Below are 57,349 nucleotides of genomic sequence, written 5' to 3'. Positions count from 1 at the left end.
GTCATTTCCTCAAAGCTTCCCTGCCATTCGCACCACCCCACGTTGAAGTCAACGTTAATTCGGTAGGGACACTCGCTGTGACGAACGAGGATTGCCAGAGGCGTATTTTTCGGGTGCTTTGAGGATCTCGCCGCTCCCCCTTCGGTGGAATGACCATCATATTCGCAGCAAATGTAAACCAATATCTTCAAAAGCCCAGACACATTTTGCGTTTGGAACAAAAAAAGCAGACTCAAAGAGCGGTTCCAACAGGCTAACGCCCGTAGTTGGCAGTTGATCAGTGGATTCGGCCAGCCCAGACGGAAACCGGCCTGAGGACGCCCGGGACCAGATGTCTTTGCAGCCTGAGAAGTCCGAGTATCGGATATCAATGACGGGTAGTACGCGTGCCTCCGACCTCATCAGTTCTGACCCACCATCAAGTTTGCTCAAACGCCTGACCGACAGACTTTCATTGCACACCTCTTTCCTTAGGGAGAAGATCAATCAAATTGAATGGCCGTGAACAAGCGTCGGAGCCGAGAGAGCGAGTGAAGTATTGAGTCAAACCCCTATGTGTTGTTCTACCTCTGCTTTCGTGAGGGCTTTTCATCTCGGCACGTTACGTAGTAGGCTGCTATGTATGACATACGCAAAACTTAGTGATCAGGTCAAAAAGCTCACCAACCCTCAGCGTAGCGACGCGTTCGTTAAACAGTTTCGCAACGCCGTACGCGAAGGAGAGATTGAAGCGGCAGACCTTCCAGGCCGCTTCACTTTGCCCAAAGAATTCACCCGTCGTGGGCAGGAGGGGACCTACAGCCGCGATGTGAAAGACATGGTCTTTGAAGTGACACCGGAGTTTGAAGAATGGTTTGACAACGTGAATGCCGAACTGGCAACTAATCGCAGGGGAGCGAAAGTCAGGCCAACGTTGGAAAATATTGAGGCTGGTCTTGTGGACTTCAGGGCGCTGGCAGCAGCAACAAGGGAAAAGATGGAGGCAAGTTTCGCTAAAGGCCAGAAACTCGGGAGCAGCCGCAAAGGCACCGCAGTTGGTAGAAAGCCGGCCACCCGGAAAGCAACGGCGGGTCGTGGAAACAAAAAATAACAGGAGGCCTCCAGGCTAGTACAGCACCTATATTCTTGTAGCCCAATGCTTTTCAAAGTTCGATAACGAGACCAGCGCTTCCTTAAGGGAACGCTGGTCCATATCTCGTTTATTAGATTTTTTAGCTTTTCGGCTTAGCTACTTTTCTGCTCGAAGACCCGAGTCTCGCGAAGCCGATTATAAGCGGCCGGATGGTGGCTGGCGGCACTCACTGGGTAGGCTGCATAAAAACACCCCGTTTAGGGCTTGTGAAGAAGGCGAGAAAGCTCGTCCAGCACGGCAAGAATAGAGTTGGTTGGTGCGTGAGGGGTTGCAGAAGCAGTTCTTTCCTCTCGTCATGCCCTACTTTTCGGCAGCAGGGCTTCTGCGCCTTGAAGACAACGGTTAGGCTGAAAACCCCTGGCACTCGATAAACCGCATGTCCTGGCACCTGAAATCTGGGAAATCCCTTCTCAGACGCACTTGATCTGCTCTCAGGCAAGCCCTAAACGAGGTAAAAACGGAAAAAAGGGACACGAGGTGTCCCTTTTATGTTGATGTCGCTATTACCAGCGGTCGTCGCGGCGCGCAGGACGGTCACTGTACCCGCTTACGGGGGCAGCTTTGGTCACCACGATGTTCTTGGCCTGGGGGCCTTTGCCATTCTGGCCGGGTTCAACTTCGTACTCAACTTCGTCACCTTCGTTGAGCTTCTTGAAGCCGCTGCTCTGGATCGCACTGAAGTGCGCGAAGACGTCGGCGCTACCCGGCGTTTCAATGAATCCGAAGCCTTTTTCCGCATTGAACCATTTCACTTTACCTACTGCCATGTTCCACTCCTCGAATTTCAAACGCAAAAAAGCGCACCTGAGATTCCCTGTGCGCCCTTTGAACACTGCGTACTTGAAAAACTAGGTTGAACTTTACCTGTCTTGTTCAACTATATTTGTAGTTTTGGTCACAAAGTCCACCAAGTGACCGTCCTGACGTTGTATTTGCAACGACAGCGTTGAAGGTTCGTCTCGCCCGATCGTCCAGCCAAGTCTGAATTTGCAGGTCGGAACTGACATCGCCCCTATCACGTAATGAAACTTGATGAACAAACTGCCGTTATATGGATGGCTGTTGCTTGGACTGCTCGTGTTGCCTGGGTGCGACGCTGCAGAAAAGAAGCACTACGAACAAAGACAGCAGACACTCGACCGCAACAATGCACGATATTACCTGACTCAGTGCGTCCAGGCCATCGAACGACGCCGTGCAGTTCTGGGAGCGTCAGAGGGGCAACTACCAGGGCAGTTGAACGGGAAAAGTTGCGAAAGCCGGCTGCTGGGTGATTACTCACTGGACCCCACCCAAGGGAACATCATCAAGAAAAGCGTCATCAAGCTTGATGACTCCAGACTCAGCGCCTACACCATTGAAGTTCATGGTCGCGACGGCGAACTCTATACCTATGTGGACCGGGGAATTGCTGCCGCCAGTGCAGAGCAAGCTGGCACTTTTGCGGATTCGTCGGACGGTGGAACACGGCCAGCGCAGCCGGACCACACCGAGGGCGATATTGAAAAACCAGAGGTGGAGGAAAATCAGGATCAGTAACTTTCGGTATTGGCACTTTGATAGTGCACTTCATTCACGTCATTACTGTCCGCCACTTGCCGCTTTTCCCACTGATAGAGGGTAGGAGGTGTAAGGATGCACCACCTCTGCGGATATGGGGTTAAGAACACACAGAAACCTGCCACGTGGCTCCAACTTTCGAATCGCGAATGGTCCGCCCCACGACAATAGTGTCTGGCAGAACGCGTGGGAACCAGAGAAGCGGCTGACCGTGCCAGACACGTCTGGGCGACCGGCCGCAATACGCAGTCGGTACGCGTGGAGCGGCAGTTCTCAACGCCCGGGGATCGAGACAAGGTCAAACGCCACTCCCAAGTTACTCAACAACCGTGCAGTTGCCTGTAGTCATCCACTGGCCGACCCAGCATGCCCAAATTCTTCGTTTGTGACGTCAAGGGGCATCATGATCGTTATGGTTCAGCTCCGTACATATTTTGATCCCGCGGTAAATCCCGCGGGGTCCGGAGCGGACAAGGGGCCCTGTAACTACTGTTCAACGACGCCCGGATCGAGGCGAGAGACGATTGGGCCTGTGCACCCTCCGACCAGCCCATCACCGCACAGCGAAGAACCAGACCCCACCGTGCCGACGGGCAGAACAAATCGCACGGTCTAGACCACAAGAACACAGATATGAGCGCGGAGTGACTCACTTCTCCATTTAGTGTGAGTGGATGTCCACGCCGCGCTTCTCTGCTGCATATCGCTCCGCTCGCGGCCCGCTCCTTGTGGGCCTCCTCGCCGTTGTTGCCTGGCTGCTGTACAACCTGACGTTTCCTGCGTACGCCCGCCCCATTCCGGGAACTCCATATGTCCTTCGTGTACAGCCCGGGGTCCCCGAGGCTGACGTCGCCCAGGTGACGGCCAGCCTGCGCCGGGCCGATCGGCACCTTACCGAGCACTTCGGGCGCACCACGACCCGGCGGGTCAACGTCCAACTGTCCCGCTTCTCCCCCTGCATCCCGTTCTTCCCGTTACGCTCTACCAGCACGGCTATCGCGGCTCCTAACCGAATCTGTGTCAACACCCGGTACAACGGCTGGCCAACGACGCGCCTGAACCGGCCGCTTGCTGCGTCGCTCATCGCGCACGAGCATTTTCACACCCTGCAGGGTCAGCTGGGCTGCCTGCCGAAACCGGTTGCGCGGGAGTACGCGTGGTGGGTAGAGGGAAGCGCGACATACGTGGGGTGGCGGTCGGTCATGCACGCAGGCCTGACGACGCTTCCCGAAGTGAACGCGCGGATGCGGGAATGGGGCGAGCTCGACCCGTCTCTGGGCTCATTGCAGACGTATGAAACGGCGATTCGGGGGGATGCGGCTTACGCGCTGGGTGCCCGGGCGGTCGAGCGGCTGGTGGACCGCGCTGGAGCAGGTTCACTCGTCACCTTCTGTGAGGCGGTCGGAAACGGCACCCCGTGGCGCACCGCATTTGTTGAAGCGTTCGGCCTCCAGGTGCAGGCGTTCTACGCGGACTTCGAGCGGGAACGGCGCCGGCGCGCACCCTGAGGCGTCGTGGCTGAGCGGCGATACTCGACAGCCTGAATCTCCAATTTCGGCGTACCGGTGGGCAGTTGCGGATCAGTTCATTTCCAGGCGGCAGCCGAGCCTACCGGTCAACACGCTTTTCAATCACCGGCACAGGGGCCGACTCTGGCACCGGGCAGGACCACCTCGAATCGTCATTTGTGCTGCTTTTGAGTCGTCCATGGTGAACTGTCTTCTGCAGAACCTACTTGCTCTCCAGCATGAGTGTGTACGGGCCTGTCCGATAAATCAGAATGACTGGACGGCATATTAAGTCAGTTCATTATCTTCTGCTGTCCGTTTTTATAGTCTAAGGGATCATCATAAAGTAATCATCCAGCCATTTTATATTCTGCTGGTCCGTCAATAAGTGACGTGGCAGAATAGGAGAAACCATGCAAAACACAATGAAGTCCATCCTCGTTATTGGCTCCCTTCTGCTGGGTTCAGCCCAGGCCACTGGCATGAGCACAGCCACCAACGCCTCCGCGACGGCCCGTGCGGAAATGCAGAGTGCCGTACTGCTTGACGCACAGGGCCGCACCGTGGGCACCATCAATCAGGCTGGTCAGGTCAGTGCCAGCGGAGCACTGCACACCGCGACCCGGGCGCATGTGACCTTCCAGGGTGGCGCCACCAAGACGTTTACTCTGGCCAAAAACATTGGCACCACTACGCGGGCCAATCTCGAAACGGTCGTTGTTCGTAGCGGCAACAGCATGGTTTCATTGGGAAGCGCCATCCGCGCTGATGTGCAGGCACGTGCCGCAGCGCAGGCTACTGCGGCCCTTCAGGGAGCGCAGGCCCTGCGAGGCAAAACGGTTGTGCTGGTCAACAGCAGTGGCGAGACGGTCGGCACCTTCATGGCCGACGGCAGTCTCCGCGCGATGGGAGACCTGCGTCAGGCATCCGACGTCGTGGTGACGCTCATCAACGGCCAGAAAGTTTCGTATGACCTTGCGGCCGAACTGGGCAGCAGCGTAAACACCCTGGCCAACATACGGGTTAGCGACCAGGGCCGGAGCGCAGCCCTGATCAGCGTGCTCGCCAACCTGAACAATGCGCCGGCAGTTTCCGGCAGCGTGAACAACGGTACCGGAAGCGTCTCCGGTGGCGGAGCAGGCGGCGGCGCCAACAGCGGCACAGGAAATGTCTCCGGTGGCATCGGCAGCGGAGCATCCGGTCAGGTGTCCGGTGGGGCGTCGGCGGGCAGCACTGGTGGCTCGACAGGCGGCAGTACTGGAATCGGGGTCAGCATCGGCGTAGGAGTCGGAGGCGGCATCACCATCGGTAGCGGCAAGTAACGCAGAACTCCAGCAGATTTGAAGAGGCCGGGACAGGACGTCCCGGCCTCTTGGTTTCGCGTGCGAGAATCGAGGGCAATAAAAAGTGGCCCAGGTCTACCCCGTCTGGCCGGGCCAGCTCCCAGAAGGGCAGCGGAGGCTGCGACGCACATGGTTCGTTCCAGATGCGCTGACTGCCGTGCCTGCTCCTATCTTGAGCTTTCCGCAAGGAACGCCACAGCCGGTTGGGGTACAAGAAAGCCAGGAGGCCGTATGCCTGAAAATAGTGCTGAACAGGACGTCACCCCGCTTCCTGAGCCCCCGAACCAGCGTGGACACGGTCGGCTTGATGGCGTGGTGGCCATCGTCACTGGTGCCGACTCCGGCATCGGCCGTGGAATAGCGACGGAATTCGCCCGTGAGGGAGCAGATGTCGCCGTCACCTACCTCCATGACCGCGACGGGGCAGACCAGACCGCTCGGGACGTCGAGGCTTTGGGCCGGCTCGCCGCCGTCATCGCACTTGACCAGCGAGACCCGGAGCAGGTGACAGCCATGTTCGCCCAGGTTGTCCAGTCGCTGGGCACCCCGTTTGTTCTGGTCAACAATGCGGCCACCAGCGGTCCTCAGAAGCCCGTGGCGGACACCTCTCCCGAAGAATGGGAGGACGCCATCCGGTCCAACCTGACTGGACCCTTCGTGTGCTGCCGCGAATTTATTCAGTTAAGGCGCGCTGCTGGAGGCACGGGCAAGATCATCAACATCTCGTCTGTGCACGAGACCATCCCCGCACCCGAGGGTGCGGCATACAACGCTTCCAAAGGAGGTTTACGCAACCTGACCCGTACCCTGGCCCTGGAACTGACCGCAGACCTGATTACGGTCAACAACATTGCCCCAGGGATGATCCTGACCCCTATGAATCAGGAGGCCATCGACGATCCCGCAAAGTACCAGGCGCAGGTGCAGCACATCCCCCTGCGCCGAGCGGGCCTCCCCTGGGAAGTGGGGCGTCTGGCTGTCTATCTGGCCTCCAGTGACGCGGATTATGTGCATGGCACGACCTTTACGATTGACGGGGGCCTGGAACAGATGCAGGGCCAGGGAGCCTGACATCGCCCGGCGCCGTGAACCACAGGATGCCGGACCGCGTGTCAACAGCCCCGCGGTGTGGCACGTGTACACCGATGGCAGCAGTCGACACGAAAGGCGGCAGACGTTCTCTGGATGGGCGGCGCGCGCGGTGCAGCCCATCACCCGACAGGTCCGGCAGATCAGCGGCGCTGGGCCAGGGGGGACCTCGCTGCAGGCCGAAACACAGGCGGTGCTCGCGGGTTTGCAACTTGTGCCTGCCGGGGCAACCGCCTGGCTATTTAGCGATCTGGACCCGGTGACGCTACTGGATGTGCTGCGCCAGCCCGAGGCTGAGGCCGCGCGGCATCATCTGGAGGAGCTCTGGGTGCATCCGATTGCTCGCAACAGCAACCGCCACCACCAGGAGATTCACCGCATTGCCCGGGCCGCAGAATCAGCCCTTCGCGATGACCTGGAACCAGATGGCGCGGGCCTGCCCAATGCAGCGCAGGACATGCACGTCCTGGCCCGGGCAGCAGACGCTGACCTTCCGCTGGAACTCCATACACCCTGGCGCCTTCCTGGATCCACCGGACCACTGGAGGTTCAGGCCCTGGCAGTGACCTACGGTCCCCGGAAGGGCGTACCGGGCCAGATCCACGCCACGCTGAGCCTCCGACTAGGTGATGTCGTGGGAACAGGACGCTCACCGGATGACGCCCTGGCTGATGCCCTGAGCCGTGTGGCCGGGCGCCTGGGCAAAGCCAGTCTCGTCAACCTGAGTGTTCCCCGGGCCTGGTCAGCAGCCGCGCTCCAGGGGGTACAGGGCGCCGGGACGGTCCGGGTCGTGCTGACAGACTATCCGCCAGACGTTCCTGAATAAAAACATCTGGCGGATCCGGGAGCCGGGCGGGCCCCTAGCGGGGAGCGGGGGTCAGGGGTTGCAGGGCCCGGGTGGTATCGAAGTGCAGCACCATGTCGAACTGCCTGGGCAGGTTGGTCTGGAAATAGTGACTGCTGCGCTCGCTGGCCGGCAGATACTGGACGCCGATGGCCCGCTCCAGGCGCTCCTGCTGCAGGCCCTGAGGGCCACGGCTCAGATCGAGCAGAAAGTTGGGAATCCCGGTATCGTGGAACAGACGCTCGTAACTGCCTTCCAGAGAGGGCCGGACCTGCATGACTCGGCCAGGTGCGCCCCACTCGGTGGCCGCCATGACCGTCCCGGTGTGGGTCGTAAAGCCCACCAGCAGGGCCGCCGGGCCGTAGCGCTGCCGGATCAGCTGGCCCACGTTCAGTTCGCCACGCCGGCCCATTTCGGTGGCGCGGGCGTCACCCAGGTGGGAGTTGTGCGCCCAGATCACTATCCTGGCGTCGGCGCCCAGGTGCGACCGAATGGCCTGCACGGTCTCGAACATGTGCTGATCGCGAACGTTCCAGGAGGACGCTCCACTGAACATGTCCATGGCCGTGCGTTCGTAGGCCACGGCATTCTTGACCACCCGGGCATTCTGTTCCAGGCCAAACAGCGCCTCGGTGGCCGCACCTGCCTGTCGGCGGCGTTCCGCCGTCAGGCGGCGCACATCATCAAAGACAGCGGTGACGTTGCGCTCGCAGGCCTCCGGACCGCCCGTGGCTGCGGGGACAGAGGTGTCCTGCATGCTGGGGTCGATCGCTGCCAGACAGGCGTACCGGGTCCGGGTCCGCGCCGCAAGGGCCGGGTCCAGTGTTGTCAGTGCCCTAATGACCTCCTGCCGCGAACCTGCCAGGCTGTACAGGTCCATGCCATAAAAGCCCACCTTGCTGTCATTCTTGCGGGTGGCGTTGGTTGTTCTCAGCCAGCCCACGAAGTCACGCACCACCGTGTTTCGCCACATCCAGGTCGGAAAGCGCTGGAAGCCCGAGAGGGCCTGCTCAGGTGTCCGGTCCGCGCCCTGGGTCCTGACGAAACGGTTGACACGCTGGGTCTCTGGCCAGTCTCCTTCGATGACCACCGCATCGAACCCATGCTCGGAGATCAGGCGCTGCGTGATCGCTGCGCGCGTGCGATAGAACTCGTATGTGCCGTGGGAAGCCTCCCCAAGCAGCACAAAGCTGGCCTGACCAGCCCGCCGGATCAGTGGGTCAAGGGAACGTGGTTGATCCGTGACCGGGATCGCCACGGCCCTAACGGCTGCAGCCAGCGCAGACGGCCTGGGCGCTGACTGACTGACGCCCGGCTGATTGGCCCCTGATTGATTTGACTGTGCCGAGCAGGCGGCAGCAAGACCAGACAGAACGAGGGCCGTGGTGCGGAGCGTCAGGGATACCGGCTTCATGGAGTCACCTCTTGGGGGCACGGACGTGCGGAAAAGCGCAGGAGATAAATATCCAGGGTATTGCAGGGGTCTACTGCGCCTGAGGCTAGTCCGACTGCGCCAGGACCAAATGGTTCCCTTCCCAATCTGTCTGAAGACACTTGTGGCCCAGTCCCTGCCTTGGGTGAAGACATTAAGGCCTGGGTCGGCCGGGTCAGAGGCGGATCCCCGGTGGACACGTTCCGGGGCCGCGCTCTGCTGTCCGGCAGCTTTCTTCCCTGCATAGTCATGGAAGCCTGGCCCGCCTCTAGCGTGAAATGGGATGAAGTCCCATTTACAAAGTTCTGAGGTGAACGGTGGACATGGCGTGTGCAAATACAGGCATGACGCTTCCGTGGGTAATGCAGATGGACTGGCAAGATCTCGTGTTCCTGCACTGGCCGGTGCCAGCCTTGGTGCTGGCACCACACCTGCCGGCCAGCGTCGAACTCGACCTGTGGGATGGTCAGGCCTGGCTGTCCATCGTTGCCTTTCAGGTCACAAACTTCCGGCCCCGTGGAGCGCCACTCGGCCTGAAGTTCGGGCAGGTCAATCTGCGGACCTACGTTCAGGCGGGTGGAATCCCGGCCATCTGGACCTTCAGCCTGGACGCGGGTCAGGCGCTTGCCGTCCTGGGAGCCCGGGTGGGGTATCAATTGCCTTATCACCAGGCCGATGTGTCCCTGCAGTCAGAGACGGATTGGCTGGAATTCCGGAGCGTGCGCAGCAGCAACCGCACTCTGAGCTGCAAGCTTCAGTACAGGCCGGTCGGCCCCGCCCGCCCTGCACAGGCAGGGACGCTGGAGCACTGGCTGACCGAGCGGCGCGCCCTGTTCACGGTGGGCTGGGGGCAGAGGCTGTGGCGGGCAGACGTGGAGCATGAGCCATGGCCCCTACAGCAGGCACAGGTGCGCCAGTTGCGCACTTCCCTGCCCGATCAGGTGGGCGCCGTGCTGCCTGGATCACCGCTGGCCCACTACTCGCAGTTTGTCCACGTCCGGGGCTGGTTGCCACAGGACGTCCGGGAGGTCCGTGCCCGCCAGCCGGAATAGGCGAGGACTGCAGACAGAAGCATATGGAGGATGCCGGGCGCAGGGTCAGTCAGGCCTGCGCTCCGGGACTGCCCTCAGTTATGGCGGCCACAACAGACAAGTCCATGCGTTTCGGTCCGCCCTTCTGGGTGAGCGGGGAAGAAATAACAACGGGGGCCTCACTGGCCCCCGGGCTGCTGCGGTGTGTTCCAAGGACTGAGCACCGATTGCGGCAGGCGACAGACCTTGAGATCCTGCAGCGCGAAGCTGGTGGTCTTGCCCGGATAGATCCGCACGGCGGTAAACGGCTTGGCCGAAGCGGAATGCAGGGCGACCTTGACCGGACGCAGGCCCGTGTTGTTCGCCGTAGGAACACTGAGCTTGCGACTGATACCCGAGCCCAGCGCCTGGACCGTCACCTGAGCCGATCCCGCGTTCTTCAGGCTGGCTGACAGATAATCGAGGTTTTGGACTGGTCGGCTGAAGCGGTATTCGACAAAGTCATTCGGACCCGTAGACGCCCTGTTCACGGTCACCGAATTGCTGCCCTTCCCTAGCCCCGCTGAACTGAGCGCACGAGCCACTCGGTGTTGTTGCTCCGGTAACGTGGCTGCTTCCATTTGGCATCCGGATAGGACGTGAGGTCCCGCTCCAGCATTTCCCAGATCAGGATTTTTGGACGTGAGGTCTGGAAAGCGTCATCGTGCAGGTAGGTCTCGAGCCCGTGCCACTGCCCACGGTCTGCGGGAACCGACAGGTCGAAGACGTCTTTTTTCAGGGCGAACCTCAGGGCATTGGGGAACCCCAGCCACTGTGCCGAGTAGCTGCTCCCGACCAGGGCGATGCCCGGAGCTTCGTCTCCCAGCAGATCCGCAGAGCCTGTGGCGCGGGTCAGTTCCAGGCCATAGTGCTTGTCGGCGACCGGGACGGTCTTGCCCTGCGCAAGCAGCAGCTTGTACAGGTCTCCCTTCATAGGCCCTGGCTTTGTTTCGACCAACGCATAGTTCACGCCTGGAACGCCCTTAAGCAGGGACGGTTGCGTGCCCAAATAGGCAGCCAGAGTGCGGGCGGCCTCAGTTCCACCCTTGGGAGACCAGTGGGTGTCCTGCCGGAAATACAGCGGAATATCAGCCACCCGGCGCGGGCTGCTGCGGAACGCGGCACTCAGGTCAGGCGCCAGGATTCTGTTCGCCCGCATGAACTTGATCGTGCGGCTGTACCTTGCACCGACAGCCTGAGGAATCTTGAAGCCTGCCGGCAGGTATTCCGGATAGATGCGCGCCTTCATGGAGGTGACCAGCACGACCAGACGCGTTCCATTTCTTGCCAGGGCACGCTCGACCCCACGGATCAGGTTCAGCGAAACCCCGATGTCCAGCGACTCGGTGGTGTCGTAGGTGTAGTAGAGCCAGCCACTTTTGCCTACGATCACCTCGTTGGCGTGGGAAGGACAGGAGGGCACCAAGCATAAGCATGCTGGACAGACGACTTCCTTGATCTCGGAACACGGCGGGCTCCTCTCTGAGCATTCAGGGGGTATGGGGATTCGGGCTGTCTGCCTTGGGATCGTAGCTTACGGGGATGAACCGTTCCGGAATTTCCCAGACGACGAGTTCCGGCGGACTTTCAGCCAGTTCCTGACCGGCCAGGTATCCGGTCATGGGGAGTATTGGGCCCTTGCCTTCGCGGGCCACATTCAGCACGTCACTCTGCAGGGCCTGCTTGAGCGCTCCGGAAAAGTTCCAGTTCTCACTGGCGCTGTAACTGGTTCCGACCAGCACCACGGGAATGGCGTCGCCTCCAAGCAAATCGCTCTCCTGGCTGTCGTCTGCCAGCAGGGCCTCCCCACTGCCTGCCCGGGTCTGCTGGGTCGTGCGGCGAACCAGCGTGTCAGGCCTGGGGCCAATGCGGTCTTGCAGGGGACCCAGCGGGACGTAGTTGAGCAGATCGCCAGCATGGCTGGTGCGTCCCGCGTCAGTGGTCTGAAATTCGGTCTGCGGTAACTCAGGGTTCAGGGACGCGGCAGTGCGGGCAATCGCAGTGGCAGCCACTTCAGCGCCGAAAGGGGTCCAATGGGTATCGGTCCGCAGAAACACGGCGCCGCGCTGTTTTGCCGACTGCAAGGCTGGCAGCAGGTCGGTGACGGGCACTCCTTCCCGCTGCAGGGCCGACACGAAGGTGGTGTAACGGTTGCGGGTGTACGACGGCAGCTGGTAGCGCCCCAGATACTCCTCGTAAATCCTGGCCTTGGCCGGTACCACCGCCACCACAAGCTGCGCTCCGGAAGCCTGCAGCCGCGCCTGAACTTCCTTGATGTACGACAATTTCCTCTGCGTCTCGGCGGCTTCATCAGGGACGTACTGGAATTCCTCGGTGGTGAACAGCCAGCCGTCCTCCCCGATCACGACGCCTGGGCGGCCCTCCCTGAATAACGCATAGTTGACCAGTCCCCAGAGGTCCACTCCGGTCTGCCGGAAGAGGGTGTTTGCATCCAGGTTCTTCTCAAAGGCCTGAGCCCACTCCCCCTGGACGACGTTCTGGCCTTCCGGCAGCATGCGCGCTTCACGGGGGGCGAGGGTCAGCCCCGCTCCGAGGGCCATCGTGACCAGCAGGAACACCCCGGGCCAGGACCTCAGGCGTGGCCGGGCGGGGGAAGGACCGGAGACAAGCTGATCGTTGGCAAATTCAGTCATGTCGTCTCCTCAGAACTGAAAGTACAGAAACGGGGTGTAGGACTGCGCACTCAGCTTGAGGACCGCCAGCAGGAACAGCGGAGCCACGGCAAGGTAGGCGGTAGTCTGCAGCCGCTGCCCGACGGTGGCACGGGTCCTGGCCGCCCACTGTTCCCAGGACGGCGCCACGTACACCAGCACCCCGGCCAGCATCATCACAGTCAGCTGGCTGCCGGTTACCTGCCATGACAGGGCGTCACTCAGGCCCCAGCCGTTCAGGCCCAGCATGCCCTGGTAGATACGGAAGGCTTCGCCGACGTCCGCGGCCCGGAACATGACCCAGCCCAGCACCACCAGCACCATGGTCCCCGTGATGCTGAGGACCGGAGCCACCGGGCTCCAGAGCTTGCGCTCGCCGAGGTAGCGTTCGGTGGCCAGGATGCTGCCATGCCACGCCCCCCACAGGACGAAGGTCCAGTTGGCACCATGCCACAGGCCTCCAAGGACCATGGTCAGCCACAGGTTGAGGTAGGTCCGTCCCCGCCCCCGGCGGTTTCCCCCGAGGGCGATATACAGGTATTCGCGCAGCCACGACGACAGGCTCATGTGCCAACGTTTCCAGAATTCCGTGATGGACCGGCTGATATAGGGGTGGTTGAAATTTTCAGGAAAGCGGAAGCCCATCATGGCGGCCAGACCGATGGCCATGTCGCTGTAGCCCGAGAAGTCGAAGTACAGCTGCAGCGTGTACGCCAGCGCACCCAGCCACGCGTCAGCAAATGTGGGGTCTGGCGACGCGAAAGCGGCCGTCACCAGCGGGCTGATGCTGTCGGCGATCAGCACTTTCTTGCAAAAGCCCACCATGAAGCGCTGCGCACCCAGGCTGAAATTCTCGAAGGTATGGTCGCGGTGGCGGAACTGATCGGCCAGCAGATGGTATTTGAGGACCGGGCCGGCGATCAGGTGGGGAAACAGCGCGATAAAGGCCGCGAAGTCCAGGGGATGCTGGGTCGCGGCGACTTCCTTCTTGTAGACGTCTGCCAGGTATGAGATGGCGTGGAAGACGAAAAAGGACAGGCCGATCGGCAGCAGTACCGGAGCCCAGCTGAACGGCTGGAAGCCGAGCGAGGCGATGACCGCGTTGAAGCTTTCCACGCCGAAGTTGGCATACTTGAAATACGCCAGGGTACAAAGGTTGGCCGCCACGCCTGCGATCAGCAGCCAGCGCCGATGCGGCTGCCGCGCCGATTCGATCGCGAGCGCCAGAAGATAACTCACGGCAGTCACGCCGATCAGCAGCCACAGGAAGTCGAACCGCCACCAGCCGTACAGTCCATAACTGGCCAGCAGAATCCAGGCACTGCGCGCCCGGAACGGCAACAGGTAGTAGACGATCAGGAACAGGGGCAGGAACACGAACAGGAACACATTGCTGCTGAAGACCACAAAAAACTCCCTATCTGGTGCTTGTGGTGCTCCGGGTCCAGAAGGCTCCCTTGTTGGTCACGACCACCGAATAGGCGGCGCTCCGCTCCAGCTGGACGTCTTTGAATGTCGCGAGGGGCCTGGTTCCCTGAAAGGCAGCCAGACTGATCTTGATGCCGTTGACGGCCCGGCTGCCCAGGCGGCTGGCCACGACTCCCGGAATGACCGCTGTTTTTCCGTCAGCCGTCTTCAGGTTCACTCCCGGACGGCTGCTCAGGTTGTACAGCACGATCAGGGCTTTGGCCCGGTTCGTGTTGGTCGGATCGTCGAACACGACAATCTTGGGGGCGCTCGCGGTGCCGGTCAGCGCAACAGTGTAGTAATGCCCGGCCGCGACATTCAGTGTCTGGCTGGTGCGGCCGGCAGAGAGCTTGGGACTCCCCTGGGGAATCACCAGGTATGGGCTGGACGCAGCGTTTTTCACCGAATAGCTTTTGTTGCCGATCCGCGCTGTGGCCAGTGCTCCAGTCACGTTCACGATCCGGACATAGGCCGAGTCGGCAGGCGGTTCAGGTGCATACAATCCGTCGCTCTGGGCACTGGCGCACGACGCCCCAGCAAGGGCTAAAAACAGGCAGATTTTCTTCACCGGGCTATTGTACGTTTGCGTTCTTCTTTTATAAGCAGGTGCAAGCATGTGCATTGTTTTGGAATTCACTATGTAACAGGTGTGCCGCTTTCCGGAAATGACAGGCAAATCAGCTTCGCTGCAGCGCCGTGAGGCAGCTGCACATCAGGGAGAGCTCACGCTGGCTTCGTTCCGCGCAGCCCTGCAGATCCAGGGATAAGCCGTCAGTCTTCGAGGTAGTCTCGTAGACTCCGGCGCTGGCTCTGGTGGTATTTCATTTTGCGCAGGGCCTTGTTCTCGATCTGCCGGATACGCTCGCGCGTGACGCCGAAGTGCTTGCCGACCTCTTCCAGCGTGTGTTCGCGGCCGTCGGAGAGTCCTTTCCTGAGCCGCAGCACCAGCGCCTCCCGGGGGTCAAGCAGCGCCAGCATCCGCTCAAGTTCCTCGCCCATCAACACTGTGCTGGCGCGCGACAGCGGCGACTCCCTGAGGTCATCGGGGATGAAATCGCCGTAGGACGAGTCGCCCTCGTCACCGACTGGTGTCGCCAGACTGATGGTGTCCCGCGTGAGGCTCAGGGTCTCCTCTACCCTGGCCTTGTCCCATCCGGGGCCCATGGCTTCGGCAATTTCTTCCGATGAGGCGTCGCGGCCCAGTTCCTGTCCCAGCTGACGCGAGGTCCGCATGACCTTGTTCATGGTCTCAACCATATGCACCGGAATCCGGATGTTGCGGGACTGGTCCGCCAGCGACCGGTTGACGGCCTGCCGGATCCACCACGTGGCGTATGTGGAAAACTTGAAGCCACGCCGGTACTCGAATTTTTCCGCACCACGGATCAGGCCGCTGTTGCCTTCCTGAATCAGGTCCAGCAGGCTCATGCCGCGGTTGGCATACTTCTTGGCAATGCTGACCACCAGGCGGAGGTTCGCCTCGATCAGCTGCTGCTTGGCCTGCTCACCGTCTTCCACGGTCCGCTGCAGCAATCGACGCTGACGCTCGTCGAGATCAAGCTCGTCGCCCAGACGCTTCAAGGCGTCCTGTCCGGTTTCCATGCGCCGGGCAAGCTCAATCTCCTCAGCCACCGTCAGCAGAGGCACCCGCCCGATTTCCTGCAGGTACTGCCGCACCGGGTCCATCGTGACCGTAGCCGGAAGGTCCGCAATATCAAATTCGAACGGCTCGTCCTTCTCCGCCACCTCGGCTTCAAGGTCGTCCGTATCGGGGTTTATATCCGGGATCTCTTCCTCGAGAAGGTCCTCTGGGCTGGGTTCCTCGGTGACCGGTAACTCTTCAGCCAGCGGGGTGGGGCGCGGGTCTTCGACAGTTTCCACAGGAAGAGCCGCGGCTTTGGCGCGTGGGGAGCGACGGGGTGCACGTGTCATGCGTGCCCCGTGCACAAGGAAGGCACACCGATCATTGCCTGCAGCCTAGCCCACCGGGGCCCCGAAGATTGCAGATTGTCTTGTGGAGGGACGCGACTTACGAGATTGTTTCCGTGCGATTGCCTATGCAAAAAGCACCACAAAAGCAATGGAAGTCACCCGGGGGGTTAGGGCATGCCTGGCAGGACCATGGGGCACACGAATACCGGCCAGCATCGAGACGCTGCCGCCGCCGGTTCAAAAAAGGCGTCCTGGACCCCACCCCGTCGCGGGCGTCCCTCCCTGCCGGGAACGGAACAACACACCAGAGCGCACTGGGCAAGCTGCGCACGTCAAAAGCCCTTCTGACCAACACGGCCAACCCTACCCTTCTACCCAGCAAACAGCTGGACTTTGCTGTTTGATCGGCCCTGCAGCATGAGTCTTGCTCTGTGCAGCAGCGCCGCTGGGTCCTAAAGTTCAGTCCGGCTTAGGCATGACAGCCGCGAACAGGACGTGCGCACCTTCATCCGCGCTGTGAATGGCCGTCACGGGCACTTCCGCTGCCTGCAGCAGGTGTGCTCCCTCATGCTCGGACTCGGACATGGAGACATTTATGGTTTCCGGCATCAGGTCCAGATCCGCCGGAAAGATGATCTGCACGGTCGCGTGCACCGCTCCATCGGCAATCATCGGGGGAGTGACGAACCTGACCTCTCCCTGGTTCGCTGATGCATCGGTCTGGGCGGCCTCAACGACAGCCTCCAGAAACTTCTTCAGTTCAGCCTCTCTGTATGCCTTGGTATGCACCTGCCGCACTTTTGCGTCTACCACATCCATAAATCGGGCCATACGACATTGTCCTACTTCTGGCGATCCAGACCCAAGCGGGATGTGGGGCTTCCGAGGTCAGGGAAGGCAGGTGAGACGCGTGCCTCTATCCCGACGGATCACGTCACAAGGGACCTCAGGACTGACCTTTCTGATCTCAAAGAGATTTATCAGACGATGGCTGCAGGGGCGCAGTGCTGGCGTCCGTTCCCTCACCAGGCCTCCAACCCACGGTTTGACGCCTCAGGCAGAAATTGCCACTGCGTCACGTCCTTGCCCTTTTGCCTCGTAAAGTGCCTGATCTGCCCTCTGAAGCAGGTCGGCGGGCGCATCATCTGGGCGGGCCTGCGCCAGACCGCAGCTGACCGTGACCGGCACTGGCAAAGGCAACGTCATGTTCTGCAGCGCTTCACGCACCCGCTGCGCGACCATCTCGGCAGCGCGAAGGTCCCCGGCGATCAACACCATGAATTCTTCTCCGCCCCAGCGTCCGACGCGGTCCACACCCCGGACGGCGCAGCGGGTGGCTGTGGCTGTCGCCCGGAGCACCTCGTCTCCTACCGCGTGACCATACGTGTCGTTGACCCGCTTGAAATGATCGAGATCGAACAGGATGACACTCATGGGGATTCCTGTGGCCTGGCTTTCATGCAACGCCATCTGCAGCCAGTCGTCCAGCTGGCGCCGGTTGGCCAGACCGGTCAGCGGATCGGTATGGGCCAGGTTCGCCTGAGCCTGAGCCCGCGCGATCGCGGAGACGTAGTGCCGCTGCACCAGCAGCAGCAGACCCAGACAGACAATCATGGTGACGTGCATGGCGTACATCTGCACCAGCGAGTTGCCGTACAGCGTCTTGTACTGGAGAGGCACTTCCGGGGACGACCAGTAGACGATACCCAGACCAGCCAGTCCACCAAAGAGGCCCAGCGAGAACAGCAGGGCAGGTCGCGGCGGCAGAACAATGAAGGCCATGATGTACGACAGCGGCAGCCAGTAGCTATAGCCGCCCAGGCCCGTTGCTGTGTGGTTAACCAGCAGGACCTCGGACAGCCGCACCAGGGCGGCGCCCGCTCCCAGAATGAGCTCAGTTAGCCCGATGACCCAGAAGGAACCGGGCCAGCGCCACAGCACACCAATGAAAATCATGTTTTTTATGGCGATGACACAGAGGGAAAGGGTGTCCTGAGGACTGAACCCCCACAGCTGGCGGAGGCCAAGCGTCAGGACGGCCGTGATCATCACACTGGCGAGAATGACGATCAGCGCGTCCCGTCGGTACAGGAACGAGGGAGAACCGGTAGAGAATTTTGCCAGGGTGCCTTTCACCGAAATGCAGAGTAGTACTGCTGACCTGACGGCAGCGTGACAACCCAGAAAGTGAACGGCGCTGGGGCGAGGGGATTACTGCTGTTTCCATCAAATGTTAAGGCGCCGTGGCTACAGCAGGCAATCGGGTGCCCCTAATCCGCCGCAAACACGGCGTCATTCTGCTTCAAGTCCACCATTCCCTCTCGCTCCCGGAAACGGTCTGGGTGCCCCGCCCGAAGCCACACCGTTTCCCTCCGCAGGCGCGTTGCGGGCTGGCGCGCCAGATAACCAGACTTGGTTTCGCGTCCTTGAGCTACAGTATGCGGATGCCAGTGTTTGAACCTCTTGCCGAAGCCATGAACGAAGGAGTCATCATGGTCGATGCAGGCTGGCAGGTCATCTATGCCAATCGTCAGGCGCGCCTGCTGTTTCGCCGACCGGATCTGAGCCTGCCCCTGCCACTTCAGGACCTCATTCCTGATGAGCCGACGACAACCACCTGGCGTGACCTTGACCGCGCGATGAAGCAGCAGGTGCCGGCTGAACTGGATGTGTTCTACCCTGCGCTGTTCGCGTGGCATAACGTGCGGGCATTCCCGCATGACGGTGGGCTTGGTCTGATCCTGAGCAATATCACCGACCGACAGTGGAGCCTTCAGAAGGACATGGAGCGTGGCTACCTACGCACTCTGTTCAAGGACGCACCTGTTGCTGTGTCCGTGACGCATGGTCGGGAACATAGCTTTAACTTCGCAAACGAATTTGCGACCCGGCTGGTCGGCAACCGGGACATTGAAGGACGGACCTTGCGGGATGCCTTCCCCGACCTGGCTGGCCAGGGATTTTACGAACTGTACGATCAGGTGTACATGACCGGCGAGAGATTTGAAGGCACCGAATCTCCGGCACAGCTGACAGACCCGTATACCGGCGAAATGAAAGCGCTGTACGTCAACCTGTCACTGATCCCTGTCCGTGGGTTCGACAATCAGGTGGCGGGAGTTCTATCCATTTCGGTTGACGTGACCAGCTACGTGGTGGCTGCGCAGGCTTGAGGATAAACCGTAAAAGACAGCTGTCTTTCAAGACCATTTCAACCGCTTTGACTGTGGCCAACGACGCCTCTTTATGGTGTCCCGCTCGAGCAAGGCAGAGCCTCATCCCTTGCCGCGCCGGACCGCGACCACGTTTCGTTGCCAACAACTGGTTTTGATTTCGCCTGGTTCACGTGTCGAGCGTAGAGGTAAAAGAGGTGGAGACCACGCCGCAGCAATACGGGCGCCAGGGCCGTAAACGCACGGAGAACGCCGCTGCGTGCACCAATTCTCTGGGCACCTGGGAAGGCCTGCCAATGGACCGCCAACGCACGCAGATTCACGGCTCTCGTTTTCTCCCTTGCTCAATTCCAGCCCCCACTGAGCAAGGCGAATGTGACAGCTCGTTTATTAGAATGTAGTGAAGATGGACCGAGTCGAACGCCGCCAACAACCTGTGCGGGCTGCCTCACCTGCCAAAAGCGGTGAGGGCGGCAGCGCGGACTGGCGGCGCCGGATCTACCTGATCGCCCTGCTGTTCGGCATACCTGTGCTGGTGCTGGTGTGGCTGCTGCAACTTGGCCGCACGGAGCCGGACATGTATGTCATGTACGGTCATCCAGCACTGCTCGTGATGTGCATATGGGGCACGGCGTGGCTGCTCAAGGGGCGAAGCCTGCAGGTAGCAGAGCGTGTGGTCTTTCTGTGCAATGTCGTGGCCGTCTTGTTCCAGAGTTTCGCCACGGTGCTGTCTGCGCCCCAACCCATGATCGACACCAGCAGTCCGGCCTACTGGATGCTGGTGGCGGTGTCGATTCTCAGCTTCCTGATGTTCGGACGGCGGGAAGCTATCCAGGTCACGGTGGGTCTGTATCTGCTGGGCGTCATGTTGCCCTGGGCGGCGCTGGCCTGGCGGGGCCTGCCCTTTTCCAGTCAGCCGGAGTTGCTGCGGGTTCAGCTGACCTGCGGTGCCATCCTGGCGCTGCTGTGTGGGCTTGCCTGGTACCGTGAGCGCTTTCAGATCGAGCGTGAAGCGCGTTTGCTCCAGGAGCATCTGGCCAATTCGGATCCCCTGACTCTGCTTCCCAACCGCCGCGCGCTGTATCCCGCCATTGAGGCCCTGCTGGCAGAGGAGCCTGAGAACGAACCGGCAAGTCTCCTGCTGGTGGACATCGATCATTTCAAACGCATCAACGACACGTTCGGCCATAACGTCGGTGACGAGACGCTTCAGGCGTTCGCGTCGCTTCTGCGACGAACCCTCCGGGAGACCGACCAAGTCGGCCGCTGGGGAGGCGAAGAGTTCATGATCATCCTGCCCGGAGTTTCAGGCGAGGTTGCGCTGGAAGTGGCCCGGCGCCTGCAGCAGACCGCGCAGGTTCATCCTCACGGGGTGGCCGGCACGATCACGGTCAGTATCGGGGTTTCGGAGTGGGCTGCCGGCGACACGCTGCAGACCTGGGTGGCGCGTACCGACGCGGCCCTGTACCGGGCGAAGGCTGCGGGCCGGAACCGGGTGGTGGGCGTCTGGGCCAGCGGCGACCAGCGCCAGATGACTGTGCAGACCACCTCTGATGGCGGCAGGCATGAGCTCAGCAGCGTTGAGGAAATCCTGGAGACGACCGGTCAGGCTGGCTGAGAAGACTGAAGGCTGGGCACGCGACCTGAGTGTACCGGGAGAGTGACCGCCTGCGGCTGCTCTTGCCGGACCCGGTCTGCGCGGTGTTCCTTTGGGATGAGGGCAAGGCGGTGACACAAGCCTGTGCCCTGCACTCTGAATATTCGCAAGAACCACTCAACTGCCAGGATTTTTCCCAGTCAGGACTGGTCTGGCGCCTGCCCTTGACTGGACTGCGTGTGCACGGCCAGCTGTCTGAGCGCGAAAATAGCACGGCCCCCGCGCTGGCCTACGCGCCCTGACATATCAATCGGTCCACAGACACACCTGCCACGCTGGCTCAATTCCCTGCCCTCTTGTTGACCGAGCCGAGAGAAAGCCCGAGTGTCGTTCACGCCGCATCCAATAGCCCCCTCGAGGAGACCCGATGTCCGCACACCCTTATGTTTCTGCTTCCGACCGCTATGACACGATGACTTACCAGAGAAGCGGGCGCAGTGGCTTGTTGCTTCCTGCCATTTCGCTGGGGCTGTGGCATAACTTCGGAGCGGCCGATCAGCTGGAAAATGCGCGGGCCATTCTGCACCGCGCTTTTAGCCTGGGGATCACGCATTTTGACCTCGCCAACAACTACGGGCCGCCTCCCGGCTCGGCAGAGGAAACCTTCGCTCAGGTGTTGTCCCGTGACCTGCGTCCCTACCGCGACGAGCTGATCATCTCCACCAAAGCGGGCTACGACATGTGGGCGGGACCGTACGGCAACTGGGGCTCGCGTAAGTATCTGGTCGCCAGCCTGGATCAGAGCCTGAGGCGCCTGGGCACGGACTACGTGGATCTCTTCTACCACCACCGGCCGGACCCGGAGACCCCGCTGGAGGAAACGATGGGCGCGCTGGATTTTATCGTCCGCAGCGGACGGGCCCTCTATGTCGGAATCAGCAATTACGGACCGGATCAGACCCGTGAGGCCGCGCGTATCCTGCGCGGACTGGGAACACCATGCGTGATTCATCAGCCGAGTTACAGCATGCTCAACCGCAGGGTGGAAACCGGGCTCCTGGCGGCGCTGCACGAAGAAGGAATCGGTAGCGTCGTGTTCAGCCCCCTGCAACAGGGACTGCTGACCGACAGATATCTCCGGGGAATTCCTGCGGACTCCAGGGCCGCGTCAGATGGAAGGTTTCTGCGTCCCGAGCACGTCACAGACGAAGTCCTGCAACGAACGCGCCAACTCAACGTTCTGGCAGCGGAGCGCGGTCAGACGCTGGCGCAGATGGCGATCGCGTGGGTGCTGCGGCGGCCGGAAGTAACATCGGCACTGATCGGTGCGAGCCGCCCGCAACAGGTCGAAGATGGCGTGCAGGCGCTGAAGAATCGTCAGTTCGGCGACGAGGAACTGGCACGAATCGACGACATCCTGAACGCCTGAGCTGCACTGGCCGGTCTGGAGGTACCTGCTTCAGCGCTGGAGCGCGGACCGGAGCACCGCTGATTCCACCTGCAGTTCCAGAAAAACCACTCCTGACAGCGCCGAACCTATGGCCGGGGCAGCTTGGTACTTACGATCTGCTGGAGCAGGTTCCTCAGCGAAGTGTTGATCGCGGCTGCCGACTGACCCAGGTCCGCAAACACCCTGGTGTCCTGGATGGTGGTCAGGTAGACCTGGGTGCGCAGGTCGGTTCTGTAGGTGTTGCCGGAGTATGTGGCCGCCTGCGTCACACGCGCGTTCGGGATGACCACGTGCAGCATGGTCGTCAGGACGTTGGCATTGCCTGCACGGACATGGGTTCCCTGGACATGGGTGACGAGCTTGCAGCCCCGTGGGTCCACAGGACGGAGGTTCAGCGCCTGAGCAAGTTGCACAAACGATTCCATGCCATACCGGGTGGCCACCTGATCAGCCTTTCCGGCGCTCCAGAAGCTCACGATCGGCGTCAGGCACAACCCCTGCAGGTTTGATGCACTGTAAGCAGGGGCAGGACGCTGCGCTCCGGCAGCACTCAGGGTTGTCAGAAGCAGCGTGCACAGCAGTTTCCTGGTCATATTCAACCTCCGGCACGCAGCTTAGCCTCACCGGTCCAGCGGAGAGCTTCTTGTAAGCATCGCCATAAGAAACCGCACAGACGCAGGGTGGCTCAAAGGCTGTGGAGGATTTCGGCGGCGCAGGATGCCACGCAGTTCGTACAGCCCGCAAGGGACCTGAGATCCCCCTGCTGGCTGCACACCACCCTCCGGGTTGCCGCGCCCCACGCCGACATAATTTGCCTGCGCAGAAGGAGCTTACAGACTCAGGAATCCGCAGCCGAGCCGAGCTTGAGCTCTTCGAAAATCTCCGAGGTGTGCTGACCGAGGGTCGGCGGTGCGCGTCTCACCGGCGGCCTGGCACCGTCCAGGTCCCAGGGGGGCGCAGTGACGGTCGTCATGCCCAGAGAGGCATGCTCGACCTCCACAGCCACTCCACGTGCCACCACGTGCGGGTCCGCGAACACCTCGCCCAGGTCGTTGACCGGACCACAGGGGACGCCGGCCGCTTCGAGCCGCTGCATCATTTCGGCCCTTGTAAAGTTGTCGAGCGCCACGAGCAGAATCTCTTCCAGGCTGTGGCGGTGCTCGACGCGGCCTTCATTGGTCAGGAACCGGCCGTCATTGGCGAGGTCGTGCAGGTCCAGACCGTGACAGAACCTCTGCCACAATGAATCGTTGCCCACCGCAATGTTGATAAAGCCATCGCCGCACCTCAGGGTGCCGTAAGGAACGATGCTGCGGTGTTCGTTGCCGATGGGACCCGGTACTTCACCGACCGCAAGGTACCGGCTGACCTGACTGGATCCCAGCGCGATGACGCTCTCCAGCAGGTTGACGTCCAGCCGCTGGCCCACGCCGGTGCGCTCCCGTTGATAGAGGGCCGCCAGGATGGCCTGGGTCAGCAGGGCACCGGAAAACACATCAGCCACTGCCACGCCCACACGCAACGGGGGCCGACCTTCCTCGCCGTTGTAGCTCATCAGGCCGCCCATGCCCTGCGCAATCACGTCATAGCCGGCGCGGTCACGGTAGGGACCGTCCTGCCCGAAACCCGACACGCTGGCATAGATCAGGCGCGGATGCCGCTCGTGAAGGGCCTCCCACCCGAAACCGAGGCGGTCGAAGGTCCCCGGCCGGAAGTTTTCGACCAGGATGTCGGTCTCGGCAATCAGGCGGGCAGCGACCTCCTGGCCAGTCTGGGTCTTCAGGTCCAGGACCACGCTGCGCTTGTTCCGGTTCACACTCAGGAAATAGCTTGATTCCCGGCCCTGGGCGGACGTCTGAAATGGAGGTCCCCACCCGCGGGTATCGTCGCCCTGGGGGGGCTCGACCTTGATGACGTCGGCACCCAGGTCACCCAGCAGCATGGTGCAGAAAGGTCCGGTGAGCACGCGCGTGAAGTCGGCGACCCGGATGCCGGCCAATGGCAGTGTCACAGCCCTCTCCAGACGCTCTGGCAAGGGCCGCTCACAGGCGAGAATCCCAACATGGCGCCCCACAGCTTCCGCAAACCGGACTGACATCCGGGGAGCGCGCCCAGGGGGCGACTTCGTAGCCATTGGTCAGTCTTGTGCGGACCCCAGGGCACCTGAAGCGCGAAGCTGCAGACCGTGGGCATGTGGTGCGTTCAACATTCTTCATTCATGCCTCCAGCAGGATGAACTCCTTCCCTGCTCCGGCTCTATTGTGCATGGCGTCCTGCGGCCCTCACGAACAGCCGCCGAGAGCAATCCGGGCCCGTGAATGTCGCCCGCTCAGCCCCGCGCCAGCAGAGGGCACAATAGGAACCATGCTCGACTTGACCGGAAAGGTAGTGCTTGTGACGGGAGGCTCACGTGGCATCGGGGCGGCCACTGCACGGATTCTGGCAGGGGCCGGTGCCCAGGTCATCATTCATTACGGGCAGAGTGCGGATCAGGCCCAGACGCTTGTCAGGGAGCTTGGTGACGCGCACGCCGTCGCCATGGGTGCGGACCTCACGCAGCCCGGAGCAGCAGCAGCACTCTTCCAGGAAGCGCTCTCGTGGCAGGGCCGGATTGACGTGCTGGTGAACAACGCCGGCATTGCCCCGAGCGTGACGGTCGATGACGGGATGGATAGATGGGCCGGCACCTGGGCAACCACCCTCCAGGTCAACCTGGTGGCGGTGGCCGACCTGTGCCGGGAAGCGATCCTGCACTTCCGGGAACGTCAGGGCGGAATCATTATCAACGTGGCAAGCCGGGCGGCTTTTCGTGGCGACAATCCCGACGCCATGCATTACGCGGCGTCCAAGGGCGGCGTCATTGCCCTGACACGCTCGATCGCTCGCGGCTATGCACGGGAAAATATCCTGGCCTACGCGGTGGCTCCCGGGTGGGTCCGCACGGAGATGGCTGAAGGGTATCTCCGTGACCACGCAGCAGAAATCGCGCGGGACATTCCCCTGGGCGACGTGGTGCCTCCAGAGGAGGTGGCACATACGATTGCGTTTCTGACCTCAGGGCTGGCGCGGCACATGACCGGAGCGACCCTGGACCTCAATGGCGCTTCGTATGTTCGCTAACTCCGGAGGCCAACTGCTGGGCCTCCCGCCTGCCAGACTCCTGGTGTCAAGCAGCCCCCACCCGGTTTGTGGCCCCCATCATCCTGTGGGTCTGCCGGACAGCACCGGCTGTGAGATTTAAATGCATCACAGTGGCCGCTTGATTTTGCTGCCCTGGGTACATCTCACCTTGCGTGCCTACGGGCAGTTTCGCCCTATGACTGCGCCAGATGGCCAAGGAATCCTGGCCATCTGACAGTGGCTCCTTTATGGGACCAGAGGCTAGATTTCCTTCTGGAGTCTGCCTATGTCTACCCGCATCAAATATCCTCGCACCCCCCATCTCCCCTGGTCTCCTGGTGCCAGTGGGGACGACACGCGCATGGCGGACACCCGCCAGTTTGAGGGGCGCGAGGTTGTGATCACGGAAAAGCTCGACGGAGAAAACACGACCCTTTACCGTGACGGGATGCATGCCCGGTCGCTCGATCCACGGCCGCACCCCTCACGCGACTGGGTCAAGGGACTTCAGGGACGCATCGGGTACCGACTTCCGGCAGGCTGGCGCGTGTGCGGAGAGAATCTGTTCGCGCGGCATTCTCTGGCCTACGACAGCCTGGAATCCTACTTCTACCTGTTCAGCATCTGGGACGACACGAATTCGTGCCTGTCATGGAACGAGACCTGCCAGTGGGCCGCAGAGCTGGGTATACCCACACCACCAGAGCTGTACCGCGGGCCCTGGCACGAACCGACAGTGCGGCAGCTGAAGGTGGACGACCAACAGATGGAAGGGTACGTGGTCCGGACGGTCGACGGTTTCGTGTTCGGCGACTTTCAGAAATGCGTGGCGAAATGGGTTAGGAGCGGGCACGTGCAGACCGGTGACCACTGGCTGCACCAGGCTGTCGTGCCCAACCGCCTCCGGGAGACACGGTGAGGCCCTTTCTGACCGAGTGGCACGCGGGCGCCCGTCCGGACTTCGTTACTGTCGCCGAACAGCTCCGCGACACGCTTCCGCTGTTGACTGAACTGAAGACCACGCCACAGGACGCCGAGTGGCACGCCGAGGGTGATGTAGGCACGCACACGCATCTGGTCCTGCAGGAGGCGTATGACATTGCAGACCGGGAAGGGCTCATGCCGGACGAGCGCTTCGTGCTGGTGCTCGCCGCAGCCCTGCACGATCTGGGAAAGGCACTGACCACCCGCCGGGCGGAGGACCGCAACGGACAGGCCCGCATCATCTCGCCCCGGCACGCGGACCGGGGACGATCATATCTGGCGTACCGCCTGCCGGAACTCGCTCTGCCCTATCCGCTGATTCAGCAGGTGATGGCCCTGGTGGGGCACCATCACGACCTGTCACGCACCTTGAGCGCCGGGACCGAACCAGCCTACCGGCGCCTGGCCCGGCAGGTGGGTCTGCGCACGCTCTATCTGCTGGAGGTGGCCGATATCCGGGGACGTGTCGCCCCGGACCGCGAATCCAAGCTGGAGGATCTGGAGCTGTTCCGGCTGGGCGCTGAGGAATACGGTCTGTGGAATGGAAGTGACCCCTACGGCCCGTGGCGCGAGCTGATTGACGCCGAGCTCGCTGCCTTTTCCGCCGGATACCGGGACCTCGTGTTCGGCCAGGGAGTCATGGATTATGAGGCCGGGCTGATCCAGACCCCTCACGAGGCGATTGCTCGTGCCTATCCGGCCCGCGCCGGCTTTCCACAACTGGTGGTGACCTGCGGCCCAAGCGGCGCGGGCAAAAGCTCCTGGGTTGCCGAGCACTGTCCTGACCACGCTGTGGTGTCGCTGGACCTGCTGCGGGATCAGCTGTCCGGCAAACGAGCCGATCAGAGCGTCAACGGCCGGGTGCTTCAGGCCGCCAAGGAGCAGCTGAAGACCTCACTGCGGGCCCGCAGGCCGGTCGTGTGGGACGCCACCAATACCCGGCGGGACTTCCGGAACGTGCCCCTTGGGCTGGGGCTGGACTACGGGGCACTGACCACCCTGGTGGTCTTCCAGCCCCCACTGCACAGCATCTTTGAGCGCAATCCCACGCGGGTTCATGCCGTGCCCGCGAGCGTGGTTGCCAGTCAGGTGGCAAACGCGGAGTTTCCTTACGTTGTCGAAGCTCACCGGACAGTGACGCTGGATGAGTACCTTCGCCCGGTCTCCTGAAGACATCTGGTCGCTCCGGAGCAGTAACGTGAAATGGGCCATCTTCTGTGGCCGGATGCCCAGGCGTGCCCAGTGTGCACTCATTTCCGGAGCGCCAGTACATCTCCGCATAACCTGATGTTCCCCCATTCTGGCGGCGCGCCAATACGGCAGTGCACTGGATAAGACCCTGCAGGACAAAAAATTCGTACGACTAAGGCAGGTCCGCCGCCCGCTGGCATAACATGCTTCATGCAAACACGCGTGTTGGGTCACTCCGGCCTGAAAGTCTCGGTGGTCGGTCTCGGGTGCAACAATTTCGGTGGCCGCCTCGATCAGGCCGCCACCACCGCCGTGGTCAGACAGGCCCTGGACCGGGGAATCACGCTGTTCGACACTGCGGACATCTACGGCAACCGGGGTGGGTCAGAAACCATGCTGGGCAAGGCGCTTGGCGCCGAGCGACAGCAGATCGTTCTGGCCAGCAAATTCGGGATTCCGATGGACGACAGCGGGAAGATGCAGGGTGCCCGTCCCGCTTATGTCCGTCAGGCACTCGAAGCGAGCCTGCAACGGCTCGGCACCGATTATCTGGACCTGTACCAGTTGCACCGCCCAGATCCGGAAACGCCTGTTGAAGACACGCTGGGCGCCCTTGATGAACTGGTGAAAGAGGGGCTGGTGCGCGCGGTGGGGGTGTCCAACATGGACGCTGCGGGAGTTCGCGCCGCCGATGAAACGGCCCGCCGGCTTGCCTTGAGCCGGGTCACCTCCTGCCAGGACGAGTACAGCCTGCTCGTGCGGGACATCGAGAGCGAACTGCTGCCCACCATGCGGGAACTGAACATCGGTCTGCTGCCCTACTTCCCCCTGGCCAGCGGCCTGCTGAGCGGGAAGTATCACGCCGGGCAGCCACTGCCGGAGGGAGGGCGCATTTCCGGCTCGGAAGGTGCGCAGAACCGGTACCTGACCGAGCGCAACTGGACGGTCGTCGAACAGCTGCGGCAGTTCACCCAGGACAGGGGACACAGTCTCCTGGAACTGGCTTTCAGCTGGCTCCTGGCACAAGACGTGACCAGCAGCGTGATCGCCGGTGCAACGCGGCCTGAACAGATCGACCAGAACGTCGAGGCCGCCGGGTGGGTCCTCACGTCTGATGAGCTGGCGGAGGTCAACCGGATCACGTCTGCCTGACCGCTGCCGGGTCCACAGCTGGGCTGAGCAGGTCATGCGAAAGCCTGCACCTCGACCGACGGCTCGCTCCACCCCACGGCACCCGGGTCGGATGCCGAAGCATCCCTCCATCATGGCTGCCGGATCCACCCCACCTGAGCACTCGACCGAGCAGCGGCCCGGCCTAGACCAACTCGGTCATGTCGCCTGTTTTCGTCTCCGCCATCCGGCCCAGGCGCCTGCACCAGCGCAGCTCTAAGCTGAGTTCAGGCACTTTTCCGTGTTGAGTCCCGGCCCCGGTTGCCGGGGATCCACGTTGTTGCCATGCCATTCCTGGCGCTCGACATTCCCTCAAGCACTGCCCTGATCGGGGCGGTGCCGGCCACTCTCATGCATTGGATGCCCCATGACCTTTCCTAACGTGACAACTCTCCTGAACGAACTGCGCCACCTGATCAGCCAGACCCTCGCCACCAACGAACTGGCGCAGGGCGGCCTGCTGATCGCAACCCTGAGCGCGGCCGCCCTGTATGCCAGGACGCTGCCCGTGGCCCTGTGGACACTCGCCAAACGCCACCTGACCTTTACGCTTGACGTTCAGGGCGACGATTCGGCCTTTCCGTGGCTGGCCGCGTGGCTCGCCGCACAGCCTGTAGGGCACCGGTTGCGTCACCTTGGCGTCGTCACCCGCTTCAACGAGCAGATGGGTGGGCAGAACCTGACCCTGGGCACCGACCACGATGGAGATGAGATCAACGTCCGCCTCGTGCCGCTGAGCGGACAGGTCCTGCTGCGTTTCCGGGGACACTGGATTCTGGCACGGCCTGAACGGCAGCAGCGCAAGGGTGACAGCGACCGTCTGCTGGGCTATTCGCACAGCCTGACCTTCCGCATGCTCGCCGGGGCCCGGGCGGTGATTCCCGACCTGTTACAGGAGGCGTATGACTTCACGGCCGGCCGGGCAGACGGAAAAGTCGAGATTCACGCTCCACAGTACGAGGGCTGGGCCCTGGTCGAACGCCGGCCTGCCCGCCCGTTGAGCAGCCTGATCTACGACACCGATCTGGTCAGCGGACTGCACAGCGATCTCGCCGCGTTCTTCGCGGACCGGGACTGGTACGCCAGCATGGGCATTCCGTACCGCCGGGGGTACCTACTGCATGGTCCGCCCGGTAACGGCAAAAGCAGTCTGGTGGCCGCACTGGCTGGAGCATTCGGTTTGAACGTGTGCGTGCTGAATCTGGCGACCCCTGACCTGAGTGATGACCGTCTGACCCGTCTGCTGGCCAACCTGCCGCGCCGTGCGCTGCTGCTGCTGGAAGACATTGACGCCGTCTTTCTGGGACGTGAGCCTCGTGCACCGGCCGTCAAGTTGAGCTTCAACGGCCTGCTGAATGCTCTGGACGGTGTGGCTGCCGGTGAGGGGCGGGTGACGTTCATGACCACCAACGACCTCGCCGGTCTGGACCCGGCTCTGATTCGCCCCGGACGTGCCGACCGGCACCTGCTGATTGCCAACGCCACGCAGGCTCAGCTGTGCGGCATGCTGCGCCGGTTCTGGCCTGACTGGGCCGTGGAAGATGCCCAGGCCCTGGCCAGCCGGATTCCGGATGGGGCACTGAGCATGGCCCGCGTGCAGGAATACCTGCTTGAACGCCGGGCCGATGAGTCCGCCGTACGACGTGACTGGGATGCGCTGTACCTGCCCAGATCATCCGGCTGCCCTACCCGGCTAAGGCTCAGGGCCGGGTAGGGCAGAGTGAGCGCTGCGGGGACTCAGCGGTCTTTCAGTTCGATAACCAGGTTGCGGTAGGGCGCGTCACCCATATTGACCAGTGGTTGGTGCACCAGACCCTCCCCGGCCTCAAGAAACACCACCTGGTCTGTCTCGTAGCGCACATCCTGGTTCTGGGTGGGATCCACCGGATGAACGTGCCGCAGCTGGCCACCTTGAATCACGATGAACACGTAGTCGAGCCGGTGAATGTGGGCTTCAAGAGTCTCCCCCGGCACCAGGGCGAGATCCCACACCCGCACGCGGTCGTTTTCGAACATCAGCCGGGTGCCGACCTGCTCAGCTGGTGGAGTCATCCTGCCTCCTCGGGGTGCGTCGTGTAGACGGGTGCATCTCCCTGCACAGTCCGGGGATGTGCCTCTGCGTCCTGCGCACCGTAGTGCCTGTATCTGGCGCTCTTCGGTTGACCTCTGTCGCGACGATCATCCGGGCTACCGGTGCGTGTCCCTAAACCGCCGGACCAGTTCCGCTCTCAGCACGGTCCTGCGTCATGAGGACCGGTTGGCCCAGCCGGGCGCTGGTGTAACTGGCCTGAATCAGCCTCACGGCTTCCAGGCCGTCCTCGCCCGTGCAGACCACCTCGCGGTCTCCCCGGATGGCTTCCAGAAAGGCCATGACCCCCCGTGCATGAGGTTCCAGCCCTGCGTAGCGGTAGGTGGTGGCGTCCACCTCCGCGAATGTCGTGCCGGGGGAGGAACGGAACACATGGCGCATCTCCGGAGTTCCGGTGCGGTTGGTGTATTCCAGTGCACCCCGGGTTCCGTAGATCCAGAAACCCTCCTCCCAACCGGTGGCTGTCCAGGCGTTTTCGACCACCCCTAGGGCACCGGACTCGAACTGCAGCGATACGACCGAGGTGTCCTCGACTTCCACGTCGAACCCCAGGGTGGCGGTGCGGGCATACACCTCGCGGACCTCGCCGCCGAAATAGCGCGCGAGGTCCATCATGTGGCTTCCGTTGTCCAGCAGCGTGCCTCCACCGGCGTGCTCCAGGCTGCCGAACGAGGGCCGCACCGTCAGGGCTCCGCCCCAGTCATGCGCCTGACGCAGCCGCAGGTACGTCACCCGGCCCAGGGCACCGGAGTGAATCAGCTCGTGGGCCTGGGCGGCGTACGGATTGGTCCGCAGGTGATGTCCGGTCTGAAGGAGGACGCCGGCCTGATGGCACGCGTCAATCATCTCCCGGGCCTGGGCCAGCGACAGTGAAATCGGCTTTTCACACAGCACATGCTTGCCGGCCTGTGCCGCAGCCACAGTCACCGGATGGTGCAGAGCGTTGGGCAGGCATACCGATACCGCCTGAATTTCCGGATCGTTCAGGAGGGACTGGTAGTCCTGATAGCCACGTGGTACCGACCAGTGCAACTGAGCCTGCTGCAGGGCGGAGGCATGCACGTCGGCGGCAGCGACGACCTGCGCTCCGGCTGCCGCGTACCCCTCGAAGTGGAAGCGCGATACTCCACCCACGCCGATAACGCCCACCTTGATGCCCTCTCCGGGCCGCGTCATGAGCCGGCTCCTTCGAGAGGCTGGGCATGGCCGAAAGCACGCGGCGTGGACCGCACGGTGGGGGCCGCCCAGTGCACGGCATTGCGCAGCACGCGCTGGACGTCGGGGTGGTGGTAGGTCGGGTGCGTCTCATGCCCTGGACGGAAGTAGAAGATTTTGCCTCGGCCGCGCTCGTAGCACGCTCCGCTGCGGAACACCTCTCCACCGGTAAACCAGCTGATAAAAACCAGCGTATCGGGAGCAGGGATGTCAAAGTGCTCGCCGTACATCTCCTCGTGCTCCAGCTGGATGTATTCACCGACCCCTTCCACGATGGGGTGCCCCGGGGACACCACCCACAGACGTTCCCGGTCGTTGCCTTCGCGCCATTTGAGGTCGCAGGTGGTGCCCATCAGCCGTTTAAAGATCCTGGAAAAGTGGCCAGAGTGCAGCACGATCAGCCCCATGCCCTCCATGACGCGGTCGTAGACGCGCTCGACAACCTCATCACGCACCTCGTCGTGCGCCAGGTGGCCCCACCACAGGAGCACGTCCGTCTGACCGAGCACCTCTGCCGTCAGACCGTGTTCGGGCTCGTCGAGGGTAGCGGTCCGGACGTCGACGTCCTCCCCTGCAAGAGCGCCGGCGATCACGGCATGAATGCCCTGCGGGTAGTGTTCCTGAACCTTCGGATTGCGCTGCTCATGACGAAATTCGTTCCAGACAGTCACTCTGATGCGGCTGTTCATAAAAACCTCCAGGCGTCCCTTCCAAGATTGCCAGAACCAGGCGAACATCAAGCCGGACTGGTCTTGGGCGAGTGTTGGGGGTCGCGCCAAAAGCCACAGAGCCCCGAGAATGGCGCGCAGGAAGGCACATCAGGGCAAGAAAGCCCCACGGCCCAGATTTCCGAATCAGGTTTTGCAAAGGGCCACATCCCTCAGTCCCCTAACCAAAGCTCCCGCAGAGGCCTTGGAGAGCCTGTCGACAGCCTGATCCACAGGGAGGGTCTACCGGACCGGCACCTCCGATGGAAATACTTCCTGCCACACGGCAGTCCTCCCAAGAAAACCTAATTTCTCCTTGACGGAACCTTAGTTTTTTTATACTATTAAAGAACGAATGAATTGAATATGTCGCTCACAGCGATACAGGAGGCAAGTTATGAAGCGCAAAATTCTTATTGTCACCGGCCTGCTATTCGGCCTGAACGCGTTGGGAGCTCCCGCCGCCGCCCAGAAAGTCAACCTCAAATTCTCTGCTCACTGGCTCAGTGAACAGCGCCGTCCTACCATCACCCGTATCGTCAACACCTGGAACCAGCGCAACCCCAACATCCAGGTGGAGTACACCGGCGTTCCCTTTGACCAGATCATCACCAAAACGGTGGCTGGCGTGGCAGCAGGCAACGCTCCAGACGTCGTTGTCATCGACATCCGGAGCGGCAAGCAGCGCGCCGCGAAAAACCAGATCCTGAACCTGAGTGCACTGGGGGCGGACAAGCTCAAGAGCGGCTTCTTTGCGAACCTGTGGAACACTGGGACGTACAACGGCAAGCAGTATGCGCTGCCCTTCGTGACGGATACCCGGGTGCTGTTCTACAACAAGGCGGCATTCAAGGAAGTCGGGCTCGACCCGAACAAGCCTCCCAAGACCTGGGATGAACTGTGGAGCTACGCCCTGAAGCTGGACAAGAAGGACGGCAACCGCTGGGTCCGCATGGGATTCCACCCCAACTTTGGGGAGTTTGGGTACTCCGGCTGGGTCACCAACGCGGGCGGAAGCTTCTTCGACAAAGACAATGAAGAGGCGCGTGCGAACAACCCCACTGCTGTCAAGGTCCTGAACTGGATGAAGAAGTGGACCGACAAGTACGGTGCCAACAACTACGCTGCCTTTAGGGCGTCCTTCGGCGGCGGAGCTCAGGATGAGTTTATGTCCGGCAAGGTCCCCATGGTGGTGCGCAACGGCAATTACCTGACCACCCTGAGAGTCAACGCGCCCAATATGCAGTACGGCTTTGTGGCAGTGCCAACCGAGGATGGTAAGCAGGACGGAGCGAGCTCGTGGGGCGGCGGATTCAACATCGAAATTCCCCGCAGCACCAAACATCCCAAGGAAGCATTTGCCTTCGCCAAGTATCTGGCCACAGAAGGCGCCAAGGTCTGGGCGGCGGAGCAGAACGACCTGCCCGGCTATCAGGTCGCGCGTCTGGCCAACAAGAACCCCAATTTCACGAAGCTGTCCAACAACCTCAAGTACACCTACGTAGACACGGTACCGGTGTACGCACCCTCCTACGAAAGCGCCATCAACAAAGCTGTGGATGATGTGCTGCTGCGCAATAAGGACGCCAAAGACGCGCTCGACGAAGCGCAGGCAGCCATTGCCAAGCAGGTTGCCGACGGCAAGCGCGACGCAGCCCGCTGAACCAGGGCCAGTCGCAACAGACCGAGTGATCCGAGAGCAATTAAGCAGTGACAGGGCAGCAGGCGCCCTGTCACTGCTTTTCAACTGTGGTGTGACGGCCGTGCCAGGTTCCCTATTCTGGGCCGCTGACTCCGCACATCAGTCCTGAGTTTTGCCTTCGATACCTCCAGGGAGACGGCATGTCACAACCGAACATCCTCATGATCATGGTCGACCAGATGGCGCACAACGTCATTGGTCACCTGGGCCATCCCGCCGTGCTGACGCCGCATCTTGACCGCCTCGCGGCCCGCGGCGTGGCCTTCACCTCCACCTATTGCAACTCACCCATCTGTGTTTCATCCAGGACCGCGTTCATGACCGGCACGCTGGTCAGAGACAATGGAGCCTACGATAACGGCTCTGAGTTTCCGGCCAGCATGCCGACCTTTGTGCACCAGCTCAACCAGGCCGGGTACCAGACCATTCTGTCGGGCAAGATGCACTTTGTCGGTCCGGATCAGCTGCACGGGTTTCAGGAGCGGCTGACCAGCGACATCTCCCCTACTGGCCTGGACCTGACCCCCGACTGGACACGGGGGCCGCACGCCAATGAAGGCACGAGTGTCAACCGCTTACGCTACCCGCCAGTCAGGCCCTGGAGTCTGCAGATGTCGTACGACGACGAGGTGCTGCACAGCACCCTGGTGCGTCTCCGGCAGCTGGGTGCAGACGCGGAGGATGAGAATGCACAACCGTTTTTCCTGTGTGCGTCATTTAGTCATCCGCACGATCCGTTTCTGGTACCGCAGGCGTACTGGAACCTGTACGAGGACAGACCCATCCCGCCACCCGAGGCACCAGCCGCAGACTTTGCGTCGCTTCATCCCTACAGCCAGTGGATTCAGATTCACCATGAGGTAGACCGCTTTCCCCTGAGCAGCACCGAAACGCTTCAGGCGCGCCGAGCATACTACGCAGCCGTGAGCTATATGGACAGTCTGGTGGGTCAGCTGCTGGACGAGCTTGACCGGCTGGGCCTGGACAACACCCTGGTGGTCTTTACCAGCGACCACGGTGAGATGCTGGGCGAGCATGGCATGTGGTTCAAGCGTACGTTTTACGACGGCGCCACCAAGGTGCCGCTGATCGTGGCTCTTCCAGGGGAGCGTCAGTCATCCCTCCGTACGGAAGTGGTTTCGTTGGTTGACCTTACCGCGACCCTGCTGGACTACGCGGGCGTTCCGCAACGGCCAGCGTACGGGCTGCCCCCGGCCGGACAGAGTCTGCGCCCATTGCTTGAAGGACGCAGCGGGGCATGGCCCGACCGCGCCATATCGGAGTATTTCTCTGAAGGTACGGTCGAGCTCATGCTGATGCTGAGGGCCGGCAGACACAAATTTGTCTACGTGCACAACCACGCTCCGCTGCTGTTTGACCTTCTAGAAGATCCGCATGAGCTGCGTGACCTGGCGGGCATACCTGAAAATGAGGAGCTGTGCCGCACCTTGCAGGCAGAACTGCTCGCCGAGCTGGATCTGGAGGAACTGCGCACTTGCATTCTCGACAGCCAGCAGCAGCGTCTGCTGGTCGTGGCAGGTTCGGCAGGAACATCAGGCTGGCGCCATCAGGTGACTCGTGACGCCTCGCGGCTCTACCGGCGGGCGTCGTCGTGAGGTCAGGACAATCTGCTGATGAAGGTACCCAGCTCACCAGCTTTCAGGCCAATCCGGAAGCCTGTTCACGCTGGCCTGATCAGCCCTGTACCGCCCTGGCAGTCTGGGGGACCATCGGCTGAATTTCAGCCAACACAAGTGAAACCCCTTTCTATCGTCAATTGTTTCAGACATTCAAAAAACTCCGTTAGAGTGAACAGAAAGCCTCGGCCTTGGCACAAGGTCCTTGATGCATCGGCGGGAACCAGAAGTGCCTTCACCGCAACTGCACGAGGCCTTTCTGGAGAAGCATCTGCAGCCTGCTCCTGTGCGGGGGCCGTCCTCCGGAGCAGCAGAAGGAATTAGCTCAGCAGGAACGAGACAGGGAAGTGCAGCAATCTATTCAGGGACGCAGAACGTTCCAGGAGGCTCAGGTGCAGGACCTTATGATCGACAACGTCCGGTTGGTCACCGAAGCCGGGGTCATTGACCAGGGAAGTGTTCTGGTCAGAGAAGGGCGGATAGCCCGAATAAGGGCGAGCTCCGGCACGAGCGCAGGGGATATACCGACGGAAGGCCTGCATGTCGTAGACGGTCAGCAGCAGGTGCTGATTCCCGGAATGATTGACGTTCATATCCACGGTGCCCAGGGGCACGACATGATGGATGGCACGCGCGACAGCATCGAGGTGGTGTCCCGGGCATGTGCAGCGACCGGATGTACCACCTTTCTCGTCACATCGGTCAGCTCGTCCCTGGAAGCCCTGTTGCAGCTGATCGACCGCGTCCGCGAGGTCACTGGTCAAGAACCTGGGGCTCGGATTGCCGGCATCCACGCCGAGGGCCCCTACCTGAACGTCAGGCGCAAGGGAATGCAGAACGAGGCCTTTTTGCGTCATCCCAGCCTGACCGAAATGCAACTGGTACTCGACCGTGCCGGCCCACTGCTGAAAATGGTGACGCTGGCGCCGGAACTTCCCGGCGGCCTGGAACTGACGCGGGCACTGGCCACCCTGGGCGTAGTTGTGGCACTGGCCCATTCGGACGCCACCTACGAGGAGGCGACCGCTGCCTTCCGCGAGGGTGCCAGCCATGTGACGCACTGCTTCAACGGTATGCGGCCGATTCATCACCGTGAGCCCGGATTGATCGTGGCCGCCTTCGAGCAGCCACAGGTGAGCGTTCAGGCCATCGTGGACCAGGTTCACCTGCACCCCGCCATGGTCCGGATGCTTCACCGGCTCAAAGGCCCGGACCGGATGGTGCTTATCACCGACGCCCTCCAGGCCATGGGCCTGGGCGACGGCACGTATGCCTTCGGAGGACATGAGGTGATGGTACTGGAAGGTGTGGCGCGGCTTGCGGACGGCACGCTGGCGTCCAGCACCGTGACTATGAACGAAGCGCTGCGCAACACTGTTGCCCTGGGCATTCCCCTTGCGGATGCTGTAGCTATGGCGTCCACGACGCCGGCCAATCTTCTCCAGCTTCGCCACAAGGGTCGCATTGCGGTCGGCGCAGACGCGGATCTGGTGTTGCTTGACCGCGAGTACCAGGTGGTGTGGACCTTGGTACAAGGGCGATCGGTTTACGGAACTATTTAAAAACAGCCCAGAATGATCCAGGCTGTTTTTCCGTGCTGGCTTTTCATGCGGGAGATGTCAGTCGTCGTCGCGACGCGGCACCGGACCCATTGGCACTTCAGGAGTACTCGCGCCGATAGCCGTCTGACTGGGCCAGGTGCCCGTAGAATTTACTGGAGGCACGGCAGCGACGCCCTGGCCTGGACCATGCTGCTCTATGGCCGGCGGATTGATCAGGTTCTGGCTGTCACGCTCGATTTCCTCCACCGATTTACCAAGTGGCCGCGTGTCCTTGAGGTAACTATTGTCCTCGCTCATGCCTCATCGTAGGCACACTCAATCTAAGTTCGTTCTGGATTGCATGCTGTGCCCTTAACCCCCCATTCCCGGGTCCAACAGACGGTCCCTTGGTCGGGGCCCCTCCGTTGGCCAGTGTCCCGCCGCACAGGGCGGGCGTACCAAAGCTGCAGTCCGGACGTGCGGGGGTGGGAGCTCCTCCTGGGGGCAGGAAAGGCGGCCAGCACTCCACGTCCGTCGAGCGGGCACTACATATCGACCGGCAGCCCAAGGTAAGTCCAGCGCTGGGGTACAGAAGGCCTCACGCAGGCCTATGCCTGAACTGGGCGCCAGGAGTGGCACGCCTGGCGGGTCCACGCAACATACACTTCGGCCATGCACAGCGGCAGACCCAGGCGCGCGGCGTGGAGGGACACCCTTGCCAACACCATCGACAGCACCGATACCGGTGCCGGGCGGCTCTTTGATCTCGTCCTGATTGCAGCCATCCTGCTGAGTGTTCTTGCTGTCATGCTCGACAGCGTGCGGCCGTACCAGATTCGGTTCGGGACTGTCCTGCGCCAACTGGAGTGGACGCTGACGATCCTGTTCACCCTTGAGTATGTCGTGCGGCTGATCACGGCACGGCACGCCCGGGTGTACGCCCGGTCCTTCTTCGGGCTGGTGGACCTGCTTTCCATACTTCCAACGTATATCGCGCTGCTGATCCCAGGAGCACAATACCTCCTGATTCTGCGGGTGCTGCGCTTGCTCCGGATCTTCAGGATTCTGAAACTGGCGCGTTACCTGTCAGAAGCCAGTGTGCTGATCACGACCCTGAGGGCCAGTGTCGCGAAAATCACGGTGTTTCTCGCGGTGGCGGTGACCATGGTAGTGATCATCGGCACGCTGATGTAGGTCATCGAAGGTCCGAGATCCGGTTTTACCAGCATTCCGACCAGTATCTACTGGGCCATCGTCACCTTGACGACCGTCGGGTACGGCGAAATCACGCCCAAGACTCCGGTGGGCAAAGGGCTGGCGTCGCTGGAAATGATTCTGGGATACGGGATCATCGCCGTGCCGACCGGCATTGTGACCGTTGGTCTTGCTCAGGCGCAGGCTGGACGTGGGAGCAGCAGTCCTTGTGCTCAACCGCACCTTCATCAGGGCCGGTCCTGACGGGTTTCAGCACTTCAGGTCCAGCCGCCGTGGCTTCATGTAGTGTTACTCCTGGGGAGAGCCGTGCATGAAGGTCCTGTATCGGAGAAACCGTCCAGTGGGTACCTGTCGTTCAATTCCTCCCATTCGTGGGCACCTGTTACTCAATATTTTTGGGCTAAATGTTTCGGCTCACACTCAGGCTATGGAAGCATTGTTTGCCGCATTGACGGTGGGCATCGGTATTCTGGCGGTTTACCTGAAAATGACCACGCCAGATCGTCCTGCCGCACCGCGCCGTTATAAATCGCCAGACCATCCCACTCTCAAATCTCCGCCTGCGGTCGAATGGGATCTGCCAGTACCAACCCGGATGCATACTCACCAGGCGCGGCCAGAACAGAACTCACCGGCACCACCCAGAGCCTCCTGATGGCGCTGCGCCAGTCGGGTCACCCCAGGAACGACAGGGATGCGTTGGGCGAGCATTCTGACCGAACTTCATTGCCAAATCACATTCTGAAATCCCAGCTCTGCACAGCGGCACCTCTTACCTTAAGGTGCCGTCCCATACCGCGGGTGCCGTCCATCACGTGAGGTCTGGCGCAGGTCAGCGCATCACCCGCCGGTTCCGGCTCCCCTGCTGGATACCGTGACGACTTCGCCCCGCCGGGCGCTCTCGAACAACGCATCGAGCACCTGCGCCTGTGCCAGTGCGTCGTCCAGACCCCAGGTTGGCTCCTCACGATGGCGGACAGCCCGGCCAAAATCAGCCACCATGAATTCATAGGGATCGTTGGGCTCATACCTGAAGGTGCGGTCGCCCGCCTGCAGGTGGGCTTCACGCCGGTGCGGCCCGAACGGGACGTCCATGTTCAGGGTCGCACGCGACCCCACAAGGCTGAGGTACTGACCGGGGCTGGCTTCCAGGCTACAGTCGAAATGCGCCGCGAAGCCCTCCCCGAAATCCAGCCAGCCCACCAGGGTGCCGTCAATGCCCCGCAGGTCGTGCCGTGCGGCACTCACCCGCACAGGCTCACGGTCCAGCAACAGCCGCAGCGCACTGACGCAGTAACAGCCGACGTCATACAGCGCGCCGCCACCCTTTTCGGCCTCCCAGCGGTAATCGTCCGGGCGGGTGAGGGTAAAGCGGTACCCGGCGCTGGCGGTGCGCAGCTCTCCCAGCTCACCGGCCCGGATCAGCGCCAGCGCCTGAGCGTACTGAGGGTGATGGCGGTGCATAAAAGCTTCTGAGATGATGCTCCCGGAACGTTTCTGAATGCTCATCAGCTGCCGCACCTCCCCGGCACCGAGCATCATGGGTTTCTCGCACAGCACGTGCTTTCCAGCTTCCAGCGCGCGGGCACTCCAGGGAAAATGCAGGTCGTTGGGGAGCGCGTTGTAAATGGCATCAATCTGAGGGTCCCGAATCAGGTCATCGTAGGTCAGGTGCGTGCGGATAAAGCCGTGCTTGCGGGCGTAGGCGTCCGCACGCCCGGGGTCACGCGCAGCGATCCCGGCCAGGGTCTGTCCGGCCGCCCTCATGGCTGGGGCCAGAGCGTTGCCAATTCGGGAGGCGCCCAGAAATCCCCAACGTATATTCATGCCAGGCCTCCTCTTTTCAGGGGAACGGACGCGATGGGACGGCCGGTGGCGTTCACCCGGATCAGCTCAGGGCCAGGGGCTCTGGACGCTCGGCACTGGTTGTGAGGGTCACCCTCTGACCACTTTCTGCGCTTTCCAGAGTGCTTTGCATGGCGTCCAGAACATGCAGGGCCAGTTGGCCACTTGCCCGCGGCGCGCGGTTCTCCCCCACGCTGGCAATCAGGTCACTGAGTCCCAGGCCACGGCTGTTCTGCGCGAAGGGACGGGACAGCGGCACCTCGCGCCACTCCTTCTCCTGGGCCAGACGCACTCTGACCGGGCCGCCGAAGGTGTTGGGGTCAGGCAGGCTCAGCGTCCCTTCGCTGCCATAAATCTCGATGCGCGGCACATTGGCGTGCCACACGTCGAAACTGGTGGTCAGGCTCGCGGCCACGCCCGACTCGAATCCCAGCAGTGCGGTGACGTGAGTGGGTGTCTGGACTGGAATGCGCTCGCCCTGGCGCCTCGCGGTGGTGATGGTCCGTTCCTCGAAGCCGCTGACAGCCTGACCCGTCACGGTACGGACCGGGCCCAGGAGGCTGATCAGGGCCGTGAGGTAGTACGGCCCCATGTCGAACATCGGCCCGGCACCGAGCTGGTAGAAGAAATCCGGGTTGGGGTGCCACGCCTCGACCCCATGGCTGAGCATGAAGGCGGTCGCGGCAAGTGGTTTACCGATCACGCCCTCATCGATCAGCTGACGGCAGGTCTGCAGCCCGGCACCAAGGAAGGTGTCGGGCGCACTGCCCAGCCGCAATCCGCGCTCCTGGGCAAGTTGGACCAGCGCTTTACCGTCTTCCCGGTTGAGGGCCAGAGGCTTTTCGCCGTAAACATGTTTCCCGGCTTCCAGGGCGGCGCGGCTGACAGCCGCGTGCGCAGCAGGAATGGTGAGGTTCAGGACGACATCCACGTCCGGATGCGCGAAAAGCTCTTCAGGCGTCAGGACATGGCGCACTCCATACTCGGCCGCCTGGGCGCGGGCGCGTTCTTCCGACAAGTCGGCGACCGCGACCACGTCGAACGGCGTAACGTCAGCCGCATTCTTCAGATAGATGCCGCTGATGGCCCCGGCGCCGATAATGCCGACCCGGGTCATGCCAGGCTCCCGGCGGCCCACAGCAGGCCGCGGCGGTGGAGTTCAGCCACAGTCGGATGCTCGAACTCCCGTGGGTCGTGTCCGATGGACGAATAGAACACCCGGCCCTGGCCATAAGGCCGGATCCAGGCCACGGGAATGACCGTCCCCTCAATCCAGGCTACATGCTCACCGCTGAACGTGGTGGTAGCCAGCACCGTATTGGACGGGTCGACGTGCATGTAGTACTGCTCGCTTTCGATGTCAAAACCGCTCAGGCCACGCATGATCGGGTGATCAGTTGCGGAAATATCGACGTGGTAGCGGTGAACGTCGCCGGGATGGGCAGCGAACTGGCCGCCGACCATGAACTGGTAAGCGGTGTCCTCGCGGAAGGCGTCTCCCATTCCTCCGTGAAAGCCTCCCAGACCGGTACCGGCCTTGACTGCATCCCGCAGATTTTTGCTCTGGTTATCGCTCAGGCGGCCCATGGTCCAGTTCGGAACGATCAGGGCATACCCGCGCAGCGCGTCCGAGTCGTTCAAAGCGTCCAGGGTGTCGGCAGCCGTGACCTGCAGGCCGGCGCTTTCCAGCATGCCTTGAATGATTTCGGCGAACTTCTGAGGCTGGTGGCCGGGCCAGCCTCCGGAAACGATCAGGGCACGTGCGGGTGTTGTGGTCATGGGTGGGTCTCCTTCTGGATGGTGTGGATCTCGTTAGGGGTAGGGGCGTGAGCACCGGGCCGTGTACAGGCAGCGGCGCCGCACGCCAGAGCGAAGGCCAGCCGCTGCGGAGGCGGAACCGGCGGCGGACGTAGCGTGGCGTATAGCAGGCCGGCAATGCTGGCGTCTCCTGCTCCGATCGTGTCGGCCACCTGGACGGGGTAACCGGGGTGGTGAAGGTCAAGTTCCGGGCCGATCAGGCGCGCCCCCTGATCCCCGAGGGTCAGCAGAATGGTCGCGCGCGGGTTCAGCGCCCGCAGGTGCTCCAGACCTTCGGCGGGGGTGAGATGCGGCATCAGGCCCACGAGGTCGTCCTCGGACACCTTGATGAGATCCGCCAGAGCGACGTACTGCGCGTACTCCTCCTGGTAGGCGTCCGCGAGTTGCGGGCGAAAGTTCGGGTCGTAGACCACCAGCAGCCCCCGCGCCCGCGCCGCTCTGGCAGGGGTCAGGAATGCGTCGCGCGCCGGGTCACGCACCAGGGTGATACCGCCGAAGTAGGCGGCCACAACGCCCGTCCAGGTTTCTTCAGCGACACCGCTGAAGCGCGAGTCGGCCGCACCGTCGGCGTAGAAGGTGTACTGGGCCGGATGGGTACGGTGAACCACGGACAGCGCGGTGGGAGCGTCCACACGCGGGGTGTGGCGCAGGTCGAGGCCTTGTGCCGCTCCTTCAGCCAGAAGTCTCTCGCCAAAAGGATCGGTGCTGAGCGCACCGGCAAAGGCGGTCGGGAGCCCCAGGGCAGCGAGGACACGGGCGACGTTCCAGGCGCTGCCGCCCGCCCGGACCTGCCAGTGGTCGTGACCGTCATTCACGAAGTCCATCACGGCGCCCCCGAAGCAAAGCACGCCGCTCATGCACCCTCCGCCGATTGCAGGTGCGCTATGGCCTGCGTCAGGAATTCCGGAGGACCGAACGAACCGCTTTTCAGGACCAGCATCAGGCGCTGGTCCGGCGCGTAGGTGCTGGGCAGACCGGGGGCGAGTTCCTCGACCACTACCGTGTGGGTGATGCCCAGCGCCCGGGTCAGCGCAGCGGAGGTGTCGCCGCCGAGGGCAACGAGTTTCTGGGTGCCGGTGCGTCCTGCTGTCAGCTGCGCGGCGCTGGCCAGCGTGCCGGAAATACGCTGGCTGACCTGCAGGTCCGTGAGGCCGCTGACGGCTCCAAGTGCACGGGCCTGCGCCACTTGTTCAGGCGTGTTCGGCGAGCGGAGCAGGACAGTGCTGTGGGCGTCCAGGGCGCCACCTGCCAGCCGAGCAAGCAGTTCAGCCGCCCTCTCAGGGTCGCTCAGGGCAAGCGGTATGTCGAGTTCGTAGACAGTGCCGCCCGTGGCCACGTAGTGCTCTACCTGGACGCGGGTCTGGGGCATCACCGAACCGGCGATCAGGATCACACGCTGTGGATGGGTCCAGTGGGCGCCCTGCAGCGGCACGAAGGCTTCCACCGCGGGCCACACCGCCGGCAGTTCCTCCGCGAGACCACTGGACCCCAGAAAGACGCGTTCGTTCGCCAGGGCCTGCGCGAGCACCCGCAGGTCCTCCTGCGTTTCGGCGTCGGCGAGCAGGTAGCCGGCGGAAACACCGTCAACGGCAGTACGCAACGCAGCAACCCCGGCCCGAACCGTTTCGATCGGCAGGCTGCTGACCGGCCGCGGTGTCTGGCGGCCCAGGTCGCGTACAAGGTTGGCGTCGCGCCGGGGATGCACCGGGTCCTGGCCGAACTCGGTGTCAGGCAGGGGTACACCACGCACGAAATGCTCCCCGTGCAGGGTGGCGCGGCCGTTCTTGGGGAACGCTGCGACCGCCACCCCGGTCTCCAGACCGAGGGTCTGCAGCATCGCGTCGAATTCAGCCCCGACGTTGCCGCGGAACACGGAGCAGGTCTTCTTCCAGTACGCCCCGCACCCGGCGGCCTGTAGAGCGCGGGTCGCGCGCACCACGCGAGCGCGCGCTTCCTCGGGAGGCAGGAACCGCGAGTCGGTATCAATGATCAGGGCGTCCGTGCGTTCCTGGGTAAAGCGGACACTCAGCGCTTCCCAGTCGGCGCCTTCCGACAGAATCCGCACGGCGTAGCCATGCTTGGCAAGCAGACCACCGATGTCCCCGGCGCCCGTGATGTCGTCAGCCACGATCCCCAGGCGGGGACTCATGCGCTCCACCCGCGGACGTGCGAGAGCAGGCGTGGGCGCTGCTCGCCCGGCGCGATGCGGGCTCCATGGGTGGAGCGGTCATTGGCGTCCAGGAGTTCCTCGTCGCTCAGCACGCGGGCCTGGCCGTGCGAGGCGAGCCACACGCGGGCATTCTGTTCGAGTTCTTCCAGGATGTCGCGCGCTTCCGCCAGACTCGACCCGTAGGTGATGACGCCATGGTTCTGGAGCAGCAGAGCGTTGACGCTGCTGCAGACTCGTCCGACCCCCTCCGCAAGTTCGGCGCCTCCAGGAGCGAGGTAAGGCAGCAGTGGTACCCGGCCCACCCGCGTGACGGCGTAGCTGGAATGCACCGGTAGGACGTTCCCGTGTTCCGTGGGCTCGGCGAGGCAAGACAGCGCCAGCGAATCGCTCGCATGCAGGTGCAGTACCACCTGCACGTCAGGCCGCGCACGGTACACCGCAGCGTGGAATGCGGCTTCTTTGGACGGCTTGGGACCGAGCAGGCCGGTCCCGCTGAGGTCACAGGTGGAAAAATCCTCCGGAACCTGCCGCGCGAAGGCAGTGTTGGTTCCGCTGACCAGAAAGCCGTCGCCCTGCCGGTGGCTGAGGTTTCCGCCCGTGGAGGTGGTCAGACCTCGGGTATACAGGTCGCGGGCTTCAGCGGCCAGTTGCGCCTGCAGTTCGCCGTTCATGCCCAGCCCCCGCTGCTGTTAAAGATGGGGCACTCACCGCGCCGGACACATTCGTGCGCGTACACGAACATCGCCGCGGACCAGCTCTGCCCGCGGAATCCGCTTGGGCGGCCCGTCAGGCCATGATGCCATTCGTTGAAGTCCCATTCCAGACCGGGTGTTCGCGAGAGGCGGTCCATCTGCGCGAGCCGGTCGAGCTGATGCGCGGCTTCCTCCAGCCGCCCGGCCTTGACCAGGGCAGCCACGTAGAAACCTCCGATGAACGGCCAGATCCCACCGTTGTGGTAGTGGTTGGGCAGGTTGAGGTTGCGCAGACGGTAGTACTCGCGCCAGTCCTTGTCCCCGGGCTGAACGGGTGGATAGACGGCTTTGATCGGCCAGGGCTCGTTGACTCCCGCAGACTGGATGTAATCGAGAATCTTGTGCGACTGCGCCTCGTCCGCCAGTCCGAACAGGATGGCCACCAGGTTGCCGAAGGTATCGAAGCGGTCCTCGTAGTCCCGGAAGGCCATGTACGGCAGGTAATACGGACGCTCCTGCAGCACGGTCGTGGTCAGGCGGATGGGGTACAGCCACTCCTTGCGGTGGCGCTCCACCCAGGTCATGTCCTTCTCGACCTCCGGGCCGACCCACAGCAGGGTGTTGATCTTGAAGCGCAGGTCCTCGGCACGCGCGCGGTACGGGTCACCGTCCTCGCCAAGGGCGTCGCTCATGGCGGCCATGCTGCGCTGCGCGGCGAACCACAGCGCGTTCGGCCACAGACTGTTGTAGCGGTTGGCAAAGAGGTCGGCCCAGTCCATGGCCTCGTGCACCTCCAGCAGGCCGCATTCGTTGCTGTCCTGATACTCCAGCCAGGTGTATGCGCGCTGCAGGTGCGGCCACATCGACCTCAGGCGCGCCGTGTCCCCGTCGGTGCGGTGCACGTAGTCGTTGCCCAGGATGAACCACAAGCTGTTGTCGATGCAGCCGGCGTGCGCGCTGTCCACCACGACGGTGGGTGCGTCCTCGCCCACATGCAGCGCGCCGCCGTGTGCGATCAGCGCGGGATCGGGAATACCAGTGAAGCCGACATTGTGCGGGATATTTCCAAGCCGTGACTGGTACGCGGCGAGGGTCCGGATGGACTGGCGGGCGATCTCGGGACCTTCGGGGCCAGCGCACAGCATCAGGCCGAGAGAGCAGATCATGCTGTCGCGCGCCCAGACTTGCTTGTACGCAGTGCTGGACCCCAGCAGCCCGATGGGGCTGCCGTTGCCGATCACGGTCCGTTCGGCCAGGGGACGGCCGGTATCGGCCAGGGTGGCGGGAGGATGGGTCATGCAGGCTCCTGTGCTGCGGTCTGAAAATGTTCTTCGGCGGCCCACACGCATCTGCGGGCGAAGGTATCGAAGGTGTCTCCGGCCACCCAGTGGAAGTTCTCGCGGACAAGGGCAAGTTCTTCGAGGACGTACTCGCGGGCACGGAGGTCGTGCGGGTGGTCGAGCGCGCCCAGGGCGTATTTCACGACCGTTGCCCAGCCCACGAGCTTCTCGGTCCAGGGTTCCAGGTTCGCTCTCAGGACGGGGTCGTGAAGGTGCGCCAGGGTCTCGGCATGCAGTTCCATCGCGACGCTCAGCGCGCGCAGCGGCGCTTCATCAGGCTCCACAGGCTGCGGGGCGGGTCGCCCGGGCACGTCGGGCCCGGCCTGCAGCGGACTTCCTGCGCGCGCCGCCCAGAACGCGTCCAGGACAGGCCACCAGGGATGATGCAGCGCCTGATCACGCGGGACCAGCGGACTCCGGCGTGCGAGGTCCGAGAGGAACTTCACCGCTTGGGCTTCCTGCGGTGTGGAGGTGCTGGCCAGGGCCGCCTGGTGAAAGGCTTCGTCGGGGCGATAGCGGTGCGGGTCGCGCAGGTAGGCGGCCGTGGTCCGCAGGGCAATCTGACTCGCTGCAGAGAGGGCCCCAGGAGCAGCGAAGTAGCCTCCTGACGCGGCGAGCAGGTCCGGCGTTCGGCCCCGCAGCGGGGCCACGTGCAGGTCATATCTCATGTCGAGGTCATTGACAGGAAAGTTGTCCCACAGGACCGGCGGCCGGCGCAGCGCTTGCGTGACCATTTGCAGGTCGGCGGCACTGATGGAAGGACTGCACACGTCCGGGCCGGTCCAGAAGACGTGTACCCGGTCATTCAGGGCCGATCCCAGGGTCCGCAGGTAGGCCGAGTCGCCGCTGCCGTGGTACACGGTGGGACAGAAGTAGAAGGTGCCGTCCGCAGCCACCTCACGCAGAAGCTCGTTGGCCAGCCAGGCCTGCGCTGCAGCCAGGTCCGGGAAGACAGCCGCGTCCTCACTGTTCTCGAAGCGGCTCGGAATGTCATCCATCAGCAGCGCGAACGAGCGGATGCCGCGGGCCTGCGCGGCGCGCAATTTGGTGCGCAGGAAGTTCAGATGGGTCGCGCCGGAATACCGGAATGCCAGTGCGCTCAGTCCGAAGACGAAGTCCACACCGGCGTCCCTGGCGTGGGTGGCCAGTCCTTCAAACTGCGCCCACTCGACGTTGGTGTACGGCTCCTGCCAGCGGTTGCGGTGGATGGGGTCGTTCTTGGGGGCGTACAGGTAGGTGTTGAAGCCGACCTCGCGCATAAAGTCCAGCATGGCGTGACGCTCCTCCCAGGACCAGGGCCGGCCGTAGAAGGCTTCGAGGACTCCGCGTCGCTCAGGTTGCATGTGGGTCTCCTGTATGGCCTGCCGGGGCTGTGAATGCTGCAGAAGTGCCGGGCTGAGCGGGACCAGCGTAAACAGGCTCACCCAGAGTCCCGTCACCTTGAACCGGTTGGTCCTGAAGGGTCGCGTAGGAAAACAGACATGGTTCGCCAGGGCTCCCGCGCAGCTCGAACTGAATCCGCGCACCCGCCGGTCCGTTGGGAACAAAGGACAGCGTGTGATGGCCCAGGGCCGGCACAGTGACGGGCACGCGGGCAGGATCAGCGGCGCCGTACACATGCAGCTCACCATCGAACGCAGTCATGGTTGGATTTTCCACGGTTAGCGTGACCGGCGCGCCACTGGCCACACGGATGGGTTCGGCGCGCAGGATCAGGCGCGAAGTGTGAGGTTGCAGGACACGGTGAAGGTGGTGCAATTGCTGGCCACGCTCCAGCAGTACGCCGTGGTACTCCGGTCCGGGGACGACCGGTGGCCAGTGCCCGCTCAGGATCAGGCCAGGGTTCAGGCGGGCGTATAGCTGGGCGCTGTGCACATAGTCGGCCTCCCGGAACAGGTTGGGGTAGGTGTAGTTCAGACCCAGGCCATCCGGGTCGGCGTATTGATCGCCGCCGAACAGCACCCGCTCGCCGTGAGCCTCGACCAGCAGGCCACAGGAAGCCCGGGCATGTCCGGTCAGCTCATAGGGCGTGATGCGGAACTCCTCCCAGTCGACCGGCTGTTCCAGCGCGAGCGTGCGGGTGCTGACCAGAGGCTCAAACCACAGACACGGCAGCCGGTGGGCTTCCGGCCGGGCCAGCACATCCACCATGTTCTCTGGGGTCCACAGTTCGGCACCGTAGACGTCCCGCAACGTGGAGATACCGGCAACGTGATCATCGTGATAATGGGTGGGAATCACCGCGTCGATCCCCCGGATTCCGTAGCGTTTGAGCAGCGTGGGCAGGGTGTAGAGCCAGGGGCGGCGTGCGTCGCGACCGGTGCTGGCCGCCTGACCGAAGGCGAAATCGTAGCCGAAGTCAATCACCAGGGCGCGGCCGGTGCGGGAGCGCAGCACGTAGCTCTGGGCCATACTCGTCCGGTTCATCAGCAGCCAGGGCCGCAGGGCCTCATAAGGCTCGGCCCTCAGCTCCAGCAGACGTGGATTGTGCCGGCGCAGCTGCAACAGCGGCCGGAGGGCGTCTGCAGTGACGTTAAGGGCGTCTGCGGTCATCGGCTCGCCGTGCGCCGGAAGGACATGGGCGGGCTGCAGGTCAGCCAGATCCAGCAACGACAGGATGGTGCCTGCAATTCCCTCCCCGCCGTTGTAGCTCCACTGCGTGGAAGCCAGGCGGGGAACCTGACCAGGCGCGTTGAGAAGATCACCAGTAAAGGCCAGAGTAGAGCGGCGCATTTTCACCACGAATGAGACGGCGCCGGGGGTCTGTCCGGGTGTGGGCCGCACGGTCACGCCCAGGCGCCCGAAGCGGTAGGTGCGGTAACTCCGCAGGGGAAGGGTCCGGGCTGGTTCGGGGACCGTCCAGCTGTGCAGCCGGGCGTCATAGTTGTTCAACGTGTCCGCCAGGGCCAGGAAGTGTTCCGGGTCGTGCAGGCTGTCTGCTTCACCCTCTGGGGCATAGACCGGGATGCCGGCCCTGACGGCCCTGGCGGCCCCAGCGGCGACGTCCCGGTGGTGGTGCGTGAGCAGCACGGCGCTCACGCGCTTTACCTGAGGAGGGAGGTCGTCAAGGATGGTGCCGTCACCGATATTCATCAGCACGGCGCTGTCACCGTCCATCACGGCGTACACGTGCGCGGAGCTGGTGTGACGGTACACGCCGGGCAGCACCTCGGTCACGGCCGCACCTCTCCACGCTCGCGCGCGGCGACCGCGCGGGTGATGGCGTGGTGCACCGCCACGTGCACGGCCTCGATCACGTCAATGTCGGCGCTGGGCGCCTGCAGCATCAGGTCCGTGTACGGGCGGGCGAGCGCGGATTTCGGGTCGGTGCCGGTCAGCATGATGGTGCTCGCCCCTGAGGCACACGCAAATTTCAGGGCACGCAGGATGTTCACGGAACCGCCGGACCCGCTGATGCCGATGGCCACGTCTCCTTGAACGAGGTGGTTCTTGAGTTGCTCCAGGAAACCATCGTCGTAACTGACGTCATTGCCGAGCGCCGTCATCCACGGCACGTTGTCGCTGAGGCTCAGCACGCGCAGGCGCGGCGCGGCGCTGACGCCTGGGCCCTGGCCGAGGTCTATGGAGGTGTTCTTGCCCGGGTCGCCGGCCATGTGGCTGGCGAGGGCTGCGGACGCGCCGTTGCCAAACAGGTACACGGCGCGCCGATCTACCAGGGCGCCATGGATCAGGGTGGCGGCGCGCTCGACTGCACTGGCGTCCATGGTCGCGAGGGCCCGCTGAATGTCCTGAAAGTGTCGTGTCGCGGAGAGAGTCATGAAACCTGCTTTCTGGTGGTCACGCGGGTTGGAGAAAAACGGGATCGGCGGGCGTGAAGGTACTGCGCACGTCCACCATGCCTCCTTCGCGGATGGACGTATGCGCCGCTTCGAGAATTTCGACGATATGCGCGGCCTGCTCGCCGGTCACGCGCTGTGGGCGGTCTTCCCGCAGGGCACGTGCGAGGTCGTCGAGCGCCACGGCCCAGTTCAAGCCATGCGTGGCGGGCGTGTATTCCGGGAGCGCTGCGTACTCCGCGCCGAACGTGGCCGTTTCGATGGTGGCGTTCGGCGTCATCCAGCTGCCCAGGTACAGCTGCCCGTCGTCGCCCTGGAACTCGACGCCGTTCTGCTTGCCTTTGTCGGTGGTGTAGAACGATGCGGTGAGGCGCAGCACCGGACCGCTGGCAAACTCAACCATCGCGACATAAAAGTCGCTTTCAGTAGCTTCGAACGGGACTCCGCGTTTCGTAAGCCGCTCCGGCTTCACGGTGCGGCCGTAGGCCCATACGCGCGACGCCGGGCCAAAGATGCTGGTGACCACACCGAGCGGATATACACCCACGTCGCGCAGCGGGCCAACCTGATAGAAGCTGTGCGGAACCGGGTGCCACGTTTCAATGCGCCCGTGATTGGCTTCGGCGTAAATGACCCGCACCGGCCCGATCCGGCCGGAGAGAAGTTCTTTCATCGCGCGCTGCTGCGCTTCTCCCAAGAAAGTGACCGGCGCGCACGACAGGCGCACGTTGCGTTCGCGGGCCAGGGCCACGAGTTCCTGCGCCTGCGCGCTGCTGCCGGCCAGTGGCTTTTCGCTGAAGACGTGCTTGCCGGCTTCGAGGGCCTGCCGGCTGACCTCGTAATGGGCCGGCAGCACCGTGAGGTTGACCACCACCTCGACCTCGGGATCGGCCAGCAGCGTGTCCAGGGAATCGTAGACCCGGCAGTCCTGCTCTGCGGCGTACGCCTGGGCGCGCGCCGGGTCCAGGTCGAAGCAGCCGTGCAGCCGCAGGGATCCATAGGCCAGCATGTCTTTGGCGTAGGGCGTGGCGATCACGCCGCAGCCGACGATGGCAATATTGACCGGGTTCACGCGTTGGCCTTCAGTGAGAGGTCCGAAAGCCAGGACTCGAGTTGCCGCCTGGACTCCTTGATGTCCTCGGTGGGATCGAATTGTTCCGGCTCATGCTCGACGCTGATGAGGCCCTGGTAGTTCATATCGTTGAGCGAACCAACCACCCGGCGCAGAGGCACCACACCCTGACCGTAACCGACCGTGTCGTGCGTTCCCACTTGGCGGACATCCTTGAGGTGGACATGAAGCACCCGCTCGCCCAGTTCACCCACCGCCTGATCCGCCGGGTAGTTCTGGGTGCCGAACCAGCCGGTATCGACCGTGACACCCACCAGCCCGCCCTCATCCGGCCCGGCCCGCTCCAGAAGTTCCTGGGGCGTCTTCTCGGGGTGGTTCTCGTAGCCGAACCGGACGCCGTACTCGCGCAGGCGCGCAACATACTCTGCGCGCTGTTCAGTAAAGACGCGGCTTGCACCGGCCAGCAGCGGAATGCCCAGCGCGGTTACGAGTTGCAGCGTGCGCTCGAACTCCGCAAGGTCGTCCCCAAACCCTCCGCAGAATGCGACAAAGCGCATTTTTCGCCGCCCAGCGACATCAAGCGCAACCTGGACATGCTCCGGGGTCCACCACTTCTGATGCAGGTGGAAGTGCCACAGTTCGAGATTCTTGAATCCCATGTCGTCCACTTCACCCAGAAGCTCGTCGAAGCGTTCACCAAAGGTCTCGATCGGGGAGAAATGCTCGCGGCTGGTGCGGCAGGCCTGGCCCCAGTCGCCGGTGGCACGGTAGTTCACCTGACGGTAGGCGAAGTTGGCAGTGTTGAAGGCAACATTCATGGCTGGACCTCCTGGGTCGGTTCAGGTTCAAATTCGATGCGGACAGTGGTGAGCCCCCAGGCAGGGACCGCGAAATGCACCGTGTCCGCGTGGACTTCGGCTGGTTCCAGGTCGTACTCCAGCAGGTCCGTCTGGGTGGCCCGGCAGATGCGCCGGGGCGCGAACCGCGCGTGGGCCCTCTGGATCTCGCCTCGCAGGTCCTGGACGCGCAGGATCACGCCTCGGCCGTCACGGGCAGGCTTGAGGACACTCAGGGTGACGTTCTCGCTGACCTCAGCAAGGGTCCCTCCGGCAGGAGCGGCGTAGGAGGCGGTCGGTGGACGGAAATCCTGGAAGCTGATGCGGTGTGCGTAGAGGCCCTGCCGCGCTGAGCGGCCAACTCGTCCGGCCACCTCGCGGGTGAGGTCTGGTCCGCTGGTCAGGTGATAGCGGAAGGTCAGCGGCCCGCCCTGCCGGGCCTGATAGTTGGTATGCCAGTAGTTGCTCAGCAGGTAACCGAAAATCCGTCCTCCCCGGATGTCGCGCGTTTTCGGCCACGCTCCGCGCACGATGTCCCCGGCAGTGAACAGAGGGATGTCCGGACTGCTGACCAGCACCTTGGTGCGCTGTCCTTCCAGCAGCATGCCGGTCTGCAGGGGCAGCCACTCCAGGCAGGCGCCCGGCAGCCGGTCTGTATTCCAGTCAGTCCAGCCGAGTTGCGAGTCCGACAGCACCCGGGCGTCCGGCAAATCGAGATCGAAACGGACATAGGCGGCCTCGCGCGCTGTGGCGGCCTCCTTGTCATAGGTGTAATTAAAGTCGGCCCGCTTCTCGTGGGCTGGCAGGTGAACCCGGAGCTGCAAAGAACCCTGTGGGACCCGGGCACGCAGGTGCAGTGTGTCCCCCAGAGAATCGGTGGTCCGTGAGGCCTCGATCAGTTCGAAATGCTCGTCATCATGAAGCTCGGCCAGGGGCAGGTCCGCCTGATTGCTGAGAATCCGGCTGTCTTCCCCGCCGCGCACATACACCAGTCCGCCCGCGCCGCCACCCGCCAGCAGCTGCTCACCGCTCTGGAGCTCGGTCAGAAGGCTGGCCCTCCCGAGCCTCAGATCGAAGGTGAGCGCGTAATGCTCACTGCGGAGCTCGACGCTGGATTCGTCCGTCACGTCGGTTGTAATGGCCGCGATGGGCACGGTTTGCGGCTGAAGGGTGAACCGCCGGTAGGACAGCCCCGGCACAGCGGCACAGAAAGCGACGACGCGCTGGCTGGGATGCTGCTCAAGCACCCGGAAGGGCACCTGCTCACCGTCGGGGTCACAGGGCACCTCATCGTTGGCGATCTCCACGCTGCACTCCGCCGCGAGTGGCCAGTTGTGCGGGTTGTACACCACCACCTCCCGGCCCCGGGTGTTCCACTGCAGGCTGTGCCGGCTGGCTGCGGCGTGCAGGCCCTGGCGGGAGGCGAGGTGAGCACGCTCAGCGAAGGCGGCCTTGACGGCCCACTGGTCCCGGGTCAGACGGGCATCCGGGTCGGTCACGCTCATGAAGGCACCCCAGGTGTGCTCGTCGTAAAGCAGCAGATCCAGCCAGGCTCCGGCATGAGGGTCTCCAGTCAGGCTCAGCCTGTGGTCGTGCACGGCCGCCAGGGTGCCGAGCGTCTCTGCCGCCGGGAGCCGCGCCTGCGCTTCACGCGCCAGAACCGTTTCGCGCAGGCTGGTCAGTGCGCCGTCTTCCCAGTACGCGCCGCCGTCACCTCGCAGCACCGGAAGTTGATCAGAGAACTGCTCAGCGCGGCAGAAAAATTCAGCCGGGTCGGCCGGCACCAGCCGCGGATAGGCGTAGGTGGCGTTCCACTCGCCGATAAAATCCTGCGGCTGCGGGTCGAGGTCCGTGTTGTCGGCCTCCTGGCCGTACAGCAGCACGCAGTCGGGCGCATACTCCGGCCGGTCGAACTCCTGAAGCCACAGTGACAGCCCGCGTTCGGCGCTGCTGAGGTTCGGGGGGCTGCCGCACACCTTACGAAGTTCGCAGTACATCTTCGCGAGCCAGGTCAGAGCGCGGCCACCGGCGGGTCCCTCCCACCAGAAAGGGCTGGACCGGTGCAGGTTGCCGTTGACACGGAAGGGCCCCCGGTCCTGGTTGTTGGCATGCACCAGATACCGCACGCCCGCACCGCACAGGAGGTCCGGGTAACTGGCGCTGAGTGAAGCGACGTCCACCACCGCGGCCAGTTCGGCCCGGCGCCCGAGAGGAGAAAGGAACTCATCACTGGCCATGGCATTGCGGATGTGGTCCTCCAGGCTGGCGAACTGGGTGAGCAGGTCCGCGTAGTTGCTCACCAGATTGATGCGTCCAGCCTGCACCCAGGAGCGCAGGCGCGCGACCTGCGGCGCCGAGCGGGTTTTGAGGTAGTCGTCCAGAACCCAACTGCAGTCGAGGTGATAGGTGAAGTTGACCTGTCCTGAGTCCAGGAAGGCGATGGCCGCGTCGAGGTTCCGGCTGTGCCGTTCGGCAACTTCTTCCTGACGGTGGGTGTAGCCGATGTCGGTGTGGGAGTGCGCCGCGACATACACGGTCCACTTGCGTTTGCCTTCAAGGACCCCGCCCCAGGTGTGGCCCTGGTGCCGGGCGGTGTACTCGACGGTTCCTTCACCGTCGGGAATCCAGGTGCTGAAGCGGACATCACCGAACGCTGCAGGCCCGACCTCAAAATGGTGAGAGCGGCCGTCAAGAGTGAGGGTCAGCCCATCTTCAGCGGGCCTGTGCAGAACGCCGTCCACCCGCGTCTGCATCACGCCGCCCACTTCGCGGTACAGCACGGAGGTGCCGAGCGTCAGGCTGGGCGAGGGCACTTCCGGCAACGCCCTAAGCGCAATGTGCTGGTAGATCACGCCGGCCCCGTTGGCCATGCGGTCCAGTCGTTTGACCTGTTCGGGGTTCGGGATCATGACGACCGCGCCGCCGTCGACTGCCGTGAGTGTCAGCGTGTTGCGCCCGGGGCGAAGCAGCCGCGCCGGCAGGGTCACGTGGGCGCGGCCGTCAGCGTACAGGGTCGTGTGCAGCCCGGAGAGCAACCGGATTTCGCCGCTCGTGGAAGGAGCCGGACTCAGGAACACCGTACCGGACACGCCTCCGAGGTCCAGCCGCAGGTGCGGCACCCGCGGCGCGATCACCAGATAGTCGATCACGAGCTCATAGGCCGGGGCGTCCACCGCCTCCAGGTCAAAATGGATCCGGCGCATCTGCGCACCGTAGCCGGCTTCAGGATCGGCCTCACTGGCCTGATACAGGGGCCACACGTTGTCCGGTGCTCCCACGGTCCATTCCACGTCCGGGTACGCCATGGGCGCCTTGTAGTTGTCGGGCATCTCCCGGCAGGGTCCATCTTCCAGGCCGATACGCCAGAGGGTGGTTGTGGACGTCGTAGGGGGGGACATGTAAGCCTCCGTGAAGGGGTGCGGGCAGCAAGCCTGTTTCAGGCGGATGAGGACGGTTCGGGAAGGTCGGGGTCGTCTTCGGCAGATTCGGGAGGTGGGGTGTACTCGACCAAGGGGCGGACCTGCGTGGCGGCAAAAGCCAGCGCGAGGCTCACTAGGACGACCAGCGCCAGGGTGCGCGTAAAGAAGCTGATCACCCCCAGCAACACGGGAATCACGACATACAGGTGGGCAGAGACCGGTTCCCTGGCCAGCCCCATCAGGGCCGAGCGCCAGGCTGCGCCGTAAGGCAGGCGCTCGACGCTGAGGGCCTCGAGCAGGTAGGGCTGTAGGGCGATAAACAGCCAGGTGAGGTACACTGCCATCAACGAGACGACCGAGTCACCAAAGGGCTCCAGCGCCCGGAGCCAGTACACCAGGTTGCTGTACATCAGGAAGGCAAACAGCAGAGCCGTCAGCAGCCACAACGTTCCTGGAAGCAGGTTGATGCGCAGCAGCGCAGGAAACTGCCGCAGGTCCGGGTCCTGATCCTCGCGCATCCGGGCGATCAGCGCGTACGCGGCCAGGGTGGCGGGCCCAGACAGGATGACGGTCCACGACAGGGAAATCCAGATCAGGTTGAGCCACACCAGGGGAATCAGGTGACGCCAGACCAGCAGCCCGCCCTCCCGGTACGCACGCGGCAGTCTCATGCGCCGCTCCAGTCCAGGGTGACCGGCGGAGCGTTGAGGGACCGCAGCGTCATCCCGACAGGGACGGAGCCGGCGTCGGGTACGTGCAGCGCAGCCTGCACCACGCGGTGCTCCCCTGGCAACAGCGCAAAGCCGTTGTCACTGAACTTCTCCCTGACACCCATGGCCGCCTCGAGGCTGATCCAGGGCGCGGCCCAGTCTCCGGTGTTCCGAACCACCAGACCCGCAGCGACCTGATGCGCCTCCAGCGTGGTCTGAGGCAGCCTGGCCAGCGTCGCAAAAGGCTGCGGGACATGGCGCGCAATCCACTGCTCGGCACGGGCAAGTACCTTCCCGTCTGCGCTGTGGAGTTCGGCCCGCAGCAGGCAGGGGTCCTCGGGAAGGGGAAGGTCGATGGGCCGGCCGGGCGCAGGCCAGGACACTGTAGAGCGGTCGTCAAGCAGGGTCATGCCTGTCACGGTACGGAGCGAGACGGCCAGCTGACCAGCCCCCGGCCGGTCGGCCAGCACCTGAGGACAGGCCGTCAGGCTCCCCTCCCCCACCGGAGCCGGCAGGCCCAGGTGAATGGCGACCGGTGCGTTGGCCTCCCGGCAGCGGTAGTACGCCAGTTTCGGCTTCAGGTCGTAGTCGATCACGCTGGTGTTATGGGCATTCGGCCAGGGTTCATTGAGCTGCCACACCAGCGCCAGGCTGCACTCGTCGCGCCGCGCACGGTTGCAGCCCAGCGCGTGGCGCAGCACGTCCCCCTGGGCTGCCTGGGTCAGCAGCACGTACCGGCTGACATCCTCGACCGGACCGTAGACTTCCTCGATACGGTGATGCATCAGCCACCACTCGCCGTGATGCACC

At 63.0% G+C, this 57,349-nt stretch carries 50 protein-coding genes and 1 pseudogene (1 of these 51 running past the window's edge); 20 read left to right on the top strand and 31 right to left on the bottom strand.

What is annotated here, in order from left to right:
- Positions 1-622: 622 nt before the first annotated feature.
- Complete coding sequence (locus tag IEY49_RS16155; RefSeq protein WP_189010641.1) at positions 623-1,090, top strand: hypothetical protein; 468 nt, start codon at positions 623-625, stop codon at positions 1,088-1,090.
- A 545-nt stretch (positions 1,091-1,635) separates the two neighbouring features.
- On the opposite strand, the gene IEY49_RS16150 is transcribed toward IEY49_RS16155, so the two are convergent.
- Positions 1,636-1,899 (bottom strand): cold-shock protein, encoded by a 264-nt coding sequence (locus tag IEY49_RS16150; RefSeq protein ID WP_189010639.1) that lies wholly within the window; start codon positions 1,897-1,899, stop codon positions 1,636-1,638.
- 265 nt (positions 1,900-2,164) lie between these two features.
- Here IEY49_RS16150 and IEY49_RS16145 point away from each other — a divergent pair, with 265 nt between their 5' ends.
- From IEY49_RS16145 to IEY49_RS16125, 5 genes are all read left to right on the top strand, one after another.
- Positions 2,165-2,671, top strand: coding sequence for a hypothetical protein (locus IEY49_RS16145; RefSeq protein WP_189010637.1), 507 nt, complete (start codon positions 2,165-2,167; stop codon positions 2,669-2,671).
- A gap of 695 nt (positions 2,672-3,366) precedes the next feature.
- Positions 3,367-4,200: a hypothetical protein gene (locus IEY49_RS16140; RefSeq protein WP_189010635.1), complete on the top strand. Its 834-nt coding sequence runs from the start codon at positions 3,367-3,369 to the stop codon at positions 4,198-4,200.
- A gap of 413 nt (positions 4,201-4,613) precedes the next feature.
- Positions 4,614-5,522, top strand: coding sequence for a hypothetical protein (locus IEY49_RS16135; protein WP_189010633.1), 909 nt, complete (start codon positions 4,614-4,616; stop codon positions 5,520-5,522).
- 252 nt (positions 5,523-5,774) lie between these two features.
- On the top strand, positions 5,775-6,614 hold the full coding sequence (locus IEY49_RS16130; protein WP_189010631.1) for an SDR family NAD(P)-dependent oxidoreductase: 840 nt from the start codon (positions 5,775-5,777) through the stop codon (positions 6,612-6,614).
- Positions 6,615-6,678: 64 nt separating this feature from the next.
- A complete protein-coding gene (locus IEY49_RS16125) occupies positions 6,679-7,458 on the top strand; it encodes a ribonuclease H family protein (RefSeq protein WP_189010629.1) in 780 nt (259 codons plus the stop codon).
- A gap of 34 nt (positions 7,459-7,492) precedes the next feature.
- On the opposite strand, the gene IEY49_RS16120 is transcribed toward IEY49_RS16125, so the two are convergent.
- A complete protein-coding gene (locus IEY49_RS16120; protein ID WP_189010627.1) occupies positions 7,493-8,890 on the bottom strand; it encodes an erythromycin esterase family protein in 1,398 nt (465 codons plus the stop codon).
- A gap of 362 nt (positions 8,891-9,252) precedes the next feature.
- Between IEY49_RS16120 and IEY49_RS16115 the strand changes: the two genes are divergently transcribed.
- Positions 9,253-9,960, top strand: a complete 708-nt coding sequence (locus IEY49_RS16115; RefSeq protein ID WP_189010625.1) for a YqjF family protein — start codon at positions 9,253-9,255, stop codon at positions 9,958-9,960.
- A gap of 158 nt (positions 9,961-10,118) precedes the next feature.
- Here IEY49_RS16115 and IEY49_RS16110 read toward each other — a convergent pair whose 3' ends face one another.
- The 8 genes from IEY49_RS16110 to IEY49_RS16075 all read right to left on the bottom strand — a co-directional run bounded on the left by IEY49_RS16110 (position 10,119) and on the right by IEY49_RS16075 (position 18,185).
- On the bottom strand, positions 10,119-10,469 hold the full coding sequence (locus IEY49_RS16110; RefSeq protein ID WP_189010623.1) for a hypothetical protein: 351 nt from the start codon (positions 10,467-10,469) through the stop codon (positions 10,119-10,121).
- A 23-nt stretch (positions 10,470-10,492) separates the two neighbouring features.
- Entirely contained in the window at positions 10,493-11,401 is a 909-nt protein-coding gene (locus IEY49_RS16105) for an alginate O-acetyltransferase AlgX-related protein (RefSeq protein ID WP_189010621.1), read from the bottom strand.
- A gap of 67 nt (positions 11,402-11,468) precedes the next feature.
- Complete coding sequence (locus tag IEY49_RS16100; protein WP_189010619.1) at positions 11,469-12,632, bottom strand: alginate O-acetyltransferase; 1,164 nt, start codon at positions 12,630-12,632, stop codon at positions 11,469-11,471.
- A gap of 9 nt (positions 12,633-12,641) precedes the next feature.
- Complete coding sequence (locus tag IEY49_RS16095) at positions 12,642-14,057, bottom strand: MBOAT family O-acyltransferase (protein ID WP_189010618.1); 1,416 nt, start codon at positions 14,055-14,057, stop codon at positions 12,642-12,644.
- 10 nt (positions 14,058-14,067) lie between these two features.
- Entirely contained in the window at positions 14,068-14,685 is a 618-nt protein-coding gene (locus tag IEY49_RS16090) for an alginate O-acetyltransferase AlgF (protein WP_229780863.1), read from the bottom strand.
- A gap of 203 nt (positions 14,686-14,888) precedes the next feature.
- Complete coding sequence (locus IEY49_RS16085; RefSeq protein WP_189010616.1) at positions 14,889-16,049, bottom strand: sigma-70 family RNA polymerase sigma factor; 1,161 nt, start codon at positions 16,047-16,049, stop codon at positions 14,889-14,891.
- A gap of 459 nt (positions 16,050-16,508) precedes the next feature.
- On the bottom strand, positions 16,509-16,880 hold the full coding sequence (locus IEY49_RS16080; protein ID WP_189010615.1) for a hypothetical protein: 372 nt from the start codon (positions 16,878-16,880) through the stop codon (positions 16,509-16,511).
- A gap of 222 nt (positions 16,881-17,102) precedes the next feature.
- Entirely contained in the window at positions 17,103-18,185 is a 1,083-nt protein-coding gene (locus IEY49_RS16075; RefSeq protein ID WP_189010614.1) for a GGDEF domain-containing protein, read from the bottom strand.
- Positions 18,186-18,493: 308 nt separating this feature from the next.
- Here IEY49_RS16075 and IEY49_RS16070 point away from each other — a divergent pair, with 308 nt between their 5' ends.
- The 3 genes from IEY49_RS16070 (at position 18,494) to IEY49_RS16060 (ending at position 22,248) form a co-directional block, all read left to right on the top strand.
- Positions 18,494-19,222 (top strand): PAS domain-containing protein, encoded by a 729-nt coding sequence (locus IEY49_RS16070; protein ID WP_189010613.1) that lies wholly within the window; start codon positions 18,494-18,496, stop codon positions 19,220-19,222.
- Between the two features lie 406 nt (positions 19,223-19,628).
- The gene (locus IEY49_RS16065; RefSeq protein WP_189010611.1) at positions 19,629-20,840 is read left to right on the top strand and encodes a GGDEF domain-containing protein; all 1,212 of its coding nucleotides are present in this window, start codon (positions 19,629-19,631) and stop codon (positions 20,838-20,840) included.
- A gap of 406 nt (positions 20,841-21,246) precedes the next feature.
- Positions 21,247-22,248: an aldo/keto reductase gene (locus IEY49_RS16060; protein WP_189010609.1), complete on the top strand. Its 1,002-nt coding sequence runs from the start codon at positions 21,247-21,249 to the stop codon at positions 22,246-22,248.
- 107 nt (positions 22,249-22,355) lie between these two features.
- Here the strand turns inward: IEY49_RS16060 and IEY49_RS16055 are convergent, their stop codons facing one another.
- The gene (locus tag IEY49_RS16055; protein ID WP_189010607.1) at positions 22,356-22,862 is read right to left on the bottom strand and encodes a hypothetical protein; all 507 of its coding nucleotides are present in this window, start codon (positions 22,860-22,862) and stop codon (positions 22,356-22,358) included.
- A 245-nt stretch (positions 22,863-23,107) separates the two neighbouring features.
- Complete coding sequence (locus tag IEY49_RS16050) at positions 23,108-24,280, bottom strand: CaiB/BaiF CoA transferase family protein (protein WP_229780862.1); 1,173 nt, start codon at positions 24,278-24,280, stop codon at positions 23,108-23,110.
- Between the two features lie 353 nt (positions 24,281-24,633).
- Here IEY49_RS16050 and IEY49_RS16045 point away from each other — a divergent pair, with 353 nt between their 5' ends.
- The 5 genes from IEY49_RS16045 (at position 24,634) to IEY49_RS16025 (ending at position 30,448) form a co-directional block, all read left to right on the top strand.
- On the top strand, positions 24,634-25,389 hold the full coding sequence (locus IEY49_RS16045) for an SDR family NAD(P)-dependent oxidoreductase (RefSeq protein WP_189010604.1): 756 nt from the start codon (positions 24,634-24,636) through the stop codon (positions 25,387-25,389).
- A gap of 286 nt (positions 25,390-25,675) precedes the next feature.
- Positions 25,676-26,308 carry an RNA ligase family protein gene (locus tag IEY49_RS16040; RefSeq protein ID WP_189010602.1) on the top strand — a complete coding sequence of 211 codons (633 nt, stop codon included), beginning with the start codon at positions 25,676-25,678 and terminating at the stop codon, positions 26,306-26,308.
- The gene (locus tag IEY49_RS16035) at positions 26,305-27,543 is read left to right on the top strand and encodes an AAA family ATPase (RefSeq protein ID WP_189010600.1); all 1,239 of its coding nucleotides are present in this window, start codon (positions 26,305-26,307) and stop codon (positions 27,541-27,543) included. The genes IEY49_RS16040 and IEY49_RS16035 overlap by 4 nt, the downstream gene beginning before the upstream one ends.
- Positions 27,544-27,774: 231 nt before the next feature.
- Positions 27,775-28,716, top strand: a complete 942-nt coding sequence (locus IEY49_RS16030) for an aldo/keto reductase (RefSeq protein WP_189010598.1) — start codon at positions 27,775-27,777, stop codon at positions 28,714-28,716.
- 385 nt (positions 28,717-29,101) lie between these two features.
- A complete protein-coding gene (locus IEY49_RS16025) occupies positions 29,102-30,448 on the top strand; it encodes a BCS1 and AAA domain-containing protein (RefSeq protein WP_189010596.1) in 1,347 nt (448 codons plus the stop codon).
- A gap of 23 nt (positions 30,449-30,471) precedes the next feature.
- Here IEY49_RS16025 and IEY49_RS16020 read toward each other — a convergent pair whose 3' ends face one another.
- The 3 genes from IEY49_RS16020 to IEY49_RS16010 form a co-directional block, all read right to left on the bottom strand.
- On the bottom strand, positions 30,472-30,786 hold the full coding sequence (locus tag IEY49_RS16020) for a cupin domain-containing protein (protein ID WP_189010594.1): 315 nt from the start codon (positions 30,784-30,786) through the stop codon (positions 30,472-30,474).
- Between the two features lie 151 nt (positions 30,787-30,937).
- Entirely contained in the window at positions 30,938-31,999 is a 1,062-nt protein-coding gene (locus IEY49_RS16015; RefSeq protein ID WP_189010592.1) for a Gfo/Idh/MocA family protein, read from the bottom strand.
- Complete coding sequence (locus tag IEY49_RS16010; protein WP_189010591.1) at positions 31,996-32,727, bottom strand: ThuA domain-containing protein; 732 nt, start codon at positions 32,725-32,727, stop codon at positions 31,996-31,998. Before IEY49_RS16010 ends, IEY49_RS16015 begins: the two co-directional genes overlap by 4 nt.
- Positions 32,728-33,142: 415 nt before the next feature.
- Here IEY49_RS16010 and IEY49_RS16005 point away from each other — a divergent pair, with 415 nt between their 5' ends.
- The 3 genes from IEY49_RS16005 to nagA all read left to right on the top strand — a co-directional run bounded on the left by IEY49_RS16005 (position 33,143) and on the right by nagA (position 37,646).
- Positions 33,143-34,408 (top strand): ABC transporter substrate-binding protein, encoded by a 1,266-nt coding sequence (locus IEY49_RS16005; protein ID WP_189010590.1) that lies wholly within the window; start codon positions 33,143-33,145, stop codon positions 34,406-34,408.
- Between the two features lie 179 nt (positions 34,409-34,587).
- Complete coding sequence (betC, locus tag IEY49_RS16000) at positions 34,588-36,063, top strand: choline-sulfatase (RefSeq protein WP_189010588.1); 1,476 nt, start codon at positions 34,588-34,590, stop codon at positions 36,061-36,063.
- 413 nt (positions 36,064-36,476) lie between these two features.
- Positions 36,477-37,646 (top strand): N-acetylglucosamine-6-phosphate deacetylase, encoded by a 1,170-nt coding sequence (gene nagA / locus IEY49_RS15995; protein WP_229780861.1) that lies wholly within the window; start codon positions 36,477-36,479, stop codon positions 37,644-37,646.
- A 57-nt stretch (positions 37,647-37,703) separates the two neighbouring features.
- Here the strand turns inward: nagA and IEY49_RS15990 are convergent, their stop codons facing one another.
- The gene (locus IEY49_RS15990) at positions 37,704-37,943 is read right to left on the bottom strand and encodes a hypothetical protein (RefSeq protein WP_189010586.1); all 240 of its coding nucleotides are present in this window, start codon (positions 37,941-37,943) and stop codon (positions 37,704-37,706) included.
- Positions 37,944-38,297: 354 nt separating this feature from the next.
- On the opposite strand from IEY49_RS15990, the pseudogene IEY49_RS15985 reads away from it, so the two are divergent.
- Both IEY49_RS15985 and IEY49_RS15980 read left to right on the top strand, forming a co-directional pair.
- Positions 38,298-39,083 (top strand): annotated as a pseudogene (locus IEY49_RS15985) (ion transporter).
- A gap of 184 nt (positions 39,084-39,267) precedes the next feature.
- Positions 39,268-39,495, top strand: a complete 228-nt coding sequence (locus IEY49_RS15980) for a hypothetical protein (protein ID WP_189010584.1) — start codon at positions 39,268-39,270, stop codon at positions 39,493-39,495.
- 185 nt (positions 39,496-39,680) lie between these two features.
- On the opposite strand, the gene IEY49_RS15975 is transcribed toward IEY49_RS15980, so the two are convergent.
- The 15 genes from IEY49_RS15975 to IEY49_RS15905 form a co-directional block, all read right to left on the bottom strand.
- Entirely contained in the window at positions 39,681-40,667 is a 987-nt protein-coding gene (locus tag IEY49_RS15975) for a Gfo/Idh/MocA family protein (protein ID WP_189010582.1), read from the bottom strand.
- Positions 40,668-40,728: 61 nt separating this feature from the next.
- A complete protein-coding gene (locus tag IEY49_RS15970) occupies positions 40,729-41,802 on the bottom strand; it encodes a Gfo/Idh/MocA family protein (protein ID WP_189010580.1) in 1,074 nt (357 codons plus the stop codon).
- Positions 41,799-42,464, bottom strand: a complete 666-nt coding sequence (locus tag IEY49_RS15965; protein WP_189010578.1) for a ThuA domain-containing protein — start codon at positions 42,462-42,464, stop codon at positions 41,799-41,801. Before IEY49_RS15965 ends, IEY49_RS15970 begins: the two co-directional genes overlap by 4 nt.
- Positions 42,461-43,360, bottom strand: a complete 900-nt coding sequence (locus IEY49_RS15960) for a carbohydrate kinase family protein (RefSeq protein ID WP_189010576.1) — start codon at positions 43,358-43,360, stop codon at positions 42,461-42,463. The genes IEY49_RS15965 and IEY49_RS15960 overlap by 4 nt, the downstream gene beginning before the upstream one ends.
- On the bottom strand, positions 43,357-44,652 hold the full coding sequence (locus tag IEY49_RS15955) for a four-carbon acid sugar kinase family protein (RefSeq protein ID WP_189010574.1): 1,296 nt from the start codon (positions 44,650-44,652) through the stop codon (positions 43,357-43,359). Before IEY49_RS15955 ends, IEY49_RS15960 begins: the two co-directional genes overlap by 4 nt.
- On the bottom strand, positions 44,649-45,344 hold the full coding sequence (locus IEY49_RS15950) for a class II aldolase/adducin family protein (RefSeq protein ID WP_189010572.1): 696 nt from the start codon (positions 45,342-45,344) through the stop codon (positions 44,649-44,651). The genes IEY49_RS15955 and IEY49_RS15950 overlap by 4 nt, the downstream gene beginning before the upstream one ends.
- Positions 45,341-46,663: an amylo-alpha-1,6-glucosidase gene (locus tag IEY49_RS15945; RefSeq protein ID WP_189010570.1), complete on the bottom strand. Its 1,323-nt coding sequence runs from the start codon at positions 46,661-46,663 to the stop codon at positions 45,341-45,343. Before IEY49_RS15945 ends, IEY49_RS15950 begins: the two co-directional genes overlap by 4 nt.
- Complete coding sequence (locus IEY49_RS15940) at positions 46,660-48,048, bottom strand: protein O-GlcNAcase (RefSeq protein WP_189010568.1); 1,389 nt, start codon at positions 48,046-48,048, stop codon at positions 46,660-46,662. Before IEY49_RS15940 ends, IEY49_RS15945 begins: the two co-directional genes overlap by 4 nt.
- Positions 48,038-49,882, bottom strand: coding sequence for an MBL fold metallo-hydrolase (locus IEY49_RS15935; RefSeq protein ID WP_189010566.1), 1,845 nt, complete (start codon positions 49,880-49,882; stop codon positions 48,038-48,040). The genes IEY49_RS15940 and IEY49_RS15935 overlap by 11 nt, the downstream gene beginning before the upstream one ends.
- A complete protein-coding gene (locus tag IEY49_RS15930; protein ID WP_189010564.1) occupies positions 49,879-50,484 on the bottom strand; it encodes a D-sedoheptulose-7-phosphate isomerase in 606 nt (201 codons plus the stop codon). The genes IEY49_RS15935 and IEY49_RS15930 overlap by 4 nt, the downstream gene beginning before the upstream one ends.
- Positions 50,485-50,503: 19 nt before the next feature.
- Positions 50,504-51,574, bottom strand: a complete 1,071-nt coding sequence (locus tag IEY49_RS15925; RefSeq protein ID WP_189010562.1) for a Gfo/Idh/MocA family protein — start codon at positions 51,572-51,574, stop codon at positions 50,504-50,506.
- The gene (locus IEY49_RS15920; RefSeq protein ID WP_189010560.1) at positions 51,571-52,392 is read right to left on the bottom strand and encodes a sugar phosphate isomerase/epimerase family protein; all 822 of its coding nucleotides are present in this window, start codon (positions 52,390-52,392) and stop codon (positions 51,571-51,573) included. Before IEY49_RS15920 ends, IEY49_RS15925 begins: the two co-directional genes overlap by 4 nt.
- The gene (locus IEY49_RS15915; RefSeq protein ID WP_189010558.1) at positions 52,389-55,808 is read right to left on the bottom strand and encodes a glycoside hydrolase family 38 N-terminal domain-containing protein; all 3,420 of its coding nucleotides are present in this window, start codon (positions 55,806-55,808) and stop codon (positions 52,389-52,391) included. The genes IEY49_RS15920 and IEY49_RS15915 overlap by 4 nt, the downstream gene beginning before the upstream one ends.
- A 38-nt stretch (positions 55,809-55,846) precedes the next feature.
- Complete coding sequence (locus IEY49_RS15910; RefSeq protein WP_189010556.1) at positions 55,847-56,500, bottom strand: DUF624 domain-containing protein; 654 nt, start codon at positions 56,498-56,500, stop codon at positions 55,847-55,849.
- Positions 56,497-57,349, bottom strand: the 3' portion of a protein-coding gene (locus IEY49_RS15905; RefSeq protein WP_189010554.1) for a glycoside hydrolase family 2 protein. It continues 1,670 nt past the right edge of the window; the window shows 853 of its 2,523 coding nt (coding positions 1,671-2,523); its start codon lies off the right edge, out of view; its stop codon occupies positions 56,497-56,499. The genes IEY49_RS15910 and IEY49_RS15905 overlap by 4 nt, the downstream gene beginning before the upstream one ends.

The organism is Deinococcus malanensis, assembly GCF_014647655.1.
Taxonomy (GTDB): domain Bacteria; phylum Deinococcota; class Deinococci; order Deinococcales; family Deinococcaceae; genus Deinococcus; species Deinococcus malanensis.
Note: the sequence above shows the minus strand (reverse complement) of the source record. Positions and strands in the feature narration are given on the sequence as shown.

What these genes read in the sequence shown, in the direction of transcription:
- IEY49_RS16155 (WP_189010641.1), top strand. Translation starts at nt 623, where the DNA reads ATGACATACGCAAAACTTAGTGATCAGGTCAAAAAGCTCACCAACCCT.
- IEY49_RS16150 (WP_189010639.1), bottom strand. Translation starts at nt 1,899, where the DNA reads ATGGCAGTAGGTAAAGTGAAATGGTTCAATGCGGAAAAAGGCTTCGGA.
- IEY49_RS16145 (WP_189010637.1), top strand. Translation starts at nt 2,165, where the DNA reads ATGAACAAACTGCCGTTATATGGATGGCTGTTGCTTGGACTGCTCGTG.
- IEY49_RS16140 (WP_189010635.1), top strand. Translation starts at nt 3,367, where the DNA reads ATGTCCACGCCGCGCTTCTCTGCTGCATATCGCTCCGCTCGCGGCCCG.
- IEY49_RS16135 (WP_189010633.1), top strand. Translation starts at nt 4,614, where the DNA reads ATGCAAAACACAATGAAGTCCATCCTCGTTATTGGCTCCCTTCTGCTG.
- IEY49_RS16130 (WP_189010631.1), top strand. Translation starts at nt 5,775, where the DNA reads ATGCCTGAAAATAGTGCTGAACAGGACGTCACCCCGCTTCCTGAGCCC.
- IEY49_RS16120 (WP_189010627.1), bottom strand. Translation starts at nt 8,890, where the DNA reads ATGAAGCCGGTATCCCTGACGCTCCGCACCACGGCCCTCGTTCTGTCT.
- IEY49_RS16115 (WP_189010625.1), top strand. Translation starts at nt 9,253, where the DNA reads ATGACGCTTCCGTGGGTAATGCAGATGGACTGGCAAGATCTCGTGTTC.
- IEY49_RS16100 (WP_189010619.1), bottom strand. Translation starts at nt 12,632, where the DNA reads ATGACTGAATTTGCCAACGATCAGCTTGTCTCCGGTCCTTCCCCCGCC.
- IEY49_RS16085 (WP_189010616.1), bottom strand. Translation starts at nt 16,049, where the DNA reads ATGACACGTGCACCCCGTCGCTCCCCACGCGCCAAAGCCGCGGCTCTT.
- IEY49_RS16080 (WP_189010615.1), bottom strand. Translation starts at nt 16,880, where the DNA reads ATGGCCCGATTTATGGATGTGGTAGACGCAAAAGTGCGGCAGGTGCAT.
- IEY49_RS16070 (WP_189010613.1), top strand. Translation starts at nt 18,494, where the DNA reads ATGCCAGTGTTTGAACCTCTTGCCGAAGCCATGAACGAAGGAGTCATC.
- IEY49_RS16065 (WP_189010611.1), top strand. Translation starts at nt 19,629, where the DNA reads ATGGACCGAGTCGAACGCCGCCAACAACCTGTGCGGGCTGCCTCACCT.
- IEY49_RS16060 (WP_189010609.1), top strand. Translation starts at nt 21,247, where the DNA reads ATGTCCGCACACCCTTATGTTTCTGCTTCCGACCGCTATGACACGATG.
- IEY49_RS16055 (WP_189010607.1), bottom strand. Translation starts at nt 22,862, where the DNA reads ATGACCAGGAAACTGCTGTGCACGCTGCTTCTGACAACCCTGAGTGCT.
- IEY49_RS16045 (WP_189010604.1), top strand. Translation starts at nt 24,634, where the DNA reads ATGCTCGACTTGACCGGAAAGGTAGTGCTTGTGACGGGAGGCTCACGT.
- IEY49_RS16040 (WP_189010602.1), top strand. Translation starts at nt 25,676, where the DNA reads ATGTCTACCCGCATCAAATATCCTCGCACCCCCCATCTCCCCTGGTCT.
- IEY49_RS16030 (WP_189010598.1), top strand. Translation starts at nt 27,775, where the DNA reads ATGCAAACACGCGTGTTGGGTCACTCCGGCCTGAAAGTCTCGGTGGTC.
- IEY49_RS16025 (WP_189010596.1), top strand. Translation starts at nt 29,102, where the DNA reads ATGACCTTTCCTAACGTGACAACTCTCCTGAACGAACTGCGCCACCTG.
- IEY49_RS16020 (WP_189010594.1), bottom strand. Translation starts at nt 30,786, where the DNA reads ATGACTCCACCAGCTGAGCAGGTCGGCACCCGGCTGATGTTCGAAAAC.
- IEY49_RS16015 (WP_189010592.1), bottom strand. Translation starts at nt 31,999, where the DNA reads ATGACGCGGCCCGGAGAGGGCATCAAGGTGGGCGTTATCGGCGTGGGT.
- IEY49_RS16010 (WP_189010591.1), bottom strand. Translation starts at nt 32,727, where the DNA reads ATGAACAGCCGCATCAGAGTGACTGTCTGGAACGAATTTCGTCATGAG.
- IEY49_RS16005 (WP_189010590.1), top strand. Translation starts at nt 33,143, where the DNA reads ATGAAGCGCAAAATTCTTATTGTCACCGGCCTGCTATTCGGCCTGAAC.
- betC (WP_189010588.1), top strand. Translation starts at nt 34,588, where the DNA reads ATGTCACAACCGAACATCCTCATGATCATGGTCGACCAGATGGCGCAC.
- IEY49_RS15990 (WP_189010586.1), bottom strand. Translation starts at nt 37,943, where the DNA reads ATGAGCGAGGACAATAGTTACCTCAAGGACACGCGGCCACTTGGTAAA.
- IEY49_RS15980 (WP_189010584.1), top strand. Translation starts at nt 39,268, where the DNA reads ATGGAAGCATTGTTTGCCGCATTGACGGTGGGCATCGGTATTCTGGCG.
- IEY49_RS15975 (WP_189010582.1), bottom strand. Translation starts at nt 40,667, where the DNA reads ATGAATATACGTTGGGGATTTCTGGGCGCCTCCCGAATTGGCAACGCT.
- IEY49_RS15970 (WP_189010580.1), bottom strand. Translation starts at nt 41,802, where the DNA reads ATGACCCGGGTCGGCATTATCGGCGCCGGGGCCATCAGCGGCATCTAT.
- IEY49_RS15965 (WP_189010578.1), bottom strand. Translation starts at nt 42,464, where the DNA reads ATGACCACAACACCCGCACGTGCCCTGATCGTTTCCGGAGGCTGGCCC.
- IEY49_RS15960 (WP_189010576.1), bottom strand. Translation starts at nt 43,360, where the DNA reads ATGAGCGGCGTGCTTTGCTTCGGGGGCGCCGTGATGGACTTCGTGAAT.
- IEY49_RS15955 (WP_189010574.1), bottom strand. Translation starts at nt 44,652, where the DNA reads ATGAGTCCCCGCCTGGGGATCGTGGCTGACGACATCACGGGCGCCGGG.
- IEY49_RS15950 (WP_189010572.1), bottom strand. Translation starts at nt 45,344, where the DNA reads ATGAACGGCGAACTGCAGGCGCAACTGGCCGCTGAAGCCCGCGACCTG.
- IEY49_RS15945 (WP_189010570.1), bottom strand. Translation starts at nt 46,663, where the DNA reads ATGACCCATCCTCCCGCCACCCTGGCCGATACCGGCCGTCCCCTGGCC.
- IEY49_RS15940 (WP_189010568.1), bottom strand. Translation starts at nt 48,048, where the DNA reads ATGCAACCTGAGCGACGCGGAGTCCTCGAAGCCTTCTACGGCCGGCCC.
- IEY49_RS15930 (WP_189010564.1), bottom strand. Translation starts at nt 50,484, where the DNA reads ATGACTCTCTCCGCGACACGACACTTTCAGGACATTCAGCGGGCCCTC.
- IEY49_RS15920 (WP_189010560.1), bottom strand. Translation starts at nt 52,392, where the DNA reads ATGAATGTTGCCTTCAACACTGCCAACTTCGCCTACCGTCAGGTGAAC.
- IEY49_RS15915 (WP_189010558.1), bottom strand. Translation starts at nt 55,808, where the DNA reads ATGTCCCCCCCTACGACGTCCACAACCACCCTCTGGCGTATCGGCCTG.
- IEY49_RS15910 (WP_189010556.1), bottom strand. Translation starts at nt 56,500, where the DNA reads ATGAGACTGCCGCGTGCGTACCGGGAGGGCGGGCTGCTGGTCTGGCGT.